49 protein-coding genes, 3 tRNA genes and 1 pseudogene (1 of these 53 only partly in view) are annotated in these 57,671 nt (G+C 36.7%); 11 read left to right on the forward strand and 42 right to left on the reverse strand.

Translation table 11 applies throughout. From position 1 onward, the window contains the following. Together ACK4R1_RS09940 and ACK4R1_RS09945 are read left to right on the forward strand one after the other, a co-directional pair. Nucleotides 1-763, forward strand: partial view of a choice-of-anchor L domain-containing protein gene (locus ACK4R1_RS09940; RefSeq protein ID WP_409686395.1) — the final stretch only. 1,250 nt of this gene lie to the left of the window's left edge; 763 of the gene's 2,013 nt are visible here — the last part of the coding sequence; its start codon lies beyond the left edge, outside the window; it ends in the stop codon at nucleotides 761-763. 3 nt (nucleotides 764-766) lie between these two features. Then, nucleotides 767-1,681 (forward strand): alpha/beta hydrolase, encoded by a 915-nt coding sequence (locus ACK4R1_RS09945; RefSeq protein ID WP_409686397.1) that lies wholly within the window; start codon nucleotides 767-769, stop codon nucleotides 1,679-1,681. 179 nt (nucleotides 1,682-1,860) lie between these two features. Here ACK4R1_RS09945 and typA read toward each other — a convergent pair whose 3' ends face one another. Continuing rightward, nucleotides 1,861-3,657 (reverse strand): translational GTPase TypA, encoded by a 1,797-nt coding sequence (typA, locus tag ACK4R1_RS09950; protein WP_409686398.1) that lies wholly within the window; start codon nucleotides 3,655-3,657, stop codon nucleotides 1,861-1,863. A 162-nt stretch (nucleotides 3,658-3,819) separates the two neighbouring features. Between typA and ACK4R1_RS09955 the strand changes: the two genes are divergently transcribed. Beyond that, on the forward strand, nucleotides 3,820-5,535 hold the full coding sequence (locus ACK4R1_RS09955; RefSeq protein WP_409686400.1) for a PAS domain S-box protein: 1,716 nt from the start codon (nucleotides 3,820-3,822) through the stop codon (nucleotides 5,533-5,535). Between the two features lie 9 nt (nucleotides 5,536-5,544). Beyond that, nucleotides 5,545-5,955, forward strand: coding sequence for a response regulator (locus ACK4R1_RS09960; RefSeq protein WP_409686402.1), 411 nt, complete (start codon nucleotides 5,545-5,547; stop codon nucleotides 5,953-5,955). Between the two features lie 60 nt (nucleotides 5,956-6,015). On the opposite strand, the gene rpsT is transcribed toward ACK4R1_RS09960, so the two are convergent. From rpsT to proS, 4 genes are all read right to left on the reverse strand, one after another. Then, nucleotides 6,016-6,267 carry a 30S ribosomal protein S20 gene (gene rpsT, locus ACK4R1_RS09965; protein ID WP_121313036.1) on the reverse strand — a complete coding sequence of 84 codons (252 nt, stop codon included), beginning with the start codon at nucleotides 6,265-6,267 and terminating at the stop codon, nucleotides 6,016-6,018. Nucleotides 6,268-6,420: 153 nt separating this feature from the next. Further along, nucleotides 6,421-6,492 (reverse strand) — tRNA-Glu (locus ACK4R1_RS09970). A gap of 19 nt (nucleotides 6,493-6,511) precedes the next feature. Next, nucleotides 6,512-6,586, reverse strand: a tRNA-Glu gene (locus ACK4R1_RS09975). Nucleotides 6,587-6,668: 82 nt separating this feature from the next. Beyond that, entirely contained in the window at nucleotides 6,669-8,147 is a 1,479-nt protein-coding gene (proS, locus tag ACK4R1_RS09980) for a proline--tRNA ligase (protein ID WP_409686404.1), read from the reverse strand. Between the two features lie 100 nt (nucleotides 8,148-8,247). Here proS and ACK4R1_RS09985 point away from each other — a divergent pair, with 100 nt between their 5' ends. The 3 genes from ACK4R1_RS09985 (at nucleotide 8,248) to rimO (ending at nucleotide 12,205) form a co-directional block, all read left to right on the forward strand. Then, entirely contained in the window at nucleotides 8,248-9,192 is a 945-nt protein-coding gene (locus ACK4R1_RS09985; RefSeq protein ID WP_409686406.1) for a hypothetical protein, read from the forward strand. Between the two features lie 75 nt (nucleotides 9,193-9,267). Next, entirely contained in the window at nucleotides 9,268-10,779 is a 1,512-nt protein-coding gene (locus ACK4R1_RS09990) for an OmpP1/FadL family transporter (RefSeq protein WP_409686408.1), read from the forward strand. Between the two features lie 124 nt (nucleotides 10,780-10,903). Next, the gene (rimO, locus tag ACK4R1_RS09995) at nucleotides 10,904-12,205 is read left to right on the forward strand and encodes a 30S ribosomal protein S12 methylthiotransferase RimO (protein ID WP_409686411.1); all 1,302 of its coding nucleotides are present in this window, start codon (nucleotides 10,904-10,906) and stop codon (nucleotides 12,203-12,205) included. Here the strand turns inward: rimO and ACK4R1_RS10000 are convergent. From ACK4R1_RS10000 to ACK4R1_RS10010, 3 genes are all read right to left on the reverse strand, one after another. Continuing rightward, the gene (locus ACK4R1_RS10000; protein WP_409686413.1) at nucleotides 12,202-13,077 is read right to left on the reverse strand and encodes a hypothetical protein; all 876 of its coding nucleotides are present in this window, start codon (nucleotides 13,075-13,077) and stop codon (nucleotides 12,202-12,204) included. The two genes, rimO and ACK4R1_RS10000, sit on opposite strands and share 4 nt — an antisense overlap. After that, a complete protein-coding gene (locus ACK4R1_RS10005; RefSeq protein ID WP_409686415.1) occupies nucleotides 13,067-15,025 on the reverse strand; it encodes an ATP-binding protein in 1,959 nt (652 codons plus the stop codon). The genes ACK4R1_RS10000 and ACK4R1_RS10005 overlap by 11 nt, the downstream gene beginning before the upstream one ends. A gap of 261 nt (nucleotides 15,026-15,286) precedes the next feature. Continuing rightward, nucleotides 15,287-17,467, reverse strand: a complete 2,181-nt coding sequence (locus ACK4R1_RS10010) for a B12-binding domain-containing radical SAM protein (protein WP_409686417.1) — start codon at nucleotides 17,465-17,467, stop codon at nucleotides 15,287-15,289. 145 nt (nucleotides 17,468-17,612) lie between these two features. On the opposite strand from ACK4R1_RS10010, the gene ACK4R1_RS10015 reads away from it, so the two are divergent. After that, entirely contained in the window at nucleotides 17,613-21,668 is a 4,056-nt protein-coding gene (locus tag ACK4R1_RS10015) for a T9SS type B sorting domain-containing protein (RefSeq protein ID WP_409686419.1), read from the forward strand. 5 nt (nucleotides 21,669-21,673) lie between these two features. Here the strand turns inward: ACK4R1_RS10015 and ACK4R1_RS10020 are convergent, their stop codons facing one another. The 6 genes and pseudogenes from ACK4R1_RS10020 to ACK4R1_RS10045 all read right to left on the reverse strand — a co-directional run. Further along, a complete protein-coding gene (locus ACK4R1_RS10020; protein ID WP_409686618.1) occupies nucleotides 21,674-22,351 on the reverse strand; it encodes a DUF4369 domain-containing protein in 678 nt (225 codons plus the stop codon). Nucleotides 22,352-22,571: 220 nt separating this feature from the next. Further along, nucleotides 22,572-24,440 carry a peptidase M61 gene (locus ACK4R1_RS10025; RefSeq protein WP_409686421.1) on the reverse strand — a complete coding sequence of 623 codons (1,869 nt, stop codon included), beginning with the start codon at nucleotides 24,438-24,440 and terminating at the stop codon, nucleotides 22,572-22,574. A 168-nt stretch (nucleotides 24,441-24,608) separates the two neighbouring features. After that, on the reverse strand, nucleotides 24,609-24,884 hold the full coding sequence (locus tag ACK4R1_RS10030; protein ID WP_409686423.1) for a TIGR03643 family protein: 276 nt from the start codon (nucleotides 24,882-24,884) through the stop codon (nucleotides 24,609-24,611). A 98-nt stretch (nucleotides 24,885-24,982) separates the two neighbouring features. After that, a complete protein-coding gene (locus ACK4R1_RS10035) occupies nucleotides 24,983-25,813 on the reverse strand; it encodes a sterol desaturase family protein (protein ID WP_409686424.1) in 831 nt (276 codons plus the stop codon). A gap of 35 nt (nucleotides 25,814-25,848) precedes the next feature. Continuing rightward, the gene (locus ACK4R1_RS10040) at nucleotides 25,849-26,451 is read right to left on the reverse strand and encodes an alpha-ketoglutarate-dependent dioxygenase AlkB family protein (RefSeq protein ID WP_409686426.1); all 603 of its coding nucleotides are present in this window, start codon (nucleotides 26,449-26,451) and stop codon (nucleotides 25,849-25,851) included. 108 nt (nucleotides 26,452-26,559) lie between these two features. Further along, nucleotides 26,560-26,700: pseudogene (locus ACK4R1_RS10045) on the reverse strand (aquaporin); the annotation flags it as partial. Nucleotides 26,701-26,901: 201 nt separating this feature from the next. Between ACK4R1_RS10045 and ACK4R1_RS10050 the strand changes: the two are divergent. Beyond that, the gene (locus tag ACK4R1_RS10050) at nucleotides 26,902-27,630 is read left to right on the forward strand and encodes a LamG domain-containing protein (protein ID WP_409686428.1); all 729 of its coding nucleotides are present in this window, start codon (nucleotides 26,902-26,904) and stop codon (nucleotides 27,628-27,630) included. A 36-nt stretch (nucleotides 27,631-27,666) separates the two neighbouring features. Here the strand turns inward: ACK4R1_RS10050 and ACK4R1_RS10055 are convergent, their stop codons facing one another. The 22 genes from ACK4R1_RS10055 to idi all read right to left on the reverse strand — a co-directional run bounded on the left by ACK4R1_RS10055 (nucleotide 27,667) and on the right by idi (nucleotide 47,767). After that, nucleotides 27,667-29,001, reverse strand: coding sequence for a DUF6986 family protein (locus ACK4R1_RS10055; RefSeq protein WP_409686430.1), 1,335 nt, complete (start codon nucleotides 28,999-29,001; stop codon nucleotides 27,667-27,669). A gap of 64 nt (nucleotides 29,002-29,065) precedes the next feature. Beyond that, nucleotides 29,066-29,914, reverse strand: a complete 849-nt coding sequence (gene uraD / locus ACK4R1_RS10060) for a 2-oxo-4-hydroxy-4-carboxy-5-ureidoimidazoline decarboxylase (protein ID WP_409686432.1) — start codon at nucleotides 29,912-29,914, stop codon at nucleotides 29,066-29,068. Between the two features lie 74 nt (nucleotides 29,915-29,988). Continuing rightward, the gene (locus ACK4R1_RS10065) at nucleotides 29,989-31,323 is read right to left on the reverse strand and encodes a urate hydroxylase PuuD (protein ID WP_409686434.1); all 1,335 of its coding nucleotides are present in this window, start codon (nucleotides 31,321-31,323) and stop codon (nucleotides 29,989-29,991) included. Nucleotides 31,324-31,406: 83 nt separating this feature from the next. Further along, nucleotides 31,407-32,423 carry an allantoicase gene (gene alc, locus ACK4R1_RS10070; RefSeq protein ID WP_409686435.1) on the reverse strand — a complete coding sequence of 339 codons (1,017 nt, stop codon included), beginning with the start codon at nucleotides 32,421-32,423 and terminating at the stop codon, nucleotides 31,407-31,409. Continuing rightward, a complete protein-coding gene (allB, locus tag ACK4R1_RS10075; protein ID WP_409686436.1) occupies nucleotides 32,405-33,730 on the reverse strand; it encodes an allantoinase AllB in 1,326 nt (441 codons plus the stop codon). Before allB ends, alc begins: the two co-directional genes overlap by 19 nt. A gap of 94 nt (nucleotides 33,731-33,824) precedes the next feature. Then, nucleotides 33,825-34,829, reverse strand: a complete 1,005-nt coding sequence (gene moaA / locus ACK4R1_RS10080) for a GTP 3',8-cyclase MoaA (RefSeq protein ID WP_409686438.1) — start codon at nucleotides 34,827-34,829, stop codon at nucleotides 33,825-33,827. Next, nucleotides 34,819-35,733 (reverse strand): bifunctional molybdenum cofactor biosynthesis protein MoaC/MoaB, encoded by a 915-nt coding sequence (gene moaCB, locus ACK4R1_RS10085; RefSeq protein ID WP_409686440.1) that lies wholly within the window; start codon nucleotides 35,731-35,733, stop codon nucleotides 34,819-34,821. Before moaCB ends, moaA begins: the two co-directional genes overlap by 11 nt. A 1-nt stretch (nucleotide 35,734) precedes the next feature. Further along, a complete protein-coding gene (locus ACK4R1_RS10090) occupies nucleotides 35,735-36,181 on the reverse strand; it encodes a molybdenum cofactor biosynthesis protein MoaE (protein ID WP_409686442.1) in 447 nt (148 codons plus the stop codon). Beyond that, complete coding sequence (locus ACK4R1_RS10095; protein WP_409686444.1) at nucleotides 36,182-37,252, reverse strand: ThiF family adenylyltransferase; 1,071 nt, start codon at nucleotides 37,250-37,252, stop codon at nucleotides 36,182-36,184. Nucleotides 37,253-37,266: 14 nt separating this feature from the next. Beyond that, complete coding sequence (locus tag ACK4R1_RS10100) at nucleotides 37,267-37,518, reverse strand: MoaD/ThiS family protein (RefSeq protein WP_409686446.1); 252 nt, start codon at nucleotides 37,516-37,518, stop codon at nucleotides 37,267-37,269. Between the two features lie 3 nt (nucleotides 37,519-37,521). Then, the gene (locus ACK4R1_RS10105; RefSeq protein WP_409686448.1) at nucleotides 37,522-38,268 is read right to left on the reverse strand and encodes a sulfite exporter TauE/SafE family protein; all 747 of its coding nucleotides are present in this window, start codon (nucleotides 38,266-38,268) and stop codon (nucleotides 37,522-37,524) included. Between the two features lie 30 nt (nucleotides 38,269-38,298). Continuing rightward, nucleotides 38,299-39,468 (reverse strand): gephyrin-like molybdotransferase Glp, encoded by a 1,170-nt coding sequence (gene glp / locus ACK4R1_RS10110; protein ID WP_409686449.1) that lies wholly within the window; start codon nucleotides 39,466-39,468, stop codon nucleotides 38,299-38,301. Next, entirely contained in the window at nucleotides 39,465-40,382 is a 918-nt protein-coding gene (locus ACK4R1_RS10115) for an XdhC family protein (RefSeq protein ID WP_409686451.1), read from the reverse strand. The genes glp and ACK4R1_RS10115 overlap by 4 nt, the downstream gene beginning before the upstream one ends. A gap of 10 nt (nucleotides 40,383-40,392) precedes the next feature. After that, entirely contained in the window at nucleotides 40,393-42,642 is a 2,250-nt protein-coding gene (locus tag ACK4R1_RS10120; protein ID WP_409686453.1) for a xanthine dehydrogenase molybdopterin binding subunit, read from the reverse strand. Beyond that, nucleotides 42,639-44,042, reverse strand: a complete 1,404-nt coding sequence (locus ACK4R1_RS10125; protein WP_409686455.1) for an FAD binding domain-containing protein — start codon at nucleotides 44,040-44,042, stop codon at nucleotides 42,639-42,641. The genes ACK4R1_RS10120 and ACK4R1_RS10125 overlap by 4 nt, the downstream gene beginning before the upstream one ends. Before the next feature lie 9 nt (nucleotides 44,043-44,051). Further along, nucleotides 44,052-44,531, reverse strand: a complete 480-nt coding sequence (locus ACK4R1_RS10130; protein WP_409686457.1) for a nucleoside deaminase — start codon at nucleotides 44,529-44,531, stop codon at nucleotides 44,052-44,054. Between the two features lie 359 nt (nucleotides 44,532-44,890). Further along, a tRNA-Thr gene (locus tag ACK4R1_RS10135) sits at nucleotides 44,891-44,964 on the reverse strand. Between the two features lie 78 nt (nucleotides 44,965-45,042). Next, nucleotides 45,043-45,309, reverse strand: coding sequence for a hypothetical protein (locus ACK4R1_RS10140; protein WP_409686458.1), 267 nt, complete (start codon nucleotides 45,307-45,309; stop codon nucleotides 45,043-45,045). A gap of 55 nt (nucleotides 45,310-45,364) precedes the next feature. Continuing rightward, nucleotides 45,365-46,327 (reverse strand): type I phosphomannose isomerase catalytic subunit, encoded by a 963-nt coding sequence (locus ACK4R1_RS10145; RefSeq protein WP_409686460.1) that lies wholly within the window; start codon nucleotides 46,325-46,327, stop codon nucleotides 45,365-45,367. 19 nt (nucleotides 46,328-46,346) lie between these two features. Beyond that, on the reverse strand, nucleotides 46,347-46,799 hold the full coding sequence (locus ACK4R1_RS10150) for a peroxiredoxin (protein WP_409686462.1): 453 nt from the start codon (nucleotides 46,797-46,799) through the stop codon (nucleotides 46,347-46,349). Further along, nucleotides 46,799-47,209, reverse strand: coding sequence for a 6-pyruvoyl trahydropterin synthase family protein (locus tag ACK4R1_RS10155; RefSeq protein WP_409686464.1), 411 nt, complete (start codon nucleotides 47,207-47,209; stop codon nucleotides 46,799-46,801). The genes ACK4R1_RS10150 and ACK4R1_RS10155 overlap by 1 nt, the downstream gene beginning before the upstream one ends. A 30-nt stretch (nucleotides 47,210-47,239) precedes the next feature. Next, entirely contained in the window at nucleotides 47,240-47,767 is a 528-nt protein-coding gene (idi, locus tag ACK4R1_RS10160; protein WP_409686466.1) for an isopentenyl-diphosphate Delta-isomerase, read from the reverse strand. Nucleotides 47,768-47,930: 163 nt separating this feature from the next. Between idi and ACK4R1_RS10165 the strand changes: the two genes are divergently transcribed. Then, nucleotides 47,931-49,028: a bifunctional methionine sulfoxide reductase B/A protein gene (locus tag ACK4R1_RS10165; protein ID WP_409686468.1), complete on the forward strand. Its 1,098-nt coding sequence runs from the start codon at nucleotides 47,931-47,933 to the stop codon at nucleotides 49,026-49,028. Nucleotides 49,029-49,062: 34 nt separating this feature from the next. Here ACK4R1_RS10165 and ACK4R1_RS10170 read toward each other — a convergent pair whose 3' ends face one another. The 6 genes from ACK4R1_RS10170 to ACK4R1_RS10195 all read right to left on the reverse strand — a co-directional run bounded on the left by ACK4R1_RS10170 (nucleotide 49,063) and on the right by ACK4R1_RS10195 (nucleotide 57,245). Then, nucleotides 49,063-50,643 (reverse strand): NADP-dependent glyceraldehyde-3-phosphate dehydrogenase, encoded by a 1,581-nt coding sequence (locus ACK4R1_RS10170; protein WP_409686470.1) that lies wholly within the window; start codon nucleotides 50,641-50,643, stop codon nucleotides 49,063-49,065. Between the two features lie 93 nt (nucleotides 50,644-50,736). Further along, nucleotides 50,737-53,031, reverse strand: a complete 2,295-nt coding sequence (locus tag ACK4R1_RS10175; protein ID WP_409686471.1) for a TonB-dependent receptor plug domain-containing protein — start codon at nucleotides 53,029-53,031, stop codon at nucleotides 50,737-50,739. Then, nucleotides 53,028-53,930, reverse strand: coding sequence for a FecR family protein (locus ACK4R1_RS10180; protein WP_409686473.1), 903 nt, complete (start codon nucleotides 53,928-53,930; stop codon nucleotides 53,028-53,030). The genes ACK4R1_RS10175 and ACK4R1_RS10180 overlap by 4 nt, the downstream gene beginning before the upstream one ends. A gap of 11 nt (nucleotides 53,931-53,941) precedes the next feature. Beyond that, complete coding sequence (locus tag ACK4R1_RS10185) at nucleotides 53,942-54,466, reverse strand: RNA polymerase sigma factor (protein ID WP_409686475.1); 525 nt, start codon at nucleotides 54,464-54,466, stop codon at nucleotides 53,942-53,944. Nucleotides 54,467-54,546: 80 nt separating this feature from the next. Beyond that, a complete protein-coding gene (locus tag ACK4R1_RS10190; protein ID WP_409686477.1) occupies nucleotides 54,547-55,599 on the reverse strand; it encodes a hypothetical protein in 1,053 nt (350 codons plus the stop codon). Between the two features lie 83 nt (nucleotides 55,600-55,682). Then, nucleotides 55,683-57,245 (reverse strand): NAD(P)/FAD-dependent oxidoreductase, encoded by a 1,563-nt coding sequence (locus tag ACK4R1_RS10195; protein ID WP_409686479.1) that lies wholly within the window; start codon nucleotides 57,243-57,245, stop codon nucleotides 55,683-55,685. A gap of 108 nt (nucleotides 57,246-57,353) precedes the next feature. On the opposite strand from ACK4R1_RS10195, the gene ACK4R1_RS10200 reads away from it, so the two are divergent. Then, nucleotides 57,354-57,590: a hypothetical protein gene (locus tag ACK4R1_RS10200; protein ID WP_409686481.1), complete on the forward strand. Its 237-nt coding sequence runs from the start codon at nucleotides 57,354-57,356 to the stop codon at nucleotides 57,588-57,590. The last annotated feature ends 81 nt before the right edge of the window (nucleotides 57,591-57,671 follow it).

Here is a 57,671-nt window from a genome sequence, read left to right on the forward strand (position 1 = left end):
CAACCAACAAATTATTTATGCCCGAATACTGAATGTCAATTGCTATAATCCTATTCCGGTTACCCTCAATATTTTGACTTTTAGTGGCAATATTGCAGATGAAACGTTGAGTATTTGTGTCAACGTACCGGTGACCTTAGTGGCCAATTCGGGTTATCAAAATTATGTATGGAATATCGGAGCGACTACTTCTACGATTCAGGTTTCAGTTCCCGGAACGTACACAGTGACTTTTGAAAATGCTTCAGGTTGTTCAATAACTAAAACCTTTACCGTTTTTGGTTCAGAAGCAGCCACTATTGACAACATCATAATTAACGATTTTAGTGCTAACAATTCGGTCGAAATTATAGCTTCCGGAATAGGAGATTATGAATATTCAATTGATGGCACTCAGTATCAGGACAGTCCGGTTTTTACTAATTTGAATGGTTTACAGTACACGGCTTTTGTAAAAGACAAAAAATATTGTGGTATTGTTTCTCGAGTGTTTTACTTGGTACAAATTCCGAAATACTTTACACCAAATGGTGATGGCGTTAATGAAACTTGGTACATTAAAAATTTAACGCAAAGAGGTTTAGGGCAATCTGTCATTACTATTTTTGATCGATACGGAAAAATAATTACGCAGTTTTCGGGCACTGATTTTGGTTGGGACGGCACTTATAATGGTCGTCTTTTATTAGCCGATGATTATTGGTTTACTATTACAAACTCGGGTAAAGAATTGGCAAAAGGACATTTTGCCCTAATCAGATAAATTATGAAATTGACTTCCTTATTTTTTATACTCGTTGGTTTAGTTGTCAATGCGCAAGACATCAAAGTAACTAGTGGAAAAATACAACGTTTTGATAATTTCAAATCGGAATTTGTCGACGCTCGAAATGTAGATGTTTGGTTACCGGATGGGTATAACAACAAAGAAAAATATGCCGTTTTGTATATGCACGACGGTCAAATGTTGTTTGACGCTGAAACCACTTGGAATAAACAAGCTTGGGAAGTGGATGAAGTGGCCGGCAAGCTAAATGCAGAAAGCAAAGTCAAGAAGTTTATTGTGGTTGGTATATGGAATATTGCCGCCAAAAGGCATCCGGAATATTTCCCGCAGAAGCCTTATGAGAATTTGAGTAAAGAACAAAAAGACACGATTACCGCTCAATTGCAAAAAGCCGGAAGAACCAAGGAAGTTTTCAAGCCCTATTCTGATTCCTATTTAAAATTTATCGTAACCGAATTGAAGCCCTTTATTGACAAAACCTTTTCAACACAAACCGATAAAGACCATACATTTATTGCCGGTTCGAGTATGGGTGGTTTGATTTCGATGTATGCGATTTGTGAATATCCTGAAGTTTTTGGAGCTGCTGCTTGCATATCGACGCATTGGCCGGGGATTTTTGCGGTAGAAAACAATCCGATTCCGGAAGCGTTTAACGATTATCTTAGAACAAACTTACCAAATCCAAAAACCAACAGAATTTACTTTGATTATGGCGATCAAACTTTGGACGCTTTGTATCCGCCTTTGCAAAAGAAAACGGATGCGATTATGGTAGAAAAAGGATTTACTTCAGACAATTGGCAAACTAAATTCTTTCCCGGTAAAAATCATTCGGAAGAAGCTTGGGCAGAACGATTGCATATTCCGCTGGAGTTTTTATTGAAGAAATAACCCTAGCCCGGATAGTAGTGGAAATCCTTTTTTGTTTGAATAAAAGTTATTGAACAATACCAATGTGACCACAAAAAAGATTGTAGCGTATAGCCGGAAACAGCTCCTAATAAAAAACCCTCTCGTAAATGAAAGGGTTTCTTTTTATAGGATAACACGATAAATCGTGCCGAAATTCATTATACTTTATTGCGTTTTCTATCGTTTTCATCCAAAAATATTTTTCTCAGACGAATTGATTTCGGGGTCACCTCAACGTATTCATCTTTTTGGATGTATTCTAAAGCTTCTTCCAAAGAGAACTTTTTAGCCGGAATAATTCGGGCTTTATCATCAGCACCGGAAGAACGAACGTTTGACAATTTTTTGGTTTTGGTTACATTCACCGCCATATCATCACTACGGGTATTTTCGCCAATTACTTGACCAGCATAAATGTCTTCGTTAGGATCTACAAAGAAAGTACCTCTGTCTTGAAGTTTGTCAATAGAGTATGGAATGGCTTTTCCGTTTTCCATAGAAATCAAAGAACCGTTGTTACGACCCGGAATTTCCCCTTTAAATGGTTCATATCCGATAAAACGGTGTGCCATAATTGCTTCACCTGCTGTAGCCGTTAGCAATTGGTTTCTCAATCCGATGATGCCACGAGACGGAATGTTGAATTTCACAACCATACGTTCTCCTTTTCCTTCCATAGAAAGCATTTCACCTTTACGGACTGAAACAAACTCTACTGCTCTACCGGACAAATTTTCCGGTAAATCAATAGTTAACTCTTCGATTGGTTCACATTTTACCCCATCAACTTCTTTGATGATTACTTGTGGTTGACCAATTTGTAACTCGTAGCCTTCTCTTCTCATGGTTTCAATTAAAACCGACAAGTGAAGTACACCACGACCAAAAACCATAAACTTATCTGCAGAATCAGTATCACCTACTTTTAACGCTAAGTTTTTCTCTAATTCTTTAGCCAATCTGTCTTTGATGTGACGGGAAGTTACAAATTTACCTTCTTTACCAAAGAAAGGCGAATCGTTGATGGTAAACAACATACTCATGGTTGGCTCATCAATGGCAATGGTTTGCAAAGCTTCCGGATTTTCAAAGTCGGCTATAGTATCACCAATTTCAAAACCTTCTACTCCAACAATCGCACAGATATCACCGGCTATAACTTCAGTCACTTTTTTACGGCCTAAACCTTCAAAAGTGTGTAATTCTTTAATTCTTGATTTCATAATGGTGCCATCTCTTTTTACCAAAGAAATCGGCATTCCTTCTTTTAAAACACCTCTTTCCAAACGACCAATCGCGATACGTCCGGTAAAAGATGAAAAATCTAAAGAAGTAATCAACATTTGTGGCGTTCCTTCAGATACTTTTGGCGCAGGCACATTGCTTACAACCATATCTAATAAAGGTTCGATGTTTGAGGTTTGGTTTTCCCAATGGTCAGACATCCAATTATTTTTAGCCGAACCGTAAACGGTTGGAAAATCCAACTGCCATTCTTCTGCACCTAATTCAAACATTAAGTCGAATACTTTTTCGTGTACTTCTTCCGGAGTACAGTTTTCTTTATCTACTTTATTGATAACCACGCAAGGTTTTAACCCTAAGTCGATGGCTTTCTGTAACACAAAACGCGTTTGTGGCATTGGTCCTTCAAAAGCATCTACTAAAAGACAAACACCATCGGCCATGTTTAATACTCTTTCTACTTCACCACCAAAATCGGCGTGACCGGGAGTATCAATAATGTTGATTTTTGTCCCTTTATATACAACTGAAACGTTCTTAGAAGTAATGGTAATTCCTCTTTCACGTTCTAAGTCATTGTTGTCAAGAATTAAATCACCGGTGTTTTCGTTTTCGCGAAATAGCTGACAGTGATACATAATTTTGTCAACCAAAGTCGTTTTTCCGTGGTCAACGTGAGCAATAATTGCAATGTTTCTAATAGATTCCATGTGTGCTTTTTTGTGGGTGCAAAGGTACACTTTATTTTCAGATAAAAAACCAATAACAAATTAGTTTACACTTTATTAAAATTGAGAAGAAAGTTTATAAAATACTTAATAAGTTTTTGGCTAAATTTTAAAACTAATTTGAAAATCTATATATTTGGAGTAATGAAAAATAATTCTAACAAAATAACATTAACGTACGTCCTTATTTTAATGTTTGTGGCTGTACTCGGTCACCAATTTTTTTTAGATTACATTAAAACTCCTCCTGATTCTTCCTTGTATTTTTATATTAGAGATTTTATTTTCATTTTGATATCGGGGATTATTTTAAGAATCATTCTCAATCAAAATGCTCAAAACAACAAATCGGTTTTCGAGAAACTTCAAATTACAAATAATGAAATCATTGAGTCTAATGAACGTTATGACATAGTAGCTAAGGCGACGAGTGACACTATTTGGGATTGGAAAATTGAAGACGACAGTTTTATTTGGAACAAAGGAATACAAGGCGTTTTTGGCTACAAGAAAGAGGAAGTCGGTAAAACATCTAAATGGTGGTTTGAAAGAATTCACCCGGAAGACAGTTTAAAAATGTCGGTGAAGCTCTACTCTTTTTTGGAACAAAAGACAGAAAAATGGCAAGATGAATACCGTTTCCAATGCGCGGATGGTAGTTATAAGTATGTTTTTGATAGAGGATTTTTGGTAAAAGACAAAGAAGGCAAACCCATCAGAATGATTGGAGCCATTCAGGATATCACCAAGCAAAAAGAAGAAGAGCAACGATTGAGATTATTGGAGACGGTAATTACGCAAACCAAAGATGCGGTAATGATTACGGACATTGATACTTCAACAGAAGTGATTCCGAACATTATCTTTGTCAATTCGGCTTTTACCGATATGACCGGTTACAAAGCGAATGAAGTAATTGGAAAATCTCCGGTAATTTTCTTTGGACCAAAATCAGATATTTTAGAATTTGACAAACTTAAAACGGCTATCCAAGAGTATAAAGAATGTTTTATTGAAACCATTAGTTATAAAAAAAATGGGGAAGAATTTTGGATTAACTCTTCCATGATTCCGGTCACCAATAAAGATGGAGAACATTCTCACTGGATTTCTATTCAGAGAGATGTTACCGAAGAAAAGAACAAAGTAAAAGAAAGAGAACAACTGATTCGAGAATTAACTCAAAACAACAAAGACTTAAAACAATTCTCTTACATTACTTCTCACAACTTAAGAGCACCGCTTTCCAATTTGACCGGTTTGTTGAATTTGGTGGAAGACATGCCAATTGAAAATCCGGAATTAAAAGAAATCATCGACGGCTTTTCTAAATCTACACATTTATTAAACGAAACCATCAATGATTTAGTAAAAGTTGTTATCATTAAAGACAACCCGTCAATTCAAAAAGAAAAAGTACTGATTAAGGAAATATTTGAAAATGTATTCAATCAATTGAGTTTTTTGATAGGATTACACAAACCAATTCTGAAAATCGATTTAGAAGAGGTAACTATCTTAAACATTAACAAGTCTTATTTAGAAAGCATTTTTTTAAATTTACTGACGAATGCTATAAAATACAGATCAGAAGGCAAACAACTTAGAGTAAACATTTCGTCAAAAGTAATCGATGATAATTTAATCCTTACGTTTAAAGACAATGGAATCGGAATTGATTTGGTTAGAAATAAAGACAAGATTTTTGGATTATACCAAAGATTTCACAATCATCCTGACAGTAAAGGCTTAGGATTATATTTGGTAAAATCCCAGGTAGAGGCCATGGGTGGAACAATAACTGTAACCAGTAATGTAGGCAAAGGAACAACTTTTACCATAACATTCAAGAATAATTAATTTTTTCAAATGCTCGACAAAATACTTTGTGTAGACGATGACGCTATCACTTTAATGCTTTGTAAAAAAGTCATTGAGAGGGTTGCTTTTGCTAATGAGGTACACACTGCCAAAAACGGAGAAGAAGCCATTCAATATTTCAATAATTTAGCAACAAAATACCACAATGACCTGAATCTAACTTACCCTAAATTAATTTTTTTAGATTTAAATATGCCAATAATGAATGGTTGGGAGTTCCTTGATAACTACCTTCAAAACAGTTATCAAGATTTGTTCAAGGAAGCGAAGTTTATAGTCTTATCATCTACAATTGACCCACAAGATGTGATTAAAGCAAAAAGTTACCCAATGGTAGTTGATTTTCTTTCAAAGCCTATAACCAAAGAAATGCTCGAGATTTTAAAACCCGCATTTTAATACAAATAAAAAAGTCTCAATAAATTGAGACTTTTTTATTATGATTTCATAAAAGTTAGATTATAACTTAGAAACGTGTTTAGTTAATTTAGATTTTAAATTAGCTGCTTTGTTATCATGGATGATATTTTTCTTAGCCAATTTGTCAATCATAGAAATAACAGCAGACAATTTTGCAGAAGCATCTGATTTATCTGTAGCCAATCTTAACGCCTTGATAGCGTTACGAGTTGTTTTGTGTTGGTATCTGTTCAACACTCTTTTCTTTTCGTTGCTTCTGATTCTTTTTAAAGCTGACTTGTGATTTGCCATTTTCTTGTAATTTAATTGTAATTAATAATAAAATATTTAGTTAAAAAAGAAAAACCTCCCACAATTAAACATAATCACTTTGGTTTTAACTAATAAAACAACAATTCGAGACACTGAACTTTTGTTTTATAAAACTAATTTACAACTAATCTGTAGCCCGTAGGGGAATCGAACCCCTCTTACCAGGATGAAAACCTGGCGTCCTAACCGATAGACGAACGGGCCGTTTTTAAGCTTTGAAAATTGGTAGCCCGTAGGGGAATCGAACCCCTCTTACCAGGATGAAAACCTGGCGTCCTAACCGATAGACGAACGGGCCATCTTTGCTTAAAATTGCGGTTGCAAAAATACAATTATTTTTCAATCACACAAGAGCGTAACTATTTTTTTTCTGATTTTTATTAATATGCTTTCGCAAACAGCACTCTACCAGTGGATTTGTTTCCAGAAAAAACACAAATTCCAGCTTCCTTTTTTTGATCTAAAGGAATACAACGAATGGTTGCTTTGGTCAAATCTTTAATTTTCTCTTCAGTTTCAGGAGTTCCGTCCCAATGAGCAGAAATAAAACCAGTCTTGTTTTCTAAAACTTCTTTGAACTCTTCAAATGAATTTACTTCGGTAATATGTGTGTTTCTAAAATCCAACGCTCGATTGAATAAATCTTTTTGAATTTGTTCCAACAAATCTGAGACATAATTCACAGCTCCTTCTTTAGCGATTACTTCTTTGGTCAAAGTATCTCTGCGAGCAATTTCGAAAGTTCCGTTTTCCAAATCTTTTGGCCCTATGGCAATTCTAACCGGAACACCTTTTAATTCCCATTCTGCAAACTTAAAGCCTGGTTTCTGAGTCGTTCTGTTATCAAACTTCACTGAGACGCCTAACCTTCTGAATTGAGCTACCAATTCATTCGCTACAACTGAAATATCATCGAGCTCTTGGTCAGTTTTAAAAATTGGCACAATTACTACTTGGGTTGGCGCCAAGTTCGGAGGCAATACCAATCCATTATCATCAGAGTGTGTCATTACTAAAGCTCCCATTAAACGAGTAGAAACACCCCAAGAAGTGCCCCAAACATGCTCTTGCTTTCCTTCTTGATTGGCAAACTTTACATCAAAAGCTTTGGCAAAATTTTGCCCCAAAAAATGAGACGTTCCTGCTTGCAAGGCTTTTCCGTCTTGCATCAAGGCTTCAATACAATACGTTTCTTCCGCACCGGCAAAACGCTCCGTTTCGGTTTTCAATCCTTTAATTACCGGAATCGCCATAAAGTTTTCGGCAAAATCCGCATAAACATGCATCATCTTTTCTGATTCTTCAATAGCTTCTGCTTTGGTCGCATGAGCCGTATGTCCTTCTTGCCATAAAAACTCTGCTGTTCTCAAAAACAATCTCGTTCTCATTTCCCAACGAACAACATTCGCCCATTGGTTAATTAACAAAGGTAAATCTCTATAAGATTGTACCCAGTTTTTATAGGTAGACCAAATAATCGCCTCACTGGTTGGACGAACGATTAGTTCTTCTTCTAATTTGGCGTTAGGATCTACCATTAACTTTCCTGGCTTATCAGGATCGTTCTTTAGTCTATAATGGGTTACGATAGCACATTCTTTAGCAAAGCCTTCCGCATTCTTCTCTTCGGCCTCGAACATGCTTTTGGGTACAAAAAGAGGAAAATAGGCATTACTATGACCGGTTTCTTTAAACATTCTGTCTAATTCTGCTTGCATTTTTTCCCAAATAGCATAGCCGTATGGCTTGATTACCATACAACCTCTAACCCCTGAATTCTCAGCCAAATCGGCTTTGACTACCAGTTCGTTATACCATTTGGAATAATCTTCTTCTCTTTTCGTTAGGTTCTTACTCATATTGAATAATTTGGCATAAAAATTGTTTAACTTTTTTTAACTAAATAGTTCGACAAAACTAACTATTTTTGTATAGTCCAACAATAAAAATGCTATAGATATGAAAACTTATTATTTATTCAGTAGAAGATTGCCTCTATTTTCCTTCTTAGGGATTATAGCAATAACAATTACCTCTTGTGGCTCCTATCAAAACAGCTCCTATTACGATTCTGATGGAGTGTATGGAAATTCAGAGAACAAGAGAAGAGAAACAGTCTCTAATGACAATTCTCAAAGTAATAAATACCAAGAATACTTTAGCGACTTAAATAAAGAAGCCGAGATGTTCACTAATATAGACAATTATAGCTCTGTTAATAATGACTCTATAGCCAAAAATAATCAAAATTATAATGACAGTAATTCAAGTTGGGGAAGTAACCCTCAATCTATAACCGTAAATGTTTATGACAACAATTGGGGTTATGGTTATTGGAACAATTACTGGTATGGTAATTATTGGGGTTGGAACAATTGGGGGCCATCATGGGGTTGGGGCTGGAACAGTTGGTATGGCCCTTCATGGGGCTGGGGTTGGAACAGTTGGTACGGTCCAGGTTGGAATGTTGGTTGGGGCGGTTGGTATAGTCCTTGGCACGGAGGATATTACAACAACTACTACAATGGCGGAAGAAGAGGCTCTTCTTTTGGCGTTGCCGGAAACAGAGTAAATAATTCAAGATACGGTGTTAGAAACGCATCCAATTATGGAGTTAGAGGAAATAACGCTATCAACACGAGAAATTCCGGCTTTAATCCTACCAGAAGTAATTCTAATTTCAATCCGACAAGAAATAATTCTGCCAGTCCAAGAAATTATAACAATAATTCTTCGCCTAGACCAAACACTAATACTTCGCAACCTAGAGGAAACGTAAGAACTGAATCTGCTCCTACGCGTTCTTACAGCCCAAGCAACAACGGCGGTGGCGGACGTTCATCAGGAGGCGGAGGTGGAAGCTTCGGTGGTGGAAGATCTGGAGGCGGAGGCGGAAGAAGATAATTCACTAAAACATTTTATACCTATGCTTTGTTAAACTATTGCATAGGTTTTTTTTGAACAAAAATTAAAAATACTATGAAAAAGTACTTATTATTGTTGTGCATTGGAATGTCATTTTCTAATGTTCAAGCACAAGAAACAACTCCAAATGACGTCATTCGTTTAGCAGTAGACAATCTTACCGGAACTGCCAGATTCAGAGGAATGAGTGGTGCCTTTGGAGCCGTTGGTGGTGATTTATCAGCCATTAATGTTAATCCGGCCGGTTCTATTTTTTTTAATAATAACTATGGTACCGTTACCGGTTCTATTTATAATGCTAAAAACAGGTCTCTATATTGGGGTACTTCAACCAATGATACTGACAGCTCTTTAGACCTTAACCAAATTGGTGCTGTATTCATTTTTAAAAATGATCAAGAGAGTAAAAATGATTGGAGAAAAATTGCAGTCGGTCTAAATTATGAAAATGCTAATAATTTAAATAATAGTATATTTTCTGCCGGTGTCAATCCTTACAACTCAATTGGAAATTATTTTGTGAATATTGCTCAAGGTATTCCTACCAATATCTTAACAAATTTTAACTATTATGACTTAAATTTTTATGAGCAACAAGCTTACTTGGGTTTTGATACTTATATTTTTGAGCCAACCAATAATGTTCCCAACAACAACACTTATTACACTAACATTCCTGTAGGAGGAAACTATTACCAAGAAAATCAAGTAGTAACTACCGGTTACAATGGCAAATTAACCGGAAACTTTTCGGCTTCTTACAAAGATATCATCTTCTTGGGTGGAAATTTGAATTTTCATTTTGTGAACATTGAAAAGTTATTCACCGTATATGAAAGCAACGACAATCCTGTTTATGATACCGGCTCAACTATTGCTGAAATTCTTTTCCAAAACAGACTTTGGACAACCGGATCAGGCTTTTCATTTAATTTGGGTGCTATCGTAAAACCTATAGAAAGTGTTCGAATCGGATTAGCTTATGAATCACCAACATGGTTCAGACTAACTGACGAGTTACAACAAGGTGTTAGTACAAGAAGTCTTAACAACCAAGACGGGAATGAATTCCCATTTTCATTTCAAGATCCGGTAGTCTATCTACCATATACTATTCAAACACCGGGAAAATGGACAGGAAGTTTGGCCTATATTTTCGGGAAAAGAGGATTGTTGAGTGTTGACGTTTCCAGCAAAGATTACAGTGTTACTAGAATAAAACCTAAAAATGACCCTGGTTATATGGCCATCAATAATTTTATGAGCAATGCTTTAGACAATGCCATTGAAGTAAGAGTTGGTGGCGAATTCAAAATTAAGCAAGTAAGTCTAAGAGCCGGTTATCGCTTTGAGGAAAGTCCGTATAAAGTTGACCAAACTTTTGGTGACTTAACCGGTTATACTGGTGGAATTGGTTATAATTTTGGCGAAAGCCGATTGGATTTGGCTTACTCCTATGACCACAGAAACAGCAACCAAGCTTTAGTTTCTTCTGGCATGACTGATCCAGCTAGAATCAGCAGATACAACAATAATGTAACTATTAGTTATTCAATCAATTTCTAATCAATTACAACACAAACGGTAAACCATCTCAAAACGAGGTGGTTTTTTTATTTACAAAAGGCAAAAACAAATTAGAAATAAAACCGTAATTTTGCACCCTTTCCCAATAATCGGAAATAAATCTATGAGAACTAAGTCTTTAAAGAAAAACAAAATCAACGTCATTACCCTTGGATGTTCAAAGAACACTTACGATAGTGAGGTTTTAATGGGACAATTAAAAGCCAGTGGCAAAGATGTGGTACATGAACAAGAAGGAAATATCGTGGTGATTAACACCTGCGGTTTTATTGACAATGCCAAAGCAGAATCAGTAAATACCATTTTAGAATATGCCGACAAAAAAGAAAAAGGTTTGGTGGATAAAGTTTTTGTTACCGGTTGCCTTTCTGAAAGATACCGTCCTGATTTAGAGAAAGAAATCCCAAATGTTGACCAATATTTTGGCACTACAGAACTACCTTTATTATTAAAAGCACTAGGTGCAGATTACAAACATGAATTACTTGGTGAACGTTTAACCACTACACCAAAAAATTATGCTTATCTAAAAATTGCTGAAGGTTGTGACAGGCCTTGTAGTTTCTGTGCCATTCCGATTATGCGTGGCAAACACGTTTCTCAATCTATTGAAAAATTAGTAAAAGAAGCCGAAGGTTTAGCCAAAAACGGCGTAAAAGAACTAATTCTTATCGCCCAAGATTTGACTTACTACGGATTGGATTTATACAAAAAAAGAAACTTAGCTGAGTTATTAGAAAACTTAGTCAAAGTAGAAGGTATTGAATGGATTCGTTTGCATTATGCTTTCCCAACCGGTTTCCCAATGGATGTTTTGGATTTGATGAAACGCGAACCAAAAATCTGTAATTATATCGATATTCCGTTGCAACACATTTCAGATAATATTTTGAAATCAATGCGAAGAGGAACAACCAAAGAAAAAACGACCAAATTGCTAAAAGATTTCCGCGAAGCCGTTCCGGGCATGACTATCAGAACGACTTTAATCGTTGGTTATCCAGGCGAAACGCAAGAAGATTTTGAAACCATGAGAGATTGGGTTCAGGAAATGAAATTTGAAAGATTGGGTTGTTTTGCTTATTCTCACGAAGAAAACACGCATGCTTATTCCTTAGAAGATGATGTCCCTGATGAAGTAAAACAAGCGCGTGCAATGGAAATAATGGATTTGCAATCGCAAATTTCTTGGGACTTAAACCAAGAAAAAATTGGGCAGACTTTCAAATGCATTATCGACCGAAAAGAAGGCCAGTATTTCATTGGAAGAACTGAATTTGACAGTCCGGATGTTGATAACGAAGTGTTGATTGACGCAGCGAATTTCTACGTAAAAACAGGTGAGTTTGTCAATGTTAAAATCATTGATGCTACTGAATTTGACCTTTACGGCGAACCGGTTTAGTAACTAAAACTTAGCGTCGCTATCCAAAAGTTTTTTCCGAAAAGCGCTGTGTTTTTTGAAGCGCCATTGTGAGTGTAATTCAATGAAATCGGCATGGTTATTCCTTTACCTAAGTCGAATTCTTTGGAAGCAGTTATCCCTAAATTGGTAAAAGAAACCTTGTCATAATCGGCATAAGTGTAATATTCCGCTTTGTTATTTAAAACAGCACCAACAACCGGTGAAATTTCAACATCTTGAAAGACAGTTGAAGTTCGATTTTCGAAGAAAATAAAAGTATAGCCCAATTCCAAATAAGTGGTGAAATTTTGTTTTGGCTTTTCACCATTGCTGTCATATCGAAAATCATTTCCGGCTACTAAAGTACTTATCGTTGCATTAAACGGGTATTGATAACCTTCTGAAAAATCAAAATACAACATCGCATCTACCGTTTTAGAACCATCGTTTCCATAGTTAAAGAAACCGTTATTCACACCTTCTACACGACTAACAGAAGGCCAATAATAATCCCAAAGTTGGAATTGTAAAAAATCATTTATTTGATAAATCACATAAAAATCAATTTCTTGATATCCTTTATAAGCTGAAATACCATCGGGATAAAAATAATCACTTTTGAAGTTAGTCGTTGCCCAAAAACCCAAAGTCAACTTTGGTGTAACGGCATATTCAACCGTAGGTTGTATGGCAACATAATCGCCGCCCCAACATTGGCCACGCCAAAGATATCGACTCACAATATCTAAATTTAAAGAAAGTTTCTTCTCTTCTTTAGTAATGCTGTCGGTAACTGTTAACTTTTCTTGCGAAAAAGAAGGAATAATAACTAAACTAAAAAACAATAACGCAACAATTACTTTATAACTCATTATTGTGCTCTTTTTCTAAATACTTGGTCAACAATTCAAACAGTCGCTCTCTGTCTAATGGTTTTGTGATGTAATCCGTAAATCCGGCTTCTTCAATTTTGGCTTTGTCTTCAGAAGAAGAATAAGCGGTTTGGGCTATGATAGGCAAGTTTGGTCGCATGGGTTGAATTTGCTCAATAGCTTCAAAACCATTCATAATCGGCATTTTTATATCCATTAAAACTAAATCTATATTGGCGTTGCCCAAACAAATCTCAACTGCTTCCCTACCGTTAATTGCCCTGATAATTTCATAATTCTTATGTTGCATCATCTTTTGGAACAATAAAAAATTAATATTATCATCTTCGGCAATCAAGATTAATTTGTTTTCTGTTTTTATGTTTTCATGGTTGTCAATTGATCTAACCATGATGTTTTCAACTTTGGCATATTGTAATGGGATGGAAAAGTAAAAAGTAGAGCCTTCGCCTACTTTTGATTCGAGCGTAATGGTTCCGCCAAGCAATTCAACATAAGCTTTCGATATTGCTAAACCAAGTCCTAAACCTCCAACTTTTATAGAAACATCGCTATCTACTCGCTTGAAACGATCAAAAATATTTTGGTGTTCTTGTTCGTCTATACCTAATCCGGTATCTCTAATAGTGAAATGAATTTGCTCATTCTTTTCATCTATTTCGTAACCAAAAGTAACCATACCGGTGTCGGTAAACTTAATAGCATTGGTCAACAAATTAATAATCACTTGCTTCAGTTTGATATCATCGGTAATGATGTTAAACTCGGCCGGCATTGAGCTTTTTATTAAAATAAATTCAATTGATTTTTTGGGAATAGTAACTTTAACCGTTTCATAGAGTTCGTTAACACAAGATTCCAAGTTAACTACCGTATAATTTGGCGAAATTTGATTGGAATCAATTTTTGACATTTCGATCAAATCATCGATGATAGAAACCAAATTTTTACCACTTTTTTCAATCACATTGAGATACTCCACTTTCTCCGTTTCGTTGATATCTGTATTCAAAATCAAATCGGTAAAGCCATTGATGGCATTCATTGGTGTTCTGATTTCGTGTGATAAATTTGCTAAAAAAGATGATTTCAATCGGTCACTTTCCTCAGCTTTAATTTTGGCCGAAATTAACTCTAATTTTTGGTTGTTATTTTCTTCAAATAAATTTCCGATGTCTCTAAACTCACCATTGGATTCTTTTAACAACTTAATCGCTTTTTTATTGCCGGTTTCAAGAACTCTTCTAACCAAATCTAAAGGATAATAAACCAATCTTCTGGTGTAAATCAAATTAATCAACAAACTAACAAAAAACGCAACTATAATAACATACAGCAAATTAATAGTGTTTTTAAAATAAACTTCGAAGCTCCTTTTGAACAAAAGTTGACCAAGGATTTTACCGTTAAAATCTTTTAAGACAAATGCTGATGAGATTACATTTTCTGCTTGCTTCGTTTTTTTGTCAGTTGCCAAAAACTGAACTTTAGCATTGGTTATGTGTTCAAGGTTCTCAATATATTCTTGATCCATTAGTCTTACCACAAAAAAGTAACCCGAAGTTTTGGTTTTATTTTTCAACGGATCATCAGACGGATGAATCGCTGCACCGGTAACCTCAACAATTCCTTCAGGAATTTTTAGATAAAACTTTTTAATGCCTTCTGAATTCAACAAATCCATGGCTTGCTTCGGGATGAAATCTAAAGTTTTGATTTTTGGTGTCGGCGTTCGGATAATGAAATTTTTTTGAGCATCATAAGCGCCTAAATACTCCGCATCATATATCTCTAATTCATTATCTATGGTTTCGTTGTACCATTTGTTGTCTTTGGTGGCTATAAAATTGACAAACTCATCCCAATTAGTGTCGTTATTTATGGCAACTAATATTGGTTTCGACTCTAAATCAAGAAGCTTATGCATTTCATTATCAAACTGTTTTACAGAATCTCTATAAACTTGCTTTTCTGCTTTTTTAGTATAATAGAAAAGTGCAAAATAAAGAATAATGAAAAAGATGCTAGAGGAAACTATCAACCAAAGAATTTTTGGGAAGGTTTTTTTAACGGTCATTGTCTTCTATTCTCTTTATATAATTTAGAAGCTAAATGTAGATTAAAAAAAAACAATAATTGTTTAGTTTGCTAAAAATATTCAATAAGTTATTAAAATTTAAGAGTAAAATTAAAGTACTATTAATCCAAATTCTCTTAGGGTTTTAATGGGTTTTGAAAACCAAAACAACTCAAAATCGTCAAACTGCAATTCGAAATCAGCTTTGAGTTGGGCAAAAGTAAGCGCTTTTTGATTGTCAATTTGAACTAAATCGATAGCTTTTAACAACCATTCCGCTTTCTCTTTCTCTAAATTGATCTCTAAAGTGTCTTTTTTATCGAAAAAAACCAACTTCATCATTTCCCACGAATTTCCTTTTTTCGATTTGGTGAAAATTTCAGTTTGAGGTCTCCCGCCAAACCAAATTACTTTAGCCGAAGGTTTTATGAGAAAATCATTTTGTTTTTCCAAGCAACTAATTATAAAATCTTGGTTTATGGTAGTTCTCGGAATTTTAAACTCAAACCAATCCTGCAATTCAAAATCGAATCCAATGCCGTGCATATAATTGAACAATGATTTCTTCAATCCGAAACTAAACTTATCGTGGTTGATACCGGTTTTGTCTTTGAATTGAATGTCATTATTAGCAAAAGTAATATCATTCTGCTGCGGAATTACACCAAATTCTTCAGGAAACATGCCAACCGGACTGTGCGCCGTCATAGCAAACTGGTGCCAAAAACCGGATTGTAAAACACCAACTTCAAACAATTGACGTACCATTTCTAAACTATCAACAGTTTCTTGAATAGTTTGCGTTGGATAGCCATACATCAAATAGGCATGGACCATAATACCATTTTCGGTGAAGTTTCTTGTTACTTGAGCCACTTGCTCAACCGTTACGCCTTTTTTAATCAACTCCAACAATCTGTCTGAAGCCACTTCCAATCCGCCGGAAACAGCAATACAACCAGAGGTTTTAAGTAAAAAACACAAATCACGAGAGAAACTTTTCTCAAAACGAATGTTAGTCCACCAAGTCACTATGAGCTTTCTCCGAATTATTTCTAAAGCCAGTTCACGCATTAAAGCCGGTGGCGCAGCTTCGTCTACAAAATGAAATCCGTTTTCGCCGGTTTGGGCAATCATTTCTTCCATCCTATCGACTAGAATTTTGGCCGCAATAGGTTCGTATAATTTAATATAATCTAATGAAATATCACAGAAAGTACATTTGCCCCAATAACAACCATGCGCCATCGTGAGTTTGTTCCATCGGCCATCGCTCCACAAACTGTGCATCGGATTGGCAATTTCTATAACAGAAATGTATTGGTCCAAAAGCAAATCGGAATAATCCGGAGTGCCAACCTCGCTTTGCTTGTAATCGGATTGAATAGCATTATTTTTATAAACGACTTGATTGTTCTCTAAGAGAAATGTTCTTTTAAAGACATTATAATTAGGATTTTCTACGTTGGAGTTTAACAGTTCCACCGGTAATTCACCATCGTCAAGTGTTATAAAATCGAAGAACTCGAAAACCCTTTCATCCTTTAAATCACGAAGTTCCGTATTGGGAAAACCGCCACCCATGGAGGCTTTTATAGTTGGAAACTGCTTTTTAATAAATTGCGCACAGCGAAAAGCACTGTATAAATTTCCGGGAAACGGAACTGAAATGCAGACTAACTTAGGTTGCACTTCTTTAACTCTTTCTTCGAGAATTTTGAGCGTAATTTTGTCGATATAGGTTGAGTCATTTTGCAAATGCGAATACAATTCATCAAACGAATTCGCGCTTCTGCCCAATCGTTCCGCATAGCGACTAAATCCAAAATTTTCATCAACACATTCGACTATAAAATCGGATAAATCTTCAAGATATAAAGTCGCTAAATGCTTGGCTTTGTCTTGCATGCCCATTGAACCGAACGCCCATTCCATATCATCTAATTGCTCAAATCTTGAGGCTTCGGGCAGAAAATTACCACTGCAGATTTGACGCGCTAAAGTTTGGTTTTTGCCTTGCAGAAAAGTGATAACGGAATCTATGGTTTGGATATAATCTTCTCTTAAACTGTAAATCCTTTGAAGGTTAGGTGTTGGATGTTGGATGTTGGATGAAGTAAAAATAGAAATCAATCCTTGTTTGGAAAACATCGCCAAAATCACTTCGATTCCCAAATCCATTTGAAAAGCCGAAATGTTTTTGGTCTTCAAAAAACCTTTTAAATATGCCGTTGCCGGATAAGGTGTGTTGAGTTGTGTAAATGGCGGCGTTATTAGAAGGAGGTCTTTCATGGTTTGAGTCAGAAGGCAAAATTACTTTATATTTTAATTGTTTTCACAAACATTTTTAAGACAGTATAAATTTCTTAATCAGTAAATTAATTCTTATGTTTTTTAGGATATTATTTTTACTTTTGTCGTTGATGAATCTCCAACTATGAATAAATTATTTGCCTTTTTATTTTTAACGATCAGCTCTTTTGGTTTTGCTCAAAACCAAAAGCAGTCTGCTGGTTTTATTGAAAACAAAGGCCAAATTGTTGACCAAAATGGAAAGCCTAATGAAGCGGTGAAATATCTTTTGAACTCCAAAGGACTTAATGTTCAATTGAGAAAAAATGGGTTTTCATATGATATTTATGAAACTAAAAAAATAGACTTACCTCTTAGCGACCAAAATTCTTGGCTTCTAAAAAAAAGTACTTCAGATTATGAATTAGTATACAGCTACCACAGAATTGATATTGATTTTGTGAATTCTAACCCCAAAGCAAAATTTGTTACAGAAGGGAAATCAACTGATTATGACAATTACTATAATGTGGTTTCAAAACCAGAAGGTGTTTCAAATGTATATAAATTTGAAAAAGTAACTTATGTTAATATTTATCCAAATATTGATGTTGTATTCTTTATTCCTGAAGACAAATCGAAACCTGTCGAATATAATTTCATTATAAATCCAAATGGTAAAATCGAGGATATAAAATTAGAATTCAAAGGGGCTAGAACAGCATTAGTTGATAATAAAATTAAAATGAAGGTTCGTTTCGGAACAATAGAGGAAACCATACCTATGAGTTGGATTGAGAATGAAAATGATAAAAAGGAGATTTATATTGGCTACAGAAAAATCAAAAACAATATCTATGGATTTGACGGTGATAAAAAAAATCTAACTGGAAAAAAGATAATCATTGACCCAACTCCAAATCGCCTTTGGGGTACCTACTTGGGCGGCGAAGGAGGTGATTCGGTTTATGACACGAAAATTGACTTAAACGGTTTTCTTTATGTTGGAGGGGTAACTTCAAGTTTTAACAACATAGCGACTACAATTAGCCATCAAAGTTATCTTTGGCCATGGAATAGCCCTAATATTGTGAATTCAGACTGTTTTGTGAACAAGTTTGATTCAAACGGAAACAGGATTTGGGGCACGTATTTAGGTGGAAATGTGCAAGACAATTTTGGAGGAATGGCCATCGACAAACTTAACAACCTAGTAGTTAGTGGAACTACCAATAGTAATCTCAACAGTTTCACAACAGCGGGAACACACCAACCTACATTAAATTATATTTATGCAGGAAACCCCAACAATTTTGATGCGTTTCTGTTGAAATTAAATCCAACAGGGCAAATAATTTGGGGCACGCATTATGGCGGTAATCTTAATGATACCTCGACAGCCGTAGCAGTTGATGAATTAAATAATATTGTAATATGTGGTATAACCTACAGTATGGCAGGTATTGCCACACCAGGCGCCCACAAAACAGTGTTTGACAATCAGTTTAACTCGCAATATGAAGGATATATAGCCAAATTTAATGCCAATGGACAAAGGATTTTCGGAACCTATTTTGGTGGAGATATGCAGGAGCAAATAGAAGATGTAAAAATTGATGCCAACAATAATATTTATCTTACGGGATTTGCTTACAGTATAAATGGTATAGCAACTCCTGGTGCTTTTCAACCTATTAGAAATACTACATGGGACGGATTCATAACAAAATTTTCGGCTCAAGGAACCCAAATCTGGGGAACCTATTTCGGTGGAAATAATGAAGATTATTTACACCGATTAGCACTAGGGAATAATGCGATTTATGTTGTCGGTAAAACGGCTAGTGATACAAACATAGCGTCTCCCGGATGCTTTTTACCAATTGGTCCCAATGTGAGCAATGCTGGTTATGACGGATTAATGGCAAAATTTGATTTCGACGGTCAACGCTTATGGTCAACCTATTTTTATGAAAAATTTGCGGATCTCGATCTTGATGCCAACGAAAATATTTATGCTATTGGCTATACACAAATCGACAATAATATTGCTACGGCAAATCCGTATGACGGCATCCGAGAAATTGGTGATGCGTTTATACAAAAATTTAATACTAACGGATTTAGGCTTTGGGGAACTTACTACGGTGGTTCATCTTTTGATGAAGCCTATTCAATTTCATTCGATAAGATCAACACTATTTTCTATATAGGTGGAGATACCTCAAGTAGTAATGCTATCGCAAGTCCAAATGCTTTCCAGCCGAATCCCATAGGAAATTACAGTGATGGATTTATAGCCAAATTCCAAGACTGTCTTTCAGCTCCTGTAGTAGATGCACTTCCTGATATATGTATTGGCCACAACATCAACCTTACGGCCAACGGCGGTACAAACTACTCTTGGAACGGACCTAATGGATTTGTTTCTACCCAACAAAATCCCATTATCACAAATGCAAATACAAGTCATAGCGGGCAATACTCCTGTACAATAACCGGAACGGGAGGTTGTGATGGTACTTTATCTATTAATGTTATTGTAGGTGATATCACTAAACCAATTCCGGACATAACAACACTTCCTACAATAACTGGTGATTGTACAACCATCGTTAATGTTATTCCAACCGCAACTGATAATTGTAGTGGAACAATTATTGGCACAACTTCTGATCCATTGAACTACGCAACGACCGGAACACATATTATCCATTGGGAATTCAATGATGGTCAAGGAAATATAGAAACCCAAAATCAAATAATAATACTAAATTCAACTAGTGCACCTTTAGTAAATCCTATTTACTATACATGTCTCGGCGATACAAAGAGTATAAGTGATATTCCAATAACCGGTCAAAACATCCAATGGTATGATGCGCCAACCGGCGGAAATTTATTGAGTTCCATTGAAATTTTACAAGTCGGTATTACTTATTATGCTACGCAAACTTTGAACAGTTGCGAAAGTTCACGAGTTCCTGTTATCATAAACAGTCAAAATACAGTAGCGCCTACCGGAAACAACCCTCAAGCATTGTGTGCTTCCCAAAATCCGACTTTAAATGACATTGCCGTAAACGGAACAGCTATAAATTGGTACAGTTCTAATACCAGCACAACTGCTTTACCCTCAAATACTTTACTCGTTGATGGAACTACTTATTATGCTACGCAAACGGTCAATGGATGTGAGAGTGTCGGAAGACTTCCAATAGCTGTCACACTAATATATTCTTTAAATGCTATAGATAGCGATGCCTTTATTTGTGACAACCAAAATAACGGCAGTGAAATAGTTGATTTATCTTTATTAAATTACAACATGGCCAGTTTGGCAGGAAATACTTTTACTTATTACTCTTCATTCAATGCTGCAGATAATCAAATTAGTGCCGAACAATTGCCAACCAACCATACAATTCCTTTGGGCCAAACCATAGTGTACGTCAGAATTGATAATATAAATGGATGTCATCAGGTCGTGGAACTGGAATTGACTTTAGTGAGTATCCCAATAATTACAATGCCAGATGAGTTTGCCTTTTGCGAAGGAAGTAATGTAACCATTACGGCACCTACCGGATTTGATCTTTATATTTGGTCTACTAATGTCAATGCTCCATCGATTACATTAAATCAAGCCGGAAATTACTGGCTAATGGTTGGAAACAGCTATGGAAATGCCACTTGTACTTCAACTACAAACTTTACCGTAGTTCAATCCAATGCACCGACAATTACGACAATTGAGACTATAGATTGGACAGATTCTGAAAACAGTATCACAGTTCATGTAACCGGTTCTGGCGATTACGAATATTCTATTGATGGGATTAATTACCAAAACAGTAACATTTTTAATGGATTACCAAATGGTGCTTACTTGGTAACTGTCAGAGATAAAAACGGATGCGGAATAGATAGAGAACAAGTTTTTTTACTAAATTACCCTAAGTTCTTCACGCCAAATAGTGATGGTAATAACGATAGTTGGAGTATTAAATTCTCCCAATTCGAACCAAATTTTGAAGTACAAATCTTTGACCGTTACGGAAAATTACTTCGAGTGATGAAAAACAATGAAGATTGGGATGGAAACTACAACGGAAGACAATTGCCTTCCGATGATTATTGGTTTACTGTAACTCGAAATGATGGCCGAATTCATAAAGGACATTTTGCCATGCTAAGATAGCGTGCTTATTTTTCCTCTTTTTTTCTTTCAGCTACCAATTCGTTTAGCTTTTTGCCATAAAGTGATTTTGCTACTTTAGGTGACATTGCCTTTTGAATGGTATCTAAATATTTCATGTTAATATCATAAATCTCTGCTAAAGTCACATAAGGCGCTACTTCGTAATTAGCGTTGTTTAAAGCAAAATTAGTAGTGTACAAGTATTTTCTTTTCATAATACCTTGCTGTTGTTCTTCCATTTTGTTTACTTCATCAAGTCTTCCTTCTTTATAGGCTTTGAATTTTTTTTCTAATAAATCCAAATCTTGATTTACATATCTTGTAACTACTTTTTTGTATTCATCGTACAATTCCTGATTTTTAGAACCAGTAATTTTGACATCGGCTGTGAAAAAATCGAGCGTAGTTTCTAAATTCATTTCACCTTGTTCAGCAAAAAAAGCAATGTTATTGTCTAACGAGTTGGTCACACCGCGATCTAAAAACAAGTACAACATCTCCGGAGATTGCAAATCAAATTCGCTGGTAAAATGAGAATCCCCGTCAATTTTAATGGTATCAATAGGTACTAAAATGGTGTCTTTTACCCTTTGAATGTATATGGTTCCGCTTTTTAAGCCTTTAATATTTCCATTAAGTACAAAATTTTTATCCGATTTTTTTTCCGTACAAGACACGATCATAAACGAACTAACAAAGCAAATTAAAAAAAGTACAGACCGTAAAGTGAAAAATGATTTTTGCATAATTGATATTAAGAGGAAAATGTCAGTTGGACATTCGGTTTATATTTTAGTAACAATCAGATATTTTAAACCTATTATAAATTTTGGCAATAATACTAAAAAAAATCCTCAATCTGATTAACAAATTGAGGATTTGATTTATAAAAAATGATTGAAATTATCCTTTCAACCAAGCTTTGTTTAATGGTTCTTTTGTTGTGTCGATAAGCCCGTAACCTTCAACTTCATCCATTGATAATTTTACTTTACCTTTAATGGTTTGCTCTTTACCATCTCGATTGATTTTAACGGTTATGGCATCATCTACATTCCAGTTTTGGCTTTCCATAATCATGTCATAAATGTTATCTAAATTGTAGGCAACATCATTAATAGACACAATAATATCGCCTCCTTTGATACCTAAACCTTTCATAAACTCATTAAGTTCATCACTCGGCAGCACTATAATTTCTTTGGTTTTTCCGTCAACCGTAATGTAAGGTGTTGATTGGTCCTTTAGAAACGGATTCATTGGAACACTCATTTTGGCTTTGCCTACACCAACTTTAGCAAAATAAACATCGTAAGGGATTGGTGTAGGACCAGCTACATAAGTATTTAAAAACTCACCCACTTCAGGATAAGTTAACGAAGTAATTTCTACAAAAAGCTCATCATCATTGAATGGCTTTTCAGCACCATATTTTTTGGATAATTTTTGCATCAAATCTAAAATACCTCTTTGTCCGTTGCTTTTTTCACGTATAATAATGTCAATACACATTCCGATTAAAGCGCCTTTTTCATATACATTCAAATATTGGTCTTTGTATGGCGGAACCAATACATTAGCACTCATCTCTGTAAATGGCATCGTATCATTTAAAGTCGAAGCATTGTTAATCTTACCCACTATTCTTTGATAAAATTCATCTGAATCGATTAATCCTTGATTGACTTGGAATAAATTTGCGAAATATTCGGTTACGCCTTCATACATCCATAAATGTTTTGACATTTTCGGATTGTTATAATCAAAATATTGAATCTCTTTAGAGTGAATGCTCAACGGTGTTACAATATGAAAAAACTCATGAGAAACTACGTCTTTAATTTGTTCTCCCAAAGCTGCAGCCGGCATCATTTCAGGAAAAACTACTGTAGTTGATGTATGATGTTCTAAGGCGCCAAAACCTTTGGCATCTGCTTTTTGCATATCGGATAAATACAACAGAACGGTGTATTTTTTGTTGTTATTGATTGGTCCCAAAAAAGCCTTTTGCGCACGCATGGTTTTTTCTAAATCGGCCATAAGTGATTTGGCTGTATGCGTGCCATTAGGTGAATAAACACTAAACAAAATCTCCATTCCGTCTACATTGAACGTAATGTAATCTGGTTTCGAATACATGATTGGATTATCAACCAATTCAAAGTATCTTTTGGCTACAAATTGATCTACGGTATCACTTTTGTTCAAATCAACCAATGAAGTAGAACCAAAAAGTGTCGCCGGATGTGTAATCGTTACATTGTATGGAATTTCTAATTTGTCATTAAAATAACCTATAAACGCATGATTATTCAACATAAAAACTTTGCCTTCATCAATATTGGTTCCGGCAGGTGAAAAAATCTCATCTTTTCCAAAACCTCTTCCTGTTTCTGTATCATAAGTATCATTTACCCAATAAGTAACTTTAGCTAAAGCTTTGGCATTACTGATTTTCCATGAATTTTCATCAGTTTTGGTTACTGTTAACTCATTCCCACTTTTATCCAAAGCTTTAAAATCAACAATTAATTTACCATAATTATCCGAAGAATAAGTTCCGGGAACAGTTTTTGGAATATGAAAAACAACCTCTTCAGTGGTAAATGTTGGCGGTGTAATTGCTACCATCACTTTATCGTCTTTTACAACATTTAAATCAATGGCTACTTTGACTTCTTGTTTAGCAACAGTAGTCGATTTTTTTTGGGCAACTGCATTAAATTGGAATAACGTTAAGGCTAAAGCAAGACTTAAAACTAATTTTTTCATGGTCAAAAATTTAAATTTTTTGGATAAGACACCAAATGTAAGTAATAGTTACACTCGATTTTAACATTTTTAGTATTGATTAACTAAAATGTACTCTTGGAAACGTAGAGATTGAGACGAAGTAATAAGTAAAAATAAAAAAACTCTTGTTGGGCAAGAGTTTACATTTTAGTCAAATTTATTTTTGATATAGTATTTACCTTCTAAATCGTCATCGAAATCGTCAATGATTGGCTTGGGTTTGGGTTTGCTTCCTACAGCTTTCTTTTTCCAAAGTTCAAAATTATCTTTCGATAAACGTTTGCGCATTAATTCGGTTACTTCGTTTTCTGTAAGTCCAAATTCTTCTTTTATTACTTCAAAAGGTTTTTTTTCCTCTTGAGCCATGCTGACAACTCTTTCTATTTGTTCGTTGTCAAAGTCTGCAAGCTTACTTTTTTTCATTTCTGTAAAAGCATTATTTAAAAATAGATTCCAATTGATAAATTTCCAATCAATATTAGTAAAAAAAATAATTAGTTTTCAATCTATGCAATAATTTTTTACGCTTTTGTATTGGGCGAGCGATGTTTTTGAAACGGAATCGATAGCAAATTCTTCAAATCATTATGCTCTTCGGGCCTCATGTGTGTATCAACCCCATAAACAATTTTTTCTCTGTCTAAGGTTTTGAAAGTTCCAAAAAGACGGTCCCAAACTGAAAATATATTCCCATAATTACTATCAGTATAAGGCAAAACGTAATGATGATGCACTTTATGCATATCCGGAGAAACTAAAAAATAACTCATGATTTTATCTAATTGCTTAGGTAAAGCAATATTGGCATGGGTAAATTGCGTGGCAACAACCGATAAGGTTTGGTACAAAAAAACCATCCACATCGGGCTACCAACAATCAAAACACCCATAGTCGTAAAAACAAACCGAATCACACTTTCACCCGGATGATGACGGTTACCAGAAGTCGTATCAATCCAAGTATCGGTATGATGGATTAAGTGAAATCGCCATAAAAACTTGGTTTTATGCTCTACATAATGCGCCAAATAAGCGCCAATCAAGTCCAAAAGCAATAAACCAACAATGGTAAAAAGCCAAATATTCATTTCGGGTAACCAATTCAAAAGACCAAATTTATTTGCAACAGTCCATTGCGCAGTGCTGACTAAAATCACCGCCAAACAAAAGTTAACAATAATCGTCGTCACCGTAAAAAAGATATTGATTCCGGCATGTTGGATTTTATTGTAACCAAATTTCACAAACGGAACAGCGCTTTCAATTAACCAAAACAAAGCAATGCCACCAGCCAAAATCAATGCTCTATGAGAAGACGGAATACTTTCGAAATAATGAATGATATCGTTCATCGAATAGTTTTTATCAAATATAATAAAATTGGGAATCACTTGATAATACGAAAAGTGAGATTGATTCTGGAACCAATTTCTTTAACGGTTTTCGGAATTTGGTGTTTCCAAAAATGTTGCGTTGTACCTTTCATAATAAGCAAACTGCCGTGTTCCAAATTAATTTTAAGTTTTTGCTCTTTGACAGTATTGTGTTGCAAATGAAAAGGTCGCACGGCACCAAAACTCACCGACGCGATGATAGGATTTCGACCTAATTCTTTTTCATTATCAGCATGCCAACCATTGCTGTCTTTGCCATCGCGATAATAATTGAGTAAAACCGTGGTGAAGTTTTCGTTGCAAACGGCTTCGATTTCATCTTTAACAAACATCAATAACGGATTCCACTGATGCGGCTGCATTACGATATTCGAATAACCATAAGGTTTGCCTTCATTACCAAAAAGCGCGGTCAATCTCGGTTGAGGATGGGTTTTTCCAAAAACCGTAATATGGTCTTGTTGCCAAGGAATATTGGTTTTTAATTGCTCAAAAAGTTCATTGGCCCGGACAACATCAAAGAAATTCGAATAGTATTCGATATCCGCATCGGGCAAATTAAAAGTGATTTTTTCTTTGGGGAAAAGCGTGTTCATGTCACAAAAATAAAGAGAAAAGAACAAATAATTTCATCCTTTTCTCTTTACTATTTATCAAACTATACTAAAATTATAAATCTTCTTTTTGTCTAAAAAATTGCGTTAGATTCTTGAGTCTACGTAAGACATAGTCAAAAAGGTTAATCCAATGCCCAAATCAGGAATATCAGCGGCAAATAAAGTGCTACCGCATCCGCCAAAAACAAACCAATAAGTACCAAAAAAATCTGCGAATAGTTTTCTAATAATTTTAGTTTTAAGAGTTAATTAATCTATTTACCAGCTAATTCACTACTAAAAACCCACGAGCATCAACTCATTTTTAAATACTTAATAACATTTAATTGTTTAATTAGTTGCTTTCTGTAGCAAGTCAGCCTTGAAAAAAACCTTGAAAGTTTTTACGCAAACTATTGTTATTTTTTTATCTTTAAATTAAAATAAGTTATGAAGAACTTTACAAAACTTGGATTTATTGGTTTATTGTTACTTGGCTTAGGCTGTAACGAATCAGACAACTCGAATGAAACCAATAGCTTGGCATGCTTGCCTGCAAACCTACAAACTGATGTAGTGGCAATGTATACCTTTGGTAATGGTTCCATCAACGATTCCTCGGGGAATAACTACGATTTAACCAATACCACTACCGCGACCGGCGGTATGGATCGCGACGGGAATCCCAACTGTGCGTTCAGCTTTGTCCGCGCCAACGGCGATATCCTAAAATACACCAACCCAACATTCCTTAATAACCTCCCCGAAACCGGAATGACTATTTCCTTTTGGTACAAATCAAATGATCAGAACTACGGGTATTTTATCAGAAGGGACAACGTTAGTCATTGTGACTTCTCTCCCGGGATTTGGAGCTTTTGGCATGTAAACGCAGTCTTAGGATTTGGTTCTTCCAATGGGCATGCAGCATCGGGCCCAGTTCAAACAGCCAACTGGCAACATATTGTAGCAACATCTATTGACGGCGCCGTTACGTTTTATGTAGATGGTGTTGCTCAAACTCCTTCGATGGCAAATCCATGTACTGACACAAACATTGGGGATTTATTTATTGGCGATCAATACGATGGGCTAATAGACGACATCATCATCTATGACCGTGTCTTAACTCCTGCTGAAGTCAACCAATTAAAGACTCTGCCGGCTTGTTGTAATTAAGCATAAAAAAACCCGACAAAATTGTCGGGTTTTTTATTATTTTTTAATTCGGTTTTCCAAAATCTTTTTAAAAGAACGACCGCGAATTTCTTCTATAGTCAAACCAGTTGCTAACACTTCTTCTTCAGTAATGGCACCACTATTCAAAGCTCTAAGAAAGTAATTCAGCAAACCTTGTCCGGTTGCTGCATCGTCAAATACATCACCTATTAAGGTCGCACGCGCCGCTTTTTCCACAAAAGTTTTCAAACGATCTACTGCATCGTCATAACTTTCCAAGAAGAAAGCATAAACAGCAGCATAACGCATTGGAAATTGTGCCGGATTCAAATCCCAACCTTGGTAATAGCCATTCCACAAAGAGTGACGAATATGGTCATAGCCTTTTTTCCAAGCCCTGTGAACCACTTGACGATTTTCTTCTTCTTGCTCGGCAGTCAAATCACCTCTGTGTGGTCCGATTGGCATAGTATTCGTTGCGCCGTCGCTTAACCAAATTCCGGTGTGCGCCAAAGCTACTTTGGTCATGTGGTGTGCAAAATCACAAACCGGATGATCCATTTCTTGGTATTTGGCTGTGATACTGCAACTGGCGGTATAATCATAGGTTCCAAAATGCATTGCTATACAACGACCTTGAGCGGCTTTAATGAATCTGTATAATGGATTTGTACCGTTAATATCCATAATGGCTTGTGTGGTTTCGACCATCATTTCCATTTTCAAAATGCCTTTGGTTAGTCCTAATTCTTCTTCTAAAATCGTGAAGAAATTAGCTAAAGTTTCAGGTTGTTCTGGAATCGTAACTTTGGGTAACATGACCACAAAATTCTCCGGTAATTTTCCACCGGTTGCTGCCACTAAAGTAGAAACGAAAATATCCAACGTTCGTAAACCACGTTCTTTCATTTCTTCAGTAAAAGGTTTGATACGAATTCCGATAAATGGCGAAAGCGTTTTGTCTTGCATTCCTTTGGCGACTTCTTTGGCTGCGGTTACCGCCGTTGCATCTTCTTCTTCATTGCTGCGATTGCCGTAACCATCTTCAAAATCGATGCGAAAATCTTCTATGGCTTCTGATTTTAATTTGGCCACGACCTTATCATAAATGCGTTTGCTAAAATCACTACCACCGGTTAAACCAAAAGCCTTTCCAAAAACTTCATGATTGGGTGCGTAAGTCTCCAGGATTTCCAAAGCACGATGTCCTAAAGCAATTGGCGCATCAGATTTGAATAAATTAGCTCCGCCATACAGAGTATGTACAGGTTGACGTTCGCTTCGATCGCCAGGATATATTTCGTTAAAAGTGTTGTTCGCTTGGGATAAACTTTGGAACAATTGTTCTTTTTTATTGGAAGGAATTGTCATTTGAATTACGAATTATTAATTACGAATTGTCTATTCTCTATTTTCTATGTTCTATTTTCTTTCTTTAACTCCCGCGGTAAGTGCTATATCCAAAAGGATTCACCAACAACGGAACGTGATAATGCGTTTCATCAAAAGTATTGAAAAGGATTTCTACTTCTGGATAAAATGTTTTTAGATTTTGGGTTGCGTAATAGCTTCCGGTATCGAAAACCATTTTGTAGGTATCAGGTTTTAGGCTGCGTTCTTGTGGCAATAAATCGGGAATTCTGCCGTCATTATTGGTTATTCCTTGTGCGATGGTTTGCCAAATATTATTTCTTTTAGTTTGTAATCGAATGGAAATATTTTTTCCGGGTAAACCAATGGCAGTATCTAAAACGTGCGTTGTGATTTGGCTGACTTTCAGAAAACTAAAATCACTATCCGGCAGCATTTTTTTGAAACGAATGATGGAGATTTTTTGTTGTTCGCCCATGGCAATGTGCAGTTCTTCTTCGGGTGTGTTTTTTAATCGGTCTAAAAGAATTTGCAGCATTTCATCGGCTGATTTTCCTGTGGCGCAAACGATGAAAATAAATCCGTTTTGTGCTTCATAATCAGTATTGGCTTTCGCCAAAGCTTGAATCGTCTCTTGAGTCGCAACCGCAACTCCGGCTTGTTCTTTACCGGCAAATTTTTCGGTTAAACTTTTGACATCACCAATTTTCGGATGATATGTAAAAGATTCTCTCCAATCGCTTTCGCTACATTCGTTGTACCAAATTTGAGTTGATAAATCCACCAATTGTTTTTCAGAAGCGAATGGAAAATGAGACATCAACGCTGACGCCCATTTATTGGAACCACAACAAGCAAATAATTGTTTTGTTGCTGAGTCTTTGTCTAAAGTATTAAAGGTAGTTATGGTCATAAATACATCTTTTATCTAAAATTTTATTTTACCGCAGATTCGCAGATTTTTATTTTAATCTGCGAATCTGCGGTTTATTTCAAGCTCGCGCCTTGCTCAATCCAACACCTAATCATATTTCTTTCCTCTTCGGTCATGTTGGTTTTATTATTCTGCGGCATTGTTTTGGTCAATATAACCCTTTGCATAATTAACTCTTTTTTCTTTACAATGTCTTCCGGTGTATCATATTTTACACCATTGGGTGCGACTTTATAAGTATCATCTGTCGGTGCCGAAGAATGGCATTGCACACAGCGCTTTTCAATAATGGTTTGCACTTCTGTGATGCTGACTTCTGTTTTACATTCGGTTGGATTCGTACTTGGCGCCGTAATAAAGCAAGCTGCCAAAAGGATGATAACTGAAACCGGTAAAATCCAAACGTTGAGTGCTTTCTTTTCTTTTAAATTCAAATAATGCTTCACTCCTGCTGCGCCGAGCGAAATAATCGCCAAAACTACCCACGGATATTCATACCCGAAAGTCGATGGAAAGTGATTGCTCACCATCACAAACAATACCGGCAACGTAAAATAGTTATTGTGCAACGAACGAGCTAGCGCTTTTTTACCCAAACTTGGATCCAACGGAATGCCTAGTTTGGCACAACGCACCATTTCCTTTTGGCCCGGAATAATCACGAAGAACACATTGGCTACCATCAAACTTCCTATCATAGCGCCAAAATGGATATAAGCCGCACGAGCGCTAAACACCTGACAATAAAACCACGCAAAGCCAATTAACAACACAAAACCAATAATCGAAAACCAAAATTGATTTTTGATTAAAGCCGATTTGCACATTTGGTCATAAATAATCCATCCGACAACAAAAGAACCAATACCGGTTAAAATCCCTTGTATCGCTGTAATATCCATTACATTTTTGTCAATCAGGAAAGCAGACGCATTGAAATAATACACCACAAAAAGCAAACAAAAACCCGAAAGCCAAGTAAAATAAGCTTCATATTTGAACCAATGCAAGTGTTTTGGAATCGTCTTAGGCGCGACTTTGTATTTCTCCAAATAGTAAAATCCGCCACCGTGAACTGCCCAAAGATTTCCGGCCAATTCGTCTCGAACATCTTCTGTCCTATTCAACGCATTTTCTAAAAACACAAAGTAAAAAGAAGCACCAATCCAAGCAATTCCGAACGTAATATGCATTAATCGAATGACAATATTAAGCCATTCCATCATGTGACTTTCCAATGGCGTGCCTTGAACTAAAATGTAAGTGTTGACTAGAATTCCAACGATAGCCAAGAGAATTCCGGTGTAAATATAATTTTGGCTGGTATTTTTGATTTCCTCATTTTCTTCGGTAGGTTCTTCGGATTTGGTCACTTTTAATTTCGGCATCTTATATGAAATATAACCCAGCAAGATTAACATGCTGAAATAAATTACATATAAAACGATTACTATAAATGTACTGACCACCACTATTTACTGATTTTACCAAAGATTCTCAATCGGCTCACGCCACCATCCGGGAAGATATTTAAACGAACATGAGTAATCGTCCCTAAAGAATTTACTTCAGAAATGAACTCGTGAATATTATCCGCACTTAACTTTTGCTGTGGCAATAAGGTTTTCCAATCAACATTATTTATATCATCATTATTGGAAACGCAAGCTTCAATCGAACAACTATCGGGATAATTACCTTTGAAATGACAAGTATCCACTATGATTCGGTCAACGATTCCTTTATGCGCTAATTTTAAAATTACCCAATCTCTATTGTTTGGCGTTCGGTTTCTCTTAGTTTCCCAACCGTCACCCATATTGGCACCGCGATTCGGCATAATCAAATTGCTCATGGCGCTAAAAAACATATCGTTGCAAGCAATCGCCTGACCGCCATTTATAGCAGCGGCTAAATCAATTTCCTTAGAAGCATCAAAAGTTTGCCAATTTTTGAATACTTCGCCATACACTCTGAAACGCGCCACGCCACCATCGGGATAAATATGCAATCTTAAATGCGTAAATATCTCGTCACTTTGACATTCATAAAAATTCTGAGAACCGGCGTCTAAATGGGATTTTGGTAGAATTTCTTTCCATGCTAAGTTCTCCCAATCGGCAATACCATTAGCATTATCTAAATAAACAGCTTCAATCGAGGCATGCGGCGGATGATTACCCAAAAAGAAATTGGTATCGATATCGAATCCTTTAATTTTTCCCGAAGTGGCCAATTGAATAATCGCCCAGTCATGTCCCGGCGTTCTTTTTCTGCGGCTTTCCCAACCGTCCATCCATTTACCTCGATCGGTATATTTGTCGGTGATAAAAATACCACGCGTTGGTAAAATTAAATTCTCTTTTTCGGCAAAAAAATCATCCGTGGCATATAATACTTTTCCGCCTAAGCGTTCAGCCGCTAAGTCGGTTAGTTGGGTAAATGCCGGTGATTCTTTGATGATCTCTGTTACTTTTGCAAAAGCCATTGTCCTTTATTTTTGTTTCTTATTACTTTATTTTGATAAACGGTTTCCCCATTCACGATGGTTTCGGTTACGGTTCCGTTTAAGTTTTGCCCTATATATGGACTGATTTTATACCTAAAAAGGACGTCTTCCTCTTTGATGATTTGACTTGCTGTAGGATTCCAAATTACTAAGTCAGCATCATTTCCAATTGTTATATTTCCTTTTTTATTGGCTTTAATAAACGCTGCCGGTTTGGATGTTACCAATGGAATAAATTGTTCCAATGTTACTGTATCTTTCATCACTGTCCACGAACCGTTCAGTAAAAACTGAATTCCGGCAATGCCACCCCATGCTTTTTTCAAATTACCGCTTTCCATTTCTTTGGTACTTGGCGGCGCTGGCGAATGATCAGTCGTAATGAAATCTAATATACCTGAAAGAAACGCTTGCTTTAATCGGTCGTTATTGGCTTTTTCCCGAATTGGTGGCGCACATTTGTAAATACAACTCGCATCAGGAATGGTTTCGGCATTGAAGTAAATGTATTGCGTACAAGTTTCCGCTGTGATGGGTAAACCTTCTTTTTTCGCTGCTTCAATTTGAACCAAAGCTTCTGCTGAGGCGACATGAACGATATGCACCGGACAATTATGTTCCCGACATTTTCGAATCATCAAAGCTATCGCATCGTTTTCCCATTGCTTTGGTCGACTGGACAGATAATGTTGGTAACTCGTTGGATGGTTTTCAAAATCGCATTCAATTTCTTTATCGTACAATTCACAATGCGCTAATAAAGGCAAATTGTATTCGGCTATAATCGGCATCGCTTCGTCTAAATCTTTCTCAGTCACATTCGGAAATTCATCGATTCCTGAATGGGTTAAAAAGCATTTCACGCCAACAACTCCGGCTTTTATCATTGCTTCTAAATGCTGAGCATTTCCCGGAACCAATCCCGCATAAAAACCCACATTGACATTCATTTTGCCTTTGCTGGATTCTAATTTTTGTTCCAATGCTTTTAAAGTTGTGGTTACCGGACTCGCGTTCAAAGGCATGTCGATAATCGTAGTTGTTCCTCCGGCTGCAGCGGCTTGAGTAGCAGTTTTAAAACCTTCCCATTCGGTTCTTCCGGGTTCGTTTACGTGTACGTGAACGTCGATAACGCCGGGCATAATGACCAAGTTACCGAAATCTTCAGCGTTATTTTGTTGATCAAAATGGATATTGGAAATCGTTCCGTTTTGGATGCGAATTGTTGCCGGTTGTAATTTTCCGTCAACCCAAACGTTTTGACTATATAGTAATCTTTCTTGCAATGTTATAAAATTGAATTTTTCGTATAAGCGAACCTACAAATATAGATTTTATTAAAAAAATTACAAGTTTTATTAAAGAATATTGATTTGAAAGTTATCCACCAATGGTAATCATACTTCTGTTCTGAGAAAACAGCTTCGGATTTTGGAATTTGAGGTCATCATCCATACCGGCGCGAACGGCTTTTTTGGACAATAAATTCTGCTGAATTAAAGGTAAAATGGATGCTCCAGTTCGTAACGTTTCCAACAAAGAAATTTCAGAATTAGAGAACAAACAGTTTTTCAACTTGCCGTCAGCGGTTAAACGAATGCGATTACATGTACTACAGAATGGATTCGTGACCGAACTAATCACGGCAAAACTGCCTAAATGTGATGCAATTTTGAAATTTTTAGCGGTATCATTGGGCGCATCTTCTAAACGAACGATTTCAGAAAGAGCATAATCGGATTGAATCTTTTCCATGATTTCGGCATAAGAAACCAGTTTTGATTTGTCCCATTGGTTACCACTAAAAGGCATGAATTCGATAAAGCGAATTTTAATTTTTTTACTTTTAGTCAATGTAATAAAATCGAGTATTTCATCATCATTGAATTCTTTGATTAAAACCACATTAAGCCTGACTTTAAAACCATTTTGAATCAATAAATCAATATTCTCAAAAACGGTCTCGAAGTGATTTCTTCTGGTGATTTTGTTGAATTTTTCTTTAACCAAACTATCGATACTGATATTAATGGTTTTGATATTGGCTTCTTTAAAAACAGAAATAAAATTAGGCACCAAAATTCCATTTGTAGTAATCGATAAATCAACACCAAGCTTTCCCAATTCCTGAATAATCGTTGCCGCATCTTTGCGTACCAAAGGTTCGCCACCGGTCAATCTGATTTTAGTTACGCCATAATCCACAAAGGTTTTCGCAATATAAATAATTTCCTCAGCAGTCATCAAATGGGATTTTGGCGTCAAAGCAATGCCTTCTTCGGGCATGCAATAACTGCATCTCAAATTACAGTGTTCCGTAATCGAAATGCGCAAATAATTGTGTTGGCGTCCAAAAGAATCCTGCAAATCAAAATTATTTTCCATGATCAAATCCGTTCAATAATTTAAACAAATGCAACACTGAGGGAAATACCGCGTCAATGGATTCCGAAGCACCACCAACTGAACCCGGCAAAGCCATAATCAAGGTATCGCCTTTGAATCCGACTACACTTCTTGACAGCATAGCTAACGGCGTTCTTTCTTGTCCATAAGAGCGAATCGCTTCTTCAATTCCCGGAATTCTTCGGTCTAATAATGGAAGTACGGCTTCGGGAGTTACATCTTTGTGTGACAATCCCGTACCTCCGGTTAGGATGATTAAATCGGTTTTTTGGAGACAAAGACTTTGTATATTGGTTTGAATTTCGGAAATTCTATCGGGAATGATATCGTATTGAGAAACCACTAAGCCTAACTTTTCTAATTTTTCAGTAATTACTTTTCCCGAAGCATCTTCTTTGGTTCCGGCGGAAACACTATCGGAACAAACGATTACGGCAACAGAAAGGTTGTGGTTTTCATTGGCACCAAAATCAGTTTTACCACCTTTTTTGTGCAACAATTTTACCTTTGAAATTTCAACATTCTTGTCAATTGGTTTCAACATATCATACATCGTTAACGCGACTATTGACGCACCATGCATGGCTTCGACCTCAACACCGGTTTTATAAATGGTTTTGACACAAACCTGAATTTCAATAAAATCTTCGAAACATTCGAAGTGAATTCCGGTATACTCAATAGGCATCGGATGGCAATCGGGAATGACACTGGCGGTATTTTTTACGGCAAACAAACCAGCGGTTCTCGCGACTTCCAACACATTGCCTTTGGGCACTTTTTGGTCCAAAATAGCTTGTATGGTTTCTGCCGAACCAACTTTTACAATCGCTTGTGCTGTTGCGGTTCGAAGTGTTGTGATTTTAGGAGTGATGTCGACCATTTTAAGTATTTTTTTTCCAAATATAAGTTTCGTCTTCAAAGATTTCTTTGCCAAAAACAGGAACCTTAGCCTTAATTTCTTCTACTAAATATTCCAAAGCTTCAAAAACCACTTTCCGTCTTGGCGCCGAAACGAAAATAAACAAACAAATTTCGCCGGCTTTGACCAATCCTAAACTATGGTAAATGTGCATGCAAGTTAGCTCATATTTGGCGAAAGCCGATTCCCGAATCTCATGAAAAGTCTTTTCTGCCATTTCTTCATAAGCAGTATACTCGATTGCAACGACTTCTTTTCCGTCAATTTTATCAGCACGAACTTGCCCCAAGAAAATATTGTGCGCGCCAATCGTCGTTTTGGATTGGTGTTTCGCAATTGAATTCCCTATGAACTCAGCGGAAATCGCTCCGTTGATAAAAGACGATTTTTTAGTTTTTTCTGTAGTCATTTATATATTCTTTTTGAGCAATGATGCTATGCCGTTCGAAAGATGATGCACATTGGCAAAACCGTTTTTGATTAAATAGTCGCCGGTCAGTTTGCTTCGGTTTCCTTCTTGGCAAAACAAAATTATTTTTTGATTGCTGTTGATATTCTTTAGAAAATCATCTAATTGTGCCAATGGAACTTGAATGATATTTTTGAATTCGAGTTTTGGTTCTTCGTAAGTTTCTCTGATATCAATGACCAGATTTTCTTCCTTTGTCACTTCGACAAAAAAATCTTCTGAAGCAATCACACCAACTACAATATCTAAAATCTTTTGCAGAACTGCCAATCCGTTTTGGATTCCTTTGTCTTTTTCAACTTCATTTACGGAAAAATGAATCGTTTGCATTTGGTTATTTAATCCATTATACAAAAACAATTTTCCGCTTAAAACCTCGCCAATGCCCAAGATAATCTTCAATACTTCATTAGCTTGCATTACACCTAACAAATTCGGTAAAACGCCTAAAACGCCGCTGTCATTGCAATTGACACTCTTTTTGAAATCTTCGCTTTCAGGAAACAAACAACGATATGTTGGTCCGTTTTGGTAATTGAACACTGAAAGTTGGCCTTCAAATTCATGAATCGAAGCATAAACCATCGGGATATTTTTAACCAGAGTGATGTCATTTATCAAATATCGAGTGGCGTTATCATCGGTACAATCGACTATGATTTGGTAATCGGAAACAATTTCGAAAGCATTTTGGCTCGTGAAATGTTTGGTAAAAACTTCAATACTAACTTCCGGATTTTGTTTCGAAATCACTGCTTTAGCAACAGCAACTTTCTTTTCGCCAATATCATTCGAAGTGTACAAAAACTGTCGGTGTAAATTGGTTTCTTCCACTACATCGCCATCAACAATCCCGATACATCCGACACCGGCTGCCGCTAAATTTTGCAAAACAGGACAACCCAAACCACCGGCGCCAATGACTAAAACTTTAGCCTTGGTTAGTTTTTCCTGCCCTGAAATGCCAATTTCAGTCAGTTGGATTTGTTTGTCGTATCTTTTGTTTTGCATTTTTTTATTTTGAATTAACCTCCTGAAAATGCCGGTAATAAAGCTATTTCATCGTTGTTTTTTAGTTCCAAAGTCAAATCGGAAACCAGCATCTGATTGACTGCAAACAAATAATTTACGTCTTTCATATCGGGAAAAGCGTCTTCGAGCGTTATTTTTAAATCATTTAGCGTTGGAATATCTCCTGTAAATTCAGCTAAATCAGCCTCCATATCAACTATATCGCTGATAATACCATAATATTTTATCGGACATTTGATGGCCATAATTTAAGTGGTGTATAATTTTAAGATTGCGATTCCTAATACAAAAGCCAGAACCGTTCTCAAGGTATGTGTATTGAATTTTTTACTGCCGTAATATGCACCTAGGATTCCGCCTACCAAAACTACAACTATTATCGGCATTGACGAAATGGGTAATATTCCGCCTTGCGAGACAAATCCGAAAAGACCTGAAATCGAATTGACTAAAATAAACAAGGCCGAAACAGCAGCGGTTTGTTTGAAATTGGCCCAACCTAAAAGCAACAAAACCGGACTCAAAATAATACCTCCACCAATACCTATTAATCCGGATAAAAATCCGATTGCGGCTCCAATGAGCAAGGCTACTGGCAAATTTAGTGGCTTTCGAACTAATATTTCTCGGCCAAACAATCCTAACAATCTGGCTACAGCAAAAAGTAAAACGGTTCCTAAAATAATTTTGTACCAATGGGTTTCTATCGAAATCATTCCGCCTAAAAAAGAAAACGGAACAGACGTAATCGCAAACGGATAAAACAATTGCCATTCAAACTTCTTTTCTCGATAAAAAAAGTAAAATGAAATCGCCGAAACCAAGATATTCAAGACCAAAGCCGTAGGTTTCATAAACGTAACCGGAAAGGCAAACAAACTCATCAAAGCCAAATAACCACTAGCTCCGCCGTGACCAACACTGGCGTATAAAAAAGCCACGACAGCTAAAAGCACTAGCAATAAAGGAGATTGAATTATTTCGCTGAAGGACATTTTGGATGAAATTATGGTATGGTAAATATACTAAATACTAAAGACAAGAACTTTATCATTTTGACGAACTTCGTATTTCCCTTCGGGCAAAAAGACCATTGAATTCGCTTTTGAAAAGGAGTTCAACATCGCCGAATCTTGATGAGAAAGTATCGTAACTTCTTCATCAGAAACCAAAGCTTTTAAAAACTGCGCTCTCGGATTATCGACTACAAAATCGTGAGCCAATTTTTTCTCTAAAGTCGAACCATACGAAGCTGAAATTCCTGAATATTTTCTCAAAGTTGGCAATACATAAATGTAAAAGCAAGTCAGGCTAGCTGCCGGATTTCCAGGTAATGCAAAAATAATTTTATTTTCTCTTCTTCCTGTAAATAAAGGTTTTCCCGGCTTTTGATTGACTTTGTAAAACAAGGTTTCTACTTCCAAACTTTCCAAAGCTTTGCCCACAAAATCATAATCGCCAACAGAAATACCGCCGGAAACTAAGACTACATCATTTTCTGTAATGGCTTTTTCTAAAGTGGTTTTTGTGCTTTCAAAATCGTCTTTAACTTGGTACGTTTTTATCTTATCAAAATCCGCATTCAGCAAAGCCGTTTGTAGCATAATCGTGTTGCTGTTATAGACTTTTCCATCGGGTAAAGGATTTCCAACTTCTACCAATTCATTTCCTGTAATTACAATTGCTACACTTGGTTTTTGATAGACTTTGACTTGGTCAAAACCCAATCCGGCTAAAAAACCGATAGCGGCTGTGTTAAGGAAAGTGTCTTTTGCTAAAGCGATATCATTTGCTGAAATCTGTGCGCCTTTTTGACGGATATTGGTTTCGGGTTTTATATTTTCTTGGAGTTTCAGAATCGAATTTTCAACCGTTACTTTTTCAATTTGAATGACGGCTTGCGCCAAATGTGGAACGGCTGCACCGGTAAAAATCTTTACCGCTTGACCAGGTTGAAGTTCTTCGTTGGAAACATCGCCGGCTTTGACTTCGCCTACGATTTCATACGCTAAATCATCGTGCAAACACAATGCAAATCCATCCATAGTCGCTTGCCGAAACGGCGGCATATTGATAGGTGACAAAACCGTTTCTGCCAAAATGTGATTGCGAGCTTCCAATAAGGAAACTTCAACTTCACGCGGAGCAAAATTGAGATTTTCTAAAATTGAAAAAGCTTCGTTAATCGATATCATCGGTTTTGGTTTCTGATTTGAATTAATTGTGCGGCGATACTGATGGCGATTTCTTGCGTCGTTTCGCTTTTGATATCTATACCAATTGGCGCGTGAACTTTAGCGATTTGATCTTTGTCGAATCCATCGGCTTCGAGGTTTTTGAACAAGGTTTCAATCTTCGTAGCACTTCCTAGCATTCCAATATACTTGAAATTTTTATCCAACAAACGACGGATAATGATGTCATCGGTTCGGTAGCCAAAAGACATAATCACAACGTATACATCTTCGCCTTCTGGTAGGTGATTTTCTATCGTTTCAAAATCGACTACTTGTTTGGTTTGCACAAAATCATTGGCTTCCATCGTATTGAGATTTTCACGATGGTCGAGTAAATGTAATTCGAAATCAAGTTTGGATAAGACTTCACTCAGCGCCAAACCCACATGGCCGCCGCCAATGATATAAACTTTTTGGGTCAAACTATTTTTCTCTTTGAAAAGCCATTCGGGAGTTTGAGTCGCTTCGTCATTGACCGAAATTCCGAAATTAGTATAGGAAATACAACTGTTTTCTTCTAAAATGATTTGGGCTACCGTTGGAATAAAATCCGTGTTAATATCATAAAAAGCAATGGTTTGTTGCCCTGAACAAATCATTCCGGATTGGTCTTTGGGTGCTGATTTATCGTGGATTTGGTGTTTTATGAACGGCTCGAAATTGGGTTTATCCAAAAGACTTTCTGCCAATTCTACCATTTTGTGTTCCATTATACCGCCGCCTATGGTGCCGAACATTTGGTTTTTGGTTACCAACATTTTAAAGCCTTTTCGACCCGGACTGCTGCCTTCATTGGCAATGACCACCATCAAGACCAATCGGGTTTCGTCTTTTAGAATAGTTAAAAGTTTTTTGTAGAAATCGACCACCATAAAAAATAGTTTACGATTTTCTATACAAATCCATCAAAACCTTTTCTGGCGTATACGGTGCATTTACAGCCAAATCAGCATTTGGATTAAAAGCTTTCACGGCATTTCTAATCGCAAAATACGCTCCAATGCCATACATCAATGGCGGTTCTCCGACAGCTTTTGATTTCTTGATGGCGAGTTCGTGTCCTTCGGTTTCCAGATGTTGTACGTTGATGACTTTTGGTACCGAATAAATATCCGGCACTTTGTATGTCGATAACGCATTAGAAACCAATCTTCCTTGGTCGTTATAAATGATTTCTTCCAAAGTCATCCACCCGATACCTTGCACTAATCCGCCTTCGATTTGACCGTTATCGATGTCCTTGTTCATGCTTTTTCCGAAATCGTGCACGATGTTCACGCTGTCAAAATGATAGGTTCCTTTCAAACAATCGACAGTCACTTCGTGAATCGCTGTTCCATAAACATGATAGGCAAACGGATGACCTTTTTCTTTGGTCTTGTCGTAATGAATGGTTGGTGTGGCGTAATGGGCATTTTCGCTCAACGCAACTCTTTGAGTAAAAGCCCTTGTAATTAAAGCATTCCAAGTGATATCGGTTTGCGTTTCATTAGCATAGACCATTTCGTCTTTTAACTCGATGATTTGATCAGTATATTCTTTTTGCGCGACTGCTTTTAATCTTTCCAACAAAGCGTTACAAGCCATTTGCAAAGCTTTCCCGTTAAGGTCGGCTCCTGCGCTTGCGGCTGTTGGTGACGTATTGGCAACACGTAAAGTATTGGTAGATTCTATACGAACTTTATCTGCTTTTATACCGAAAGTTTCAATTACAATTTGCAGCATTTTAGTATTTAAACCTTGTCCCATTTCCACGCCACCAGTACTTACGACAACACTTCCGTCGTGGTAAATGTGTACCAATGCCCGAGCGTGGTTCATCATCGTATTGGTAAACGAAATACCGAAACAAATCGGCTGAATGGCTAAGCCTTTTTTGAATCGTGTGTTATTTTTGTTAAAGTCTTCTACTCTTTGTTTTTGGCTGGCATAATCGTAGCTTTTCATACAGGTTTCCCAAGCATTCGTGGCTTCAACTTGTTGCAAAATTTGCCCATACGACAACTCATCGCCTTCTTTGACTAAATTGGCTCTTTGAATTTCAGCCGGATTAATGCCTAAAGTTTCTGCAGCCTTTACAATGGCAGCTTCGATTACGAATTTCCCTTGTGGTCCGCCAAATCCACGAAACGCTGTGTTTGGAGGTAAATTGGTTTTACAACTGTAAGCAGTCGCGATTACATTCGGCACAAAATACGCATTGGTGGAATGAAACAAAGTTCTTTCCATGACTGCCGGTGATAAATCGGCTGCAGCGCCGGCATTTTGATAGTGCGTTACTTCGTAAGCGAGTATTTTTAAATCTTTGGTTAAACCAATTTTAAAATCGGCAGAATACGGATGGCGTTTCCCGGTCATCCGCATATCGTCCATGCGGTGCATCGACATTTTCACGGGTTTGTGTAAATGTTGCGCTGCTAAGGCGACCATGACTGCCCAAGGAGTCGCTTGGTCTTCTTTTCCACCAAAACCACCGCCTAAACGAACGGTATCGATTTCGATTTTGTGCATTGGAATACCCAAAACTTGTGCGACCATTCTTTGTACGGCTGTCGGTCCTTGCGTTGAGGATGATATGATGATGCTGCCGTCTTCTTTTGGTCGAGCGTAAGCGCCTTGGGTTTCTATGTATAAATGTTCTTGTCCGTTGACATCGCTTCGGCCTTCGATGATATGTTCGCATTGCGACCAAGCTTCAGCGGTATTTCCCAATTTGAAACTTCTCGGCGGTATAATTAATTTACCTTTGGCTTGCGCTTCTCTTGGGTCAACTATTACGGGTAATTCTTCGTAATCGACTTTGATTAATTTGGCCGCCATTCGGCAATCGTGTTCTGATTTCCCAACAATTAATGCGATGACTTGCCCGCGAAAATGCACTTCGTCTTCGGCGAATAAAGGTTCGTCTGGAATAATGCCTCCAATTTGGTTTAAACCCGGTACATCTTTAGCCGTTAAAATGGTAACGATTCCTTTGTACTGCAATGCTTTTTCCAAATCAATATTTTTGATTTTAGCATGAGCAACTGTCGCATCAAACGGCAAGGCATAAAGCGTTCCTTGTATTTCCTGAATGTCATCCAGATAAATCGACTTTCCTTTTACGTGGTTGTGAGCGTCTATATTAATCATACTAAATCGTCCATTTTAAAGGTTTCCGGAAATAAGGTAATGAAATGCGCGAAGAACAATTGGCGTGCCAATAATCTTTTGTAAGCTTCAGTACCACGTGCATCGCTGATGGGTGATAACTCGGTTTGTAAAATGGCTTCGGCTTCTTTTAGCGTAGTTGTATTCAATTCTTTTCCAACTAAAAACTGTGAAGTTTTGTCCAAATATTTCGGAATTGGTCCAACGCCACCAATGGATACTTGTACATCGGTAATTCCATTTTCATTTACAGCAACTGTAATGGCTGTATTCACGCTCGCAATATCTAAATACTGGCGTTTACAGACTTTTTCGAAATTGAATTGGGTACCATTATTTGGGACTTCAAAAGTTATTTCCGTGATGATTTCGTCTGCTTTTTTATCTAAGGTTTTATAGCCTAAATAAAAATCTTTCAGCTTTACTTTACGACTAACATTCTCTTTGTTAGATAATTTTAATTGGGCTTTCATCGCCAAAAGAATAATCGTAAAATCTCCGATAGGTGAACCGTTGGCGATATTTCCGGCTATAGTTGCGATGTTACGAATGGGTGTTGAGGAAAGTAGTTTTAAATAGTTGTACCAATTTGGAATTGCGTTTAACAACGTTTCATTTTCCATCAAATCGGTAACCGTTGCTGATGATTTTAGGGTACAAATATTACCGTTGAAAGTGATTCCGTTCAGTTCTTTTTTATCGAATAGGTAATCCAAATCCATGTCGTGTAATTCGTCATGTTTTTGAACGTATAAATCGGTTCCACCGCCAATTGGCACTTGACCGTTGGTGTTATAGTTTTTGCTTTGTATGGCTTCTATCTTTTTGGAAACCTCTAAAAAATATTCCGGAATAAATTCATTCGCTACCAACCAATTTAAAGAATTTTGCTGGTCTTTCTTTTCTAATTTCTCTGTAAACTTTGCGGCGGCTCTTTCAATCGATTTGTAACCCGTGCATCGACAAATATTTCCGTCGATGGCACTAATCGCATTTTCTACCGTTACATCCGAACAAGTCAATGCATAACCGCTCATTGAATTGATAAATCCCGGTGTGCAGAAACCGCATTGCGTTCCCGAACAATCGACCATGGCTTGTTGTGCTTGGTTGAGTTTGTCGGGAAGATTGGTTCCTTCAACAGTTACGATGTGTTTGCCGTGAGCGTTAGGCAATGGTGTTAGACAAGAGGTTGCACTGATGTATTCCATTTTGCCCTCTTTCAACGAGCCGATTAAAACCGTACAGGCACCGCAATCACCTTCACGACAACCGATTTTGGTTCCGCGCAGGTTTTCATCATAACGAATAAAATCCAACAAAGTTGTACTCGCGGGTTTGTCGGTGGTGATTAATCTTTGATTTAAGAGAAATTGAATCATAGAGAATTTTTAATATTCTATTTTAGCGACACTTTTTGACCATAATTGAAAAGCTTCTAAAGCTTCTTCCCGCATCATTTGTTCGGTTTGTAGTTTTCGGTTTTGGTAAGGTAATTCTAATTCTTCGTAGATAAATTGGTCATCGAATTGAATATCGGCGGCATCTTTTTTGGTGTTGGCGAAATACATTTTATCAGGTCGAGCCCAATAAATCGCACCCAAACACATTGGGCATGGCTCGCAACTCGTATAGATTTCACATCCGTCCAATTGGAAAGTACCGAGTTCCTTGCAGGCATTTCGGATGGCTACTACTTCAGCATGTGCCGTTGGGTCATTGGTAGAAGTTACACCATTAGCTCCTCGGGCAATAATTTTACCGTCTTTGACGATTACCGCACCAAAAGGCCCGCCTTTTCCCGATTTTACATTCTCGATAGACAGGTTGATAGCCTCTTGCATAAATTCACTTTGTTTTGTCGTACACATAAACTTTAATTTTAAATTATTATTCGGGGCAAATTGCTAACTGCTTTACAATTTTTGACAGCCTGTAAAGATACAAATAGAAATGACTTGAGGAAAGTTTTTTGAAATATTGACGCCCATAAAAACAAAAAACCATCACTTTTCAGTGATGGTTTTCCTATTGAGCCGGCAGAGCGACATCCCGAATCTGAGTTCGGGATAAACTTCTCGTCCAGATATTCTGTAAAAAAGGAAAGCTTTCACTTTCCTTTTTGATTGAGCCGGCAGAGGGACTTCCCGATTGTTATCGGGATGAACTTCTCGTCCTAATTTGGCTAAAAACAAAAAACCATCACTTTTCAGTGATGGTTTTCCTATTGAGCCGGCAGAGGGACTCGAACCCACGACCTGCTGATTACAAATCAGCTGCTCTAGCCAACTGAGCTATGCTGGCGTCTCAATGTGAGTGCAAATATAATAGCGAAAATGAATTCTCCAAAATAATTTTACACTTTTTTATTGTTTTTTTAGACTACAAAGCGTTGATTTTTTCAACCAATTGATTTGCAGTTTGTTCTAATTCAAGATTAATTTGTTTGAAATGTGCCTTTTTATTCTCCACTTTCTTAGCGTTCACCTTTGCGATCAAACCGTCAAAAGAAGTAATCGCCTCATCGATGATAGCGTTAGATTGCTCAGATGGTTTTCCTGAAGTTGTCATTTCGTAAATGTATACTGCTTCAATGATATCTCCTAAAACAAAATTGATGTCTTTTTTTAAATTTTTAACACTTCCCATTTTTATTGTAAATTTTAAATTTCGGCAAAATTACACTAAATCTTTAGAACACCAACTACGAAATATAAATTTCTAGTATCGAAGCTTTGCCATTTAGCTGAAAATCAGTCAATGAAGCCGGAATTAAAACAGTATCTCCTTTTTGATAGGAATATGTTTTTCCGTCGAAACTCAATTCAAAATTGTCATCAACACACATGTAGACAGTGAATGACTCTTGATTTTTATGTACTTCCCTCTTTCCGTTTAGCGGAATAAAATTGGTGGTGAAGTATTGGCAATTGACTACCTCATTAGAAGTATTTTCTATTTTTGAATAGTTTATTTGTGCTTCAACCGTATTGTAATTAATCGCTTCCAATGCCAAATCATTGTGCAACTCTCGCTTGTTGCCATTGCCATCTACCCTATCGAAATCGTAAACACGGTAGGTGATATCAGAAGTTTGTTGGATTTCGGCGATGACATTTCCGGCACCAATTGCGTGAATTGTTCCGGTGGCCAAAAAGAAAACATCGCCTTTTTTTACCTTTTTAGTATCGAGTAAATCGAGTAAAGTTTTATTCTTTAAATGTTCTGTGTATGCCGACGGAGAAGATTTTTCTTTAAAACCAACGATTATTTTGGCGTCTTTATCGGCTTGCATTACGTACCACATTTCGGTTTTACCGAAAGAATTGTGGCGCTTTTTGGCCAACTCATCGTTAGGATGTAATTGAATCGATAAATCTTCGCGAGCATCTAAGTATTTGAAAAGTAATGGAAACTGTTTACCGAAAACTTTATAAACTTTGGTGCCTAAAATTTCTGCAGGAAATTCATTGATTAACTCGTTTAGTGATTTTCCTTTAAAATCGCCATTCGTTACTATGCTGACATCATTCTCAACCGTAGAAATTTCCCAGCTTTCACCAGTTATATCTGAAGTAATAGGTTTATTTAAGTAGGATTTCAATTTGGTTCCGCCCCAAATTCTTTCTTTTAAAATCGGCTTAAATTGTAACGGATAGAATTGCATTGTTTAATTTTTGGTAAAATTATAGTCTTTTGAGAATTTCGAGCGCTTTTTGGATGTGAATTTTACCTGACATACTGTTAAAAACCAACTGAACTATTCCATCTTTATCAATTACATAAGTAACTCTTCCGGGAATTAGACCCAGTAAATCGTTTGGAACACCAAATAATTTTCTCAGTTTTTTATCGGAATCTGATAGCAAAATAAAAGGCAACCGATATTGTTTGGCAAACTTTTGATGAGATTTCACTGAATCACTACTTACACCAATCACTTCAGCGCCTAATGCTTTAAAGTCTTCGTATTGATCTCGAAAAGAACAGGCTTGTTCGGTACAAACTCGGGTATCATCTTTTGGGTAAAAATAAATGACAAGAGATTTTTTACCAACAACTGAGTCACTTTCAAACTGATTACCATTGGTATCAATCGCTGAAAAATTGAGGATTTTATCTCCGACTTGTAATGCCATTATTCGCCTCTGTAGGTTACAAAATTTCGTGGCGTTTCGTATAAAACGACTTCTAAATCTTTGTTGGCCTCAATGTGTTTTCGAAGTTTGTTCCAAATGACTACGGCGATATTTTCGGCAGTCGGATTCAAATCGGCAAACTCGGGAACATCTAGATTTAAGTTTTTATGATCGAAGGCATTTTCGATATGGGCTTTGATTAAATCAGATAAAATCTTAACATCAATCACAAAACCGGTTTCTTGGTCAATTTCACCCGTAACTGAAACGATTAATTCGTAATTGTGACCATGAAAATTAGGATTATTACATTTCCCAAAAACAGCATCATTTTTTTCCATCGACCAGCCTTTGCGATACAATCGGTGTGCGGCGTTGAAATGGGCTTTTCTGGATACGGTGACTCTCATAGTTATGAGTTATAAGTTATGAATTATGAGTTAAATTTTGTGATCTTCAAGGTAATGGTAGAATTCATCAAAAATAATCTTAAACCAAACCGTATAAATATCGGGATTTTGAATCATGTCTTGGCGTACGGCTTCGATGCACATCCATTTCCAACTTTCGACTTCTTCGGGATTAATTTGAGGCTCGTCATTGTAATAACCAATCATCACGTGATCTAGTTCGTGTTCGGTTAAACCATTGTCGAATGGTGCTTTGTAAATAAAATGGAACAATTCTTTTAACTCGGTTTTAAAACCCATTTCTTCAAATAATCTTCGGCTTCCGGCTTGGATATTGGTTTCGCCTTCACGTTGGTGACTGCAACAAGTATTGGTCCACAACAAAGGCGAATGGTATTTGTGGTGCGCGCGTTGTTGCAACATAATTTCGTTGTTACTATTCAACACAAAAACCGAAAAAGCACGGTGCAAAACCGCTTTCTCGTGTGCTTCCAGTTTGTTCATTAACCCAATTGGTTCATCTTGTTCGTTGACCAAGATTACTTTTTCTTCAACCATAGTTTTTATTAATCGTCCAAAAATACGAAAAAAAATCAGCGTCTCTAATTATGCAGATAGAACAACCGTTAAACTTTCCTTAAATCACTGAAATTTGTAATCTATTAGACATTCCAACACGTAGATGTAGTGTAAATTTGTATCAGATTTTAAATTAATCGCTATGAGAAAATCGATTTATAACTTTTTAGTTTTGTCCTCACTTTTTATGTTTACAGCTTGTGGCCAAAACAATAAAACAACAACAAAAACCATTGCTATGGAAAACGTCATTTCAAAACCTGAGAATCCTTATTATTCTAACACTGATACTTCTAAATTAGTACTAACTGATGACCAATGGAAAAAAGTGTTACCGCCCGATTTATATGCGGTTGCCCGACAAGCCGATACTGAGAGAGCTTTCACCGGAACGATGTGGAAAAGCGAAACCAAAGGCACTTATTATTGCGCAGCTTGCGGTTTGAAACTTTTTAAATCCGACCAAAAATTTGTCAGCAGTTGCGGTTGGCCAAGTTTTTTTGAACAAGACAACAAAAACAGCATTACTTTCAAAGACGACAATTCTTATGGCATGCGCCGAATTGAAGCCCTTTGTGGAAGATGTGACAGTCACTTAGGCCATTTATTTGACGATGGTCCGGAACCAACAGGTAAAAGATATTGCATGAACGCCGTTTCTTTGGACTTTGTTCCCGATGGAACTGTAGCTCAAAACAAAGGAAATCTGGAAACTATTACTATCGGTGGCGGTTGTTATTGGTGCGTTGAAGCCGTTTATGAAAACTTAACCGGTGTTGAAAAAGTAGTTTCAGGGTTCGCAGGCGGAAAAGTAGAAAATCCAAGTTATGAAGAAGTTTGTACCGGTACGACCGGCGCCGCTGAAGTAGTGGAAATCACTTACGATAAAACGAAAACCAATTTGGATGAAATCTTCCAAGTGTTTTTTACTGTTCACGATCCAACAACTTTAAACCGTCAAGGCGCTGATGTTGGTACGCAATACCGTTCGGTGATTTTTTATAAAAACGAAGAACAAAAGAAAGCCGCAGAAAGTATTATAGCCGAATTGAACAAAGAAGTTTTCAATAATAAAATCGTAACAACTCTGGAACCGTTTAAAGCGTTTTACAAAGCCAAAGACAATCACCAAAACTATTACGAAAACAATAAAAACCAACCGTATTGTCAAATGGTCATCCAACCCAAACTAGAAAAATTTGAAAAGGTCTTTAAAGATAGATTGAAAAAGAAAAACTAAAAAAAAAAGCCCCTATTTCTCGGGGCTTTTTTTATTATAAAATATAATCGGTATTAATGAAATTCGATTCTTTACTGTTGAGCAATTCCTGCAAAATCGCATTGTTATAGGCATTGTCTTTTGAAGCAACGAAGGTTCGAATGGAGAACGAACGCAACGCATCATGTATACTCAAAGTTCCAACAGCCGAATCTTTTCTTCCGGTAAACGGATAAACATCCGGTCCGCGTTGGCAAGAACTGTTTAGGTTGACACGACAAACCAAATTCACCAACGTATCAATTAGCGGCGCAATGGTTTTAATATCTTGACCAAACAAACTCACTTGTTGACCATAATTCGATTCCGCCATATCATTTAACGGTTCTTGAATGTCTTTAAAAGTTAAGATTGGAATTACCGGACCAAATTGCTCTTCGTGATAAACTCTCATTTCTTTGTTAATCGGAAACAAAACAGCCGGAAAAATATAGTTTTCGGTTCTTTCACCGCCTTTTTGATTGATGACTTTCGCACCTTTATCTTGAGCATCATCGATTAATTCTTGGATATAATTGGGTTTGTCTTTTTCCGGTAACGGCGTTAAAGAAACCCCTTTTTCCCATGGATTTCCAAAAGGCAAAGCATCTACTTTTTCAGCGAATCTTCGGTTGAATTCGGCTGAGATGGATTCGTGAACGTATAATATTTTCAGTGCCGTACAACGTTGACCATTAAAAGACAACGTTCCCGTAATGCATTCTTGGATCGCCAAATCTAAATCGGCATCAGGTAAAATTATTGCCGGGTTTTTCGCTTCTAATCCCAAAATCAAACGCAAACGGTTTTTATTCGGATGCAAATCTTGCAAGGCAATGGCTGATTTACTGTTGCCAATTAAGGCCAAAATATCGACTTTTCCTGATTTCATGATGGGTGAAGCCACATCGCGACCTCGACCGTAAACGATATTGATTACGCCTTTGGGAAAACTAGTTTGAAAAGCTGTCAATAAAGGAGAAATCAACAATACACCGTGTTTCGCCGGTTTGAAAATCACCGTATTGCCCATGATAATCGCCGGAATCAACAACGAAAAGGTTTCATTAAGCGGATAATTATATGGTCCTAGACAAAGCACCACACCAAGCGGACCGCGACGAACCATCGCATTTACGCCTTGGCTTTTCGTAAAACGCGCATTATTTCGGTCTAATTCTTTGTAATCTTCAATCGTGTCGTAAATATACTCGACAGTTCTATCAAACTCTTTTTCGGAATCGGGTAACGATTTCCCAATTTCCCACATTAAATATTTTACGACTTCGCTCCTCGTGGCTTTCATTTGGGTGACAAAATTTTCCATGCATTTGATACGATCAATGACTTTCATGGTTGGCCACAACCCTTGTCCGTTATCATAAGCCGCAACCGCAGCATTAACTACTTCATTGCCTTCTTTTTCACCCATCGCAGGAATCGAGCCCAAAATAGTTGGCGCATAATGATCGGTAGAAGAAATCGTGGAGAAAACCGGCGTGGTTTCGCCTACCCATTTTTTTAATTCGCCGTTGACTAAATAAGTATCTTGGTTTAGTAAAGAAGTAATTTGAAATTCATTTGGAATAGCACTCATAAAAATGATTTTTTATAAAATTACCATTTTGGGTAAAACGCTCGACATCAATGGTCGGAAAGAAATTAACTAAATCGTTGTAACTGAAAACTTTTAGAAATTCACCCTAAAAAAAACATTCGGCATAATCCCTAAAGAGTAAAATTCCTGTATCGAATAACTTGGTGTGATAAAATCGGAAACAGTGGCGTAGTTTCGTTCCAATTCTTTGCTGATTAGAATATTGCGGTTATACAGATTGTAAACCGAAAGTCCGATTTTAAAAGTATGGCCTTTGGCATTTTGGAACTGATAACTGCCGGAAATATCTAAGCGATGGTAATTCGGCAATCTTTCGGAATTGTATGAAGTAATTGCTCCCGAATCATTAATCGTGCTAAAGGGCTTTCCAGTGTGCCAAAACCAACCGGTAGTAAACAAAAAGTTGTCCCATTTTTTATTGAAAGCGATGTTAACACTGTGTTTGATATCGGCATTTGATGCAAAATAATTTCCGTCGTTTAAAGTCGAAAACCGATTTTGAGAATCTTGATATGTGTAAGTGAGCCAAGCGCGCCAAGAAGCTGCACTTTTTTGAAGCAATACATCAACACCCTTGGTGAAGCCTTTTCCTTGTTGGATATCATTGCCGTTTTGGCCTAAAAAACCTAAAGTAAATGAAGTAATTCCGGTGATATTTTTATAATACGCATCGATATCCAAAAGCCAATTGTTCTTTTTAAAAATAATGCCCGAACTGAACTGATTGACTTTCTGAATCGGATATTCATTGTTATCCGAAAGCACCCAAACGTAGTTTTCCAAACTCAAATCGTTGGTGGCATTTTCTCGAACCTGACTCAAAACCTGACTTCTTCGTTCGTAAGAAGCTTGCCAAATCAAGGATTCAGAAATTGTTTTTTGAAGCAAAAATCGAGGTTCGACACTCGTCGCTTTCATTTGACTGTAAAAATTATAACGCAAACCTGGTTGCAAATTCCAACTACCAAAATCCTGTTTGAATTGCACATAACCGGCATGAGTAACATTGTACAAATGTTTCAAACTCAAAACAACGCCAATGTCTTGATTGTAACTGTTAAACAAATGCGAAATGTCATTTCCAAAGACTTGATATCCGAAGTCAAGAACAGATTTTTCATTGATTTGGTACCCAAAATTCAATTCGGCTCCCGAATCTACTACGCGATTTAATTTTTTAAATGCTTCAAATTTATTGGTGTCGTAGTCTTGTTTTTTGAGATAATCAAAACTGTAAAGCGAATAGAAAATCAAAGTTTTTTGAATGAATGTAGAACTGTATTTCTGTGTCCAATTCAGACTAAAACCGTAGTTTTCGATGTTCATTTTTTGGTTACTAACACTATCGGTTTTGATGACATTTCTATAATCCAAATCGTTTTTGATGACTAAGCCTGATAGTGAAATTTCAGTTTTATCATTGGGTTTAAAATTCAATTTGGCCGAATAATCGTGAAATTTGAATTGGTTATTATGGTCAAAATCTTCAAAATTAGTGTTTTGAAAAACTTTGTTTTCAAGTTGGTTAAACGTAGGCGATTGTAGCCATTCGGTATAAGATTTTCTGCCTGAAAGTTGCAAACCCAATTGGTCTTTAACCAAAGGCATTTGAACATAAACATCCGCATTCAAAGCATTAATTCCGGCGTTGATTTTGGTTTTATCCGAAATTTTATTAGTGGATTTGATGTCGATTATACCCGAAACCCTTTCGCCAAATTTAGAATTCACCGCTTTGTTGTAATAATTCACTTTTTGCTCCACATTGGGATTGATACTCGAAATCATGCCGAATAAATGTCCGGGATGATACAACCGAATGCCATCCATCAGTATCAAATTTTGATCAGCCGTTCCGCCGCGAATGTACAATCCGGTAGCGGTTTCATTGGGACTTTTGACACCAGGTAATTGTTGTAGCGATTGCAAAATATCAGCATCGGTAATTCCGGGAAGTGTTTGGACTTTTTGTGGATAAATAATGTAATGTTGGTTGGTTTTCTGAATGCCTTTCGCCAAAAATTCTTCGACTATAACTTCTTCCAAATGGGTGATTTTTTCGGAATTGACATCAGATTCAACTTGATTAATTGAATAAAACCGGTCGTTAATTTGAATGACTTTTAAAGTCGATTGTTTTTCGATTTCTGTATTGATTTCGGCTAATGAATAAAGTTTTTTCGGAACAGAAATCCTTTGCGAAGACACTACCGAATCGACATAGGAATACTTAACAGCAAAAGCTTTCTCGAGATCAGAAAGCACTTTGGTGAGTTTGGCATTGGTATAAATAAATGGCTCCTTTTTTTGTGACCAAGAATCTTGCATCCAGCACAAAAAGAAGCACAACAAAGCTATTTTTTTCATTCAAAAATGATAATTTTTCCGCTACTGTCTTCGTTAAATTTTAAATGCAACGGCAAACAAATCGTCTGCAACGCTATGGATAATGCTTCATGAGTAAAGGTTCCGGTGAATTTTATGTTTACAATAGAATTCGGATACTCGACTTCAACATTATATTGGTTTTTAAATTGTTCGATTACATAACGCATCGGCACATTTTTAAAAGATGATTCTCCGGAAATCCAAGTTGGTTTAGCCGAAGATTCCTCAGCCCAATTTTCCAAAATACCATTGTAAAAACGAATACTTTCGCCGTGGGTTAAAATGGTTGATTTTCCTTTTTGGGTGACTTGCACTTTTCCTTCGTAACATTTTACTTCGAAGAAATCTTGGAAAGCAATCACGTTAAACTTGGTTCCCAAAACAAGGATATCGCCGAGTGAAGTTTCTACGGTAAACGGACTTCCTTTTTCAACTTCAAAAAAGGCTTCTCCGTCAAGTTGTAAAGTTCTTTTGTATTCGAAAGTATTACAATACTTTAGCGTTGATTTGGCGTTCAAAGACACTTTAGAATTATCGGCTAAAGTGATGATTTGGGTATTTCCGAAACCCGTTGAGATTTCATTTTGGGCTATAAAAAAATGATAAACTCCAAAAAGAATAAGCAAACTAGCAGCAATCGAAGCATAACGCCAAAGCGGAATGACTTTAGTTTTAGTTTGTTTTTTCTCCCCTAACTTTTGTTGGATAGCACTAAAGTTTTGTTCCAAATCGGAATGGCTGATTTCAAAACCGTTTAGCGTGTTTTTGATTTTTTGGAATGCCGTAAAATCTTCCTCTGAAACCAATTGTTGTAATTGTTCATCGGTGATTTTATGGGCTAACCAATCGGATAAATACGTTTCGTTGCTCTCTTCCATTTTATAATTTTTCAAACGTTTTTCACTACTTTTCTTAGGGACAATAAGGCTTGATGCATTCTTTTTTCTACTGCTTTTACCGATAAATCTAAGGAAGCTGCGATTTCAGCGTAGGACTGATTGTCGAAACGGTTCATTAAAAATACGGTTCTTTGCTTTTCGGGCAAATCGTTTATGGCTTTTTCAAGTTGGATTTTCAATTCGGTTTCCTCCATCAAAAATTCTGGTGATTCTTTGTGTGATGATTTGGGTTTGAATTGTATCTCAAAAGTAGTAACGACTTTATGGTGCTTTATTTTATTCAGCGAAAGCCTAATCGCTGTGGTGTATAAAAAGCTTTTGGCTTGTTCGGGTTGGATAATGCCGCAATTTTCCCAAAGTTTGACAAAAGCATTTTGGGCTACATCTTCAGCGCTTTCTATATCGCCTCTGAATTGATACACCAAAAAGTTCCGCAACACTTTAAAATTAGTGTCAAATACCGAACGGAATACCGATTCGGAGCAGAGCTTTGTATTTTGGTTTTCTTCTTTCATAGCTTAAATTACAGACACAACCTTATTGTTAAGGTTGTGTCGTAATTAACTTTAATCTTTCCCAATTTTATAAATTACCATTAATTACAATTACTGATGATAGCGGAATCAAAAGCGGTTTGGTTGGCAAACACCATCGAAATTGAGCCGGTAGGAGTATTAAAATTTACCGTTACAGGGTAAACCAAAGCCGGAATACTTGACCATGACGGAAAATAATACTGTAGCAATTCTGCATTAGTATTGACAGTCACTAAAGCACCTTGATGCTGAACTTGCACCGGATAATTCATGGTAAAACAAGTACCTAAACCATTCCCGAAATTGGTCGTAATTATTGGATCACAACTTACAAAATCAGCTTGGGTAAATCCGTCACAAATCGCAAAACAAGCGTTTGAATACATTACAGTACCGGTTGTAGTTTGGACACATACCGGATTGTAATCGGCAGTACAAATACAAGAACTGCTAGGACAATCATTATTGATTTCAAAAAATTCGTATAAATCATTCACAACTATTGTCACACCATTTTGTACAAGTGAAATAGGAAATACTATATTTAATTGATACGTACTGGTTCCTGTTGGCGTCGAAATTTGCTGTATTAATTCGGCTTGCGTGTTGATAACCACCGTTTGATTATTGGCATTGACAATCGATATCGGATAAACAATATCATAACACGTAAAATCAAAAACAAAATTGTTTACTGTTTGGAAATTACATTCTAAAATCAAAGCGAAAAATTCGGCTTCGTCATCAATGGTAGTAATCGCACCCTCTTGTTGTACTTGGAAAGGAAACTGAATACCTTCAAAATAAAACGTACTGGTTTCACTGGCCAAAACCGCAATTAAACCTTCATAAGAAGAAACCGTAACTACCGTTCCATTGTTATAAGACAGATTAATTGGGAAAACAAAATTGAAACAAAACGCTTGGTCTTGGGTAGCAAAATCATTTTTTCCGTTAATATTGTTGGCTTTTTTAATCTCGTTCAGTGTAACTCTCAGCGAAATACTTTTTGAAGTTACAATCTCATTTTCTACCGGATCATTATCAGTACATGAATAGAAACCCGCAACCGAAACGGTCAATAGCAATAGTAAAATTTTAATCTTTTTCATCTTATTTATAATTTAGTGTTTAAAGGTTAGACAACACAAAATGCCATCACCCTACTTTTTTCTAAATAAAAATGAAATATAATTTATTTTGAGAGACTTAGTGCAATTTTCAAAGCACATTTTTCACCATCGATAGCGGCTGAAATGATGCCACCTGCAAAACCGGCGCCTTCGCCACAAGGATAAAGTCCTTTAATTTGAGGATGTTCTAACGATTCACTGTCACGTGGAATTCTAACCGGAGAAGATGTTCGACTTTCGGGTGCATGAAGTATGGCTTCATTGGTCATATAACCTCGCATTGATTTTCCGAATTGGATAAAACCTTCGCGCATGATTTGAGTTAAAAATCCGGGGAAAACTTGTCCCATTTCTACAGATGTTGTTCCGGGAACATAGGAAGTTTTGGGAATAGATGCCGATACTTTATTTTGGGTAAAATCAACCATTCTTTGTGCCGGTACTTTTTGGGTTTCCCCTGCCAAATGCCATGCTTTTTGCTCGATGCTTTTTTGGAATTCCATTCCGGCCAAGGCTCCGAATTGGGCAAATGGTTTGAAATCTTCGAGTTTTAATTCGACTACAATCCCTGAATTTGCAGTAGCTTGGTCTCTTTTGGAAGGCGACCAACCATTGGTAACTACTTCTCCCGGACTGGTAGCACATGGTGCAATAACACCGCCCGGACACATACAAAACGAATACATCCCGCGGCCGTTGACTTGCTTCACAATCGAATACGGTGCCGGTGGTAAATGTTCGCCACGGAAGTCACAACTGTATTGGATTTTATCGATTAATTCTTGCGGATGTTCAGCACGAACGCCTAGTGCAAAAGGTTTGGCTTCGATGAAAATCTTTTTTCTATCGAGTAATTCAAAAATATCTCGAGCGGAATGTCCTGTGGCCAAAATGACTTTACTAGCAGAAATCGTATCACCGTTTTGGGTCACGATGCCTTGCATTACGTTATTCTTCACTACAAAATCGGTTACACGGGTTTCGAATAACACTTGTCCGCCGCACTCGATGATTTTTTCACGAATGTCTTGTATAATTTGCGGTAATTTATTGGTTCCGATATGCGGATGTGCTTCGACTAAAATATCTGGTGTTGCGCCGAAACCGACTAATAATTGTAAAATTCTGTCGACATCACCGCGTTTTTTAGAACGGGTGTATAATTTTCCATCGGAATACGTTCCTGCTCCACCTTCGCCAAAACAATAATTGGAATCTTCATTGACGATGTGGTCAACGTTAATCGCTTTCAAATCACGACGACGTCCGCGAACGTCTTTTCCTCGTTCAATTACAATTGGCTTTAAGCCCAATTCAATTAATTGCAAGGCTGCGAAAAGTCCGGCCGGACCTGCTCCAACGATGATTACTTCTTGCGCATTGGAAATATTTTGATAATCGGGTAATTCAATTTTTTGTTCCGTATATTTTTCATCTATCAGATAAACCGAAACTTTAAGATTGACCTTTATGGCTTTTTGACGAGCGTCGATTGACCGTTTTAGAATTACTACTTTCTGAACCAATTTCGTTGAAACCCTAACTGATTTTGCTACATACTCATAGAGCAAACTTTCGTTGGCTGCTATTTCGGGAGAAACTTGAATGAGTAATTCTTGTGGCATGGGCTATTTTTTTACTTTGTAACGGTTCGACCTAAAGATCTCGAGTGGCAAAAGTAAGAATTTGAAAATTGTTATCGTAATTTTGCAAAAAACTACATTGAAACTAAAATGTCAAGACAAATCAAACTTATTTGGGATTTTCGCGGACCGGCTTCTGCTAAAACGGCAGAGCATCATGAAATTCATTTAAAGGAATACATTACTATCGAAAAATTGCCACTCAATATTACGGGATTTGAAATCATAAATGAGATGCATGCGATTGCCTTTATGGTCGTTACGGATGAAAATATGATTGCTGTTCGAGATACTTTGAAGCCTCATCGCGGAGAAATTTATGAGTAATCAGATTCTCGAGGACAGATCACATACTCATTATGTATTTTATCGACAAACCCAATAAAACAAAGGAAAAATTCGTTAAAA

Origin of the sequence: Flavobacterium sp. (assembly GCF_046293665.1) — a bacterium.
Lineage (GTDB): Bacteria > Bacteroidota > Bacteroidia > Flavobacteriales > Flavobacteriaceae > Flavobacterium.

Bases quoted from the DNA above. Each gene is read 5' to 3' on its own strand.
- ACK4R1_RS10170 (WP_409686470.1), bottom strand. From the start codon at position 50,643: ATGAGTGCTATTCCAAATGAATTTCAAATTACTTCTTTACTAAACCAA.
- ACK4R1_RS09945 (WP_409686397.1), top strand. From the start codon at position 767: ATGAAATTGACTTCCTTATTTTTTATACTCGTTGGTTTAGTTGTCAAT.
- ACK4R1_RS10190 (WP_409686477.1), bottom strand. From the start codon at position 55,599: ATGAAAAAGATTAAAATTTTACTATTGCTATTGACCGTTTCGGTTGCG.
- ACK4R1_RS10155 (WP_409686464.1), bottom strand. From the start codon at position 47,209: ATGAGAGTCACCGTATCCAGAAAAGCCCATTTCAACGCCGCACACCGA.
- ACK4R1_RS10140 (WP_409686458.1), bottom strand. From the start codon at position 45,309: ATGGGAAGTGTTAAAAATTTAAAAAAAGACATCAATTTTGTTTTAGGA.
- ACK4R1_RS09990 (WP_409686408.1), top strand. From the start codon at position 9,268: ATGAAAAAGTACTTATTATTGTTGTGCATTGGAATGTCATTTTCTAAT.
- moaA (WP_409686438.1), bottom strand. From the start codon at position 34,829: ATGGAAAATAATTTTGATTTGCAGGATTCTTTTGGACGCCAACACAAT.
- ACK4R1_RS10115 (WP_409686451.1), bottom strand. From the start codon at position 40,382: ATGGTGGTCGATTTCTACAAAAAACTTTTAACTATTCTAAAAGACGAA.
- uraD (WP_409686432.1), bottom strand. From the start codon at position 29,914: ATGACCATAACTACCTTTAATACTTTAGACAAAGACTCAGCAACAAAA.
- ACK4R1_RS10125 (WP_409686455.1), bottom strand. From the start codon at position 44,042: ATGATTCAATTTCTCTTAAATCAAAGATTAATCACCACCGACAAACCC.
- ACK4R1_RS10025 (WP_409686421.1), bottom strand. From the start codon at position 24,440: ATGAAAAAATTAGTTTTAAGTCTTGCTTTAGCCTTAACGTTATTCCAA.
- ACK4R1_RS10020 (WP_409686618.1), bottom strand. From the start codon at position 22,351: ATGATCGTGTCTTGTACGGAAAAAAAATCGGATAAAAATTTTGTACTT.
- ACK4R1_RS10090 (WP_409686442.1), bottom strand. From the start codon at position 36,181: ATGACTACAGAAAAAACTAAAAAATCGTCTTTTATCAACGGAGCGATT.
- ACK4R1_RS10000 (WP_409686413.1), bottom strand. From the start codon at position 13,077: ATGAGTTATAAAGTAATTGTTGCGTTATTGTTTTTTAGTTTAGTTATT.
- moaCB (WP_409686440.1), bottom strand. From the start codon at position 35,733: ATGGTCGACATCACTCCTAAAATCACAACACTTCGAACCGCAACAGCA.
- ACK4R1_RS10150 (WP_409686462.1), bottom strand. From the start codon at position 46,799: ATGGCATTACAAGTCGGAGATAAAATCCTCAATTTTTCAGCGATTGAT.
- ACK4R1_RS10005 (WP_409686415.1), bottom strand. From the start codon at position 15,025: ATGCATAAGCTTCTTGATTTAGAGTCGAAACCAATATTAGTTGCCATA.
- ACK4R1_RS09955 (WP_409686400.1), top strand. From the start codon at position 3,820: ATGAAAAATAATTCTAACAAAATAACATTAACGTACGTCCTTATTTTA.
- ACK4R1_RS10030 (WP_409686423.1), bottom strand. From the start codon at position 24,884: ATGAAAAAAAGTAAGCTTGCAGACTTTGACAACGAACAAATAGAAAGA.
- ACK4R1_RS10055 (WP_409686430.1), bottom strand. From the start codon at position 29,001: ATGACAATTCCTTCCAATAAAAAAGAACAATTGTTCCAAAGTTTATCC.
- typA (WP_409686398.1), bottom strand. From the start codon at position 3,657: ATGGAATCTATTAGAAACATTGCAATTATTGCTCACGTTGACCACGGA.
- rpsT (WP_121313036.1), bottom strand. From the start codon at position 6,267: ATGGCAAATCACAAGTCAGCTTTAAAAAGAATCAGAAGCAACGAAAAG.
- ACK4R1_RS10130 (WP_409686457.1), bottom strand. From the start codon at position 44,531: ATGTGTACGACAAAACAAAGTGAATTTATGCAAGAGGCTATCAACCTG.
- ACK4R1_RS10065 (WP_409686434.1), bottom strand. From the start codon at position 31,323: ATGCCGAAATTAAAAGTGACCAAATCCGAAGAACCTACCGAAGAAAAT.
- ACK4R1_RS10050 (WP_409686428.1), top strand. From the start codon at position 26,902: ATGAAGAACTTTACAAAACTTGGATTTATTGGTTTATTGTTACTTGGC.
- ACK4R1_RS10175 (WP_409686471.1), bottom strand. From the start codon at position 53,031: ATGAAAAAAATAGCTTTGTTGTGCTTCTTTTTGTGCTGGATGCAAGAT.
- ACK4R1_RS10165 (WP_409686468.1), top strand. From the start codon at position 47,931: ATGAGAAAATCGATTTATAACTTTTTAGTTTTGTCCTCACTTTTTATG.
- ACK4R1_RS09985 (WP_409686406.1), top strand. From the start codon at position 8,248: ATGAAAACTTATTATTTATTCAGTAGAAGATTGCCTCTATTTTCCTTC.
- ACK4R1_RS10195 (WP_409686479.1), bottom strand. From the start codon at position 57,245: ATGCCACAAGAATTACTCATTCAAGTTTCTCCCGAAATAGCAGCCAAC.
- ACK4R1_RS10185 (WP_409686475.1), bottom strand. From the start codon at position 54,466: ATGAAAGAAGAAAACCAAAATACAAAGCTCTGCTCCGAATCGGTATTC.
- rimO (WP_409686411.1), top strand. From the start codon at position 10,904: ATGAGAACTAAGTCTTTAAAGAAAAACAAAATCAACGTCATTACCCTT.
- ACK4R1_RS10200 (WP_409686481.1), top strand. From the start codon at position 57,354: ATGTCAAGACAAATCAAACTTATTTGGGATTTTCGCGGACCGGCTTCT.
- ACK4R1_RS10095 (WP_409686444.1), bottom strand. From the start codon at position 37,252: ATGCAAAACAAAAGATACGACAAACAAATCCAACTGACTGAAATTGGC.
- ACK4R1_RS10180 (WP_409686473.1), bottom strand. From the start codon at position 53,930: ATGGAAGAGAGCAACGAAACGTATTTATCCGATTGGTTAGCCCATAAA.
- ACK4R1_RS10010 (WP_409686417.1), bottom strand. From the start codon at position 17,467: ATGAAAGACCTCCTTCTAATAACGCCGCCATTTACACAACTCAACACA.
- alc (WP_409686435.1), bottom strand. From the start codon at position 32,423: ATGGCTTTTGCAAAAGTAACAGAGATCATCAAAGAATCACCGGCATTT.
- ACK4R1_RS10100 (WP_409686446.1), bottom strand. From the start codon at position 37,518: ATGGCCATCAAATGTCCGATAAAATATTATGGTATTATCAGCGATATA.
- proS (WP_409686404.1), bottom strand. From the start codon at position 8,147: ATGAGTAAGAACCTAACGAAAAGAGAAGAAGATTATTCCAAATGGTAT.
- ACK4R1_RS10015 (WP_409686419.1), top strand. From the start codon at position 17,613: ATGAATAAATTATTTGCCTTTTTATTTTTAACGATCAGCTCTTTTGGT.
- ACK4R1_RS10120 (WP_409686453.1), bottom strand. From the start codon at position 42,642: ATGATTAATATAGACGCTCACAACCACGTAAAAGGAAAGTCGATTTAT.
- ACK4R1_RS09960 (WP_409686402.1), top strand. From the start codon at position 5,545: ATGCTCGACAAAATACTTTGTGTAGACGATGACGCTATCACTTTAATG.
- ACK4R1_RS10040 (WP_409686426.1), bottom strand. From the start codon at position 26,451: ATGAACACGCTTTTCCCCAAAGAAAAAATCACTTTTAATTTGCCCGAT.
- glp (WP_409686449.1), bottom strand. From the start codon at position 39,468: ATGATATCGATTAACGAAGCTTTTTCAATTTTAGAAAATCTCAATTTT.
- ACK4R1_RS10105 (WP_409686448.1), bottom strand. From the start codon at position 38,268: ATGTCCTTCAGCGAAATAATTCAATCTCCTTTATTGCTAGTGCTTTTA.
- idi (WP_409686466.1), bottom strand. From the start codon at position 47,767: ATGGTTGAAGAAAAAGTAATCTTGGTCAACGAACAAGATGAACCAATT.
- ACK4R1_RS10145 (WP_409686460.1), bottom strand. From the start codon at position 46,327: ATGCAATTCTATCCGTTACAATTTAAGCCGATTTTAAAAGAAAGAATT.
- ACK4R1_RS10035 (WP_409686424.1), bottom strand. From the start codon at position 25,813: ATGAACGATATCATTCATTATTTCGAAAGTATTCCGTCTTCTCATAGA.